The organism is uncultured Tenacibaculum sp., assembly GCF_947504135.1.
In the GTDB taxonomy this organism is placed as follows: Bacteria; Bacteroidota; Bacteroidia; order Flavobacteriales; family Flavobacteriaceae; genus Polaribacter.
Window position 1 is genome coordinate 519,042 of record NZ_CANNGG010000002.1, and the last position, 57,671, is coordinate 576,712.

General features: G+C 32.3%; 51 protein-coding genes (2 of these 51 cut by a window edge). 34 read left to right on the forward strand and 17 right to left on the reverse strand.

What is annotated here, in order from left to right:
- The 5 genes from Q0663_RS05840 to Q0663_RS05860 form a co-directional block, all read left to right on the forward strand.
- Nucleotides 1-288: the 3' portion of a phosphoribosylpyrophosphate synthetase gene (locus Q0663_RS05840; protein ID WP_299007835.1), read on the forward strand. 15 nt of this gene lie to the left of the window's left edge; only the last 288 of its 303 coding nucleotides appear in the window; its start codon lies beyond the left edge, outside the window; its stop codon occupies nt 286-288.
- A gap of 98 nt (nt 289-386) precedes the next feature.
- On the forward strand, nt 387-2,411 hold the full coding sequence (locus Q0663_RS05845; protein ID WP_299007837.1) for an NADPH-dependent 2,4-dienoyl-CoA reductase: 2,025 nt from the start codon (nt 387-389) through the stop codon (nt 2,409-2,411).
- A gap of 136 nt (nt 2,412-2,547) precedes the next feature.
- Nucleotides 2,548-2,724 (forward strand): CAL67264 family membrane protein, encoded by a 177-nt coding sequence (locus Q0663_RS05850; protein WP_231128403.1) that lies wholly within the window; start codon nt 2,548-2,550, stop codon nt 2,722-2,724.
- A 19-nt stretch (nt 2,725-2,743) separates the two neighbouring features.
- Complete coding sequence (ettA, locus tag Q0663_RS05855; protein WP_299007839.1) at nt 2,744-4,435, forward strand: energy-dependent translational throttle protein EttA; 1,692 nt, start codon at nt 2,744-2,746, stop codon at nt 4,433-4,435.
- A 270-nt stretch (nt 4,436-4,705) separates the two neighbouring features.
- Nucleotides 4,706-6,211 carry a hypothetical protein gene (locus Q0663_RS05860; RefSeq protein ID WP_299007841.1) on the forward strand — a complete coding sequence of 502 codons (1,506 nt, stop codon included), beginning with the start codon at nt 4,706-4,708 and terminating at the stop codon, nt 6,209-6,211.
- 543 nt (nt 6,212-6,754) lie between these two features.
- Here Q0663_RS05860 and Q0663_RS05865 read toward each other — a convergent pair.
- The 3 genes from Q0663_RS05865 to argS all read right to left on the reverse strand — a co-directional run bounded on the left by Q0663_RS05865 (nt 6,755) and on the right by argS (nt 10,477).
- Complete coding sequence (locus Q0663_RS05865) at nt 6,755-7,207, reverse strand: hypothetical protein (RefSeq protein ID WP_299007843.1); 453 nt, start codon at nt 7,205-7,207, stop codon at nt 6,755-6,757.
- Nucleotides 7,208-7,279: 72 nt separating this feature from the next.
- Entirely contained in the window at nt 7,280-8,668 is a 1,389-nt protein-coding gene (lpdA, locus tag Q0663_RS05870) for a dihydrolipoyl dehydrogenase (RefSeq protein ID WP_120187227.1), read from the reverse strand.
- A 36-nt stretch (nt 8,669-8,704) separates the two neighbouring features.
- Nucleotides 8,705-10,477 (reverse strand): arginine--tRNA ligase, encoded by a 1,773-nt coding sequence (argS, locus tag Q0663_RS05875; RefSeq protein WP_299007851.1) that lies wholly within the window; start codon nt 10,475-10,477, stop codon nt 8,705-8,707.
- 121 nt (nt 10,478-10,598) lie between these two features.
- On the opposite strand from argS, the gene Q0663_RS05880 reads away from it, so the two are divergent.
- A complete protein-coding gene (locus Q0663_RS05880) occupies nt 10,599-11,114 on the forward strand; it encodes a YkgJ family cysteine cluster protein (protein WP_299007854.1) in 516 nt (171 codons plus the stop codon).
- A gap of 44 nt (nt 11,115-11,158) precedes the next feature.
- Nucleotides 11,159-11,992, forward strand: coding sequence for a sterol desaturase family protein (locus Q0663_RS05885; protein ID WP_299007857.1), 834 nt, complete (start codon nt 11,159-11,161; stop codon nt 11,990-11,992).
- Nucleotides 11,993-11,994: 2 nt separating this feature from the next.
- Here Q0663_RS05885 and Q0663_RS05890 read toward each other — a convergent pair whose 3' ends face one another.
- Nucleotides 11,995-12,573: an adenylosuccinate lyase gene (locus Q0663_RS05890; protein ID WP_299007860.1), complete on the reverse strand. Its 579-nt coding sequence runs from the start codon at nt 12,571-12,573 to the stop codon at nt 11,995-11,997.
- Between the two features lie 45 nt (nt 12,574-12,618).
- On the opposite strand from Q0663_RS05890, the gene Q0663_RS05895 reads away from it, so the two are divergent.
- The 4 genes from Q0663_RS05895 (at nt 12,619) to Q0663_RS05910 (ending at nt 16,504) form a co-directional block, all read left to right on the forward strand.
- Nucleotides 12,619-13,326: a toxin-antitoxin system YwqK family antitoxin gene (locus Q0663_RS05895; RefSeq protein ID WP_299007863.1), complete on the forward strand. Its 708-nt coding sequence runs from the start codon at nt 12,619-12,621 to the stop codon at nt 13,324-13,326.
- A 76-nt stretch (nt 13,327-13,402) separates the two neighbouring features.
- On the forward strand, nt 13,403-14,653 hold the full coding sequence (mnmA, locus tag Q0663_RS05900) for a tRNA 2-thiouridine(34) synthase MnmA (protein WP_299008088.1): 1,251 nt from the start codon (nt 13,403-13,405) through the stop codon (nt 14,651-14,653).
- Nucleotides 14,654-14,672: 19 nt separating this feature from the next.
- Complete coding sequence (locus tag Q0663_RS05905; RefSeq protein WP_299007865.1) at nt 14,673-15,482, forward strand: hypothetical protein; 810 nt, start codon at nt 14,673-14,675, stop codon at nt 15,480-15,482.
- An 83-nt stretch (nt 15,483-15,565) separates the two neighbouring features.
- Complete coding sequence (locus Q0663_RS05910; protein ID WP_299007871.1) at nt 15,566-16,504, forward strand: nitronate monooxygenase; 939 nt, start codon at nt 15,566-15,568, stop codon at nt 16,502-16,504.
- A 124-nt stretch (nt 16,505-16,628) separates the two neighbouring features.
- On the opposite strand, the gene Q0663_RS05915 is transcribed toward Q0663_RS05910, so the two are convergent.
- Both Q0663_RS05915 and hutI read right to left on the reverse strand, forming a co-directional pair.
- On the reverse strand, nt 16,629-17,639 hold the full coding sequence (locus Q0663_RS05915) for a formimidoylglutamase (RefSeq protein ID WP_299007874.1): 1,011 nt from the start codon (nt 17,637-17,639) through the stop codon (nt 16,629-16,631).
- Nucleotide 17,640: 1 nt separating this feature from the next.
- The gene (gene hutI / locus Q0663_RS05920; RefSeq protein WP_299007878.1) at nt 17,641-18,873 is read right to left on the reverse strand and encodes an imidazolonepropionase; all 1,233 of its coding nucleotides are present in this window, start codon (nt 18,871-18,873) and stop codon (nt 17,641-17,643) included.
- A gap of 67 nt (nt 18,874-18,940) precedes the next feature.
- Between hutI and Q0663_RS05925 the strand changes: the two genes are divergently transcribed.
- From Q0663_RS05925 to Q0663_RS06005, 17 genes are all read left to right on the forward strand, one after another.
- Nucleotides 18,941-19,213, forward strand: a complete 273-nt coding sequence (locus tag Q0663_RS05925; RefSeq protein ID WP_299007881.1) for a DUF3995 domain-containing protein — start codon at nt 18,941-18,943, stop codon at nt 19,211-19,213.
- 407 nt (nt 19,214-19,620) lie between these two features.
- Nucleotides 19,621-20,838 carry a site-specific integrase gene (locus tag Q0663_RS05930; protein ID WP_299007884.1) on the forward strand — a complete coding sequence of 406 codons (1,218 nt, stop codon included), beginning with the start codon at nt 19,621-19,623 and terminating at the stop codon, nt 20,836-20,838.
- Nucleotide 20,839: 1 nt separating this feature from the next.
- Nucleotides 20,840-22,177, forward strand: a complete 1,338-nt coding sequence (locus Q0663_RS05935) for a hypothetical protein (RefSeq protein ID WP_299007887.1) — start codon at nt 20,840-20,842, stop codon at nt 22,175-22,177.
- A 95-nt stretch (nt 22,178-22,272) separates the two neighbouring features.
- Nucleotides 22,273-22,566, forward strand: a complete 294-nt coding sequence (locus Q0663_RS05940) for a helix-turn-helix domain-containing protein (protein WP_281777810.1) — start codon at nt 22,273-22,275, stop codon at nt 22,564-22,566.
- A gap of 17 nt (nt 22,567-22,583) precedes the next feature.
- On the forward strand, nt 22,584-24,839 hold the full coding sequence (locus Q0663_RS05945) for a DUF3987 domain-containing protein (RefSeq protein ID WP_299007901.1): 2,256 nt from the start codon (nt 22,584-22,586) through the stop codon (nt 24,837-24,839).
- A gap of 120 nt (nt 24,840-24,959) precedes the next feature.
- Nucleotides 24,960-25,151 (forward strand): helix-turn-helix transcriptional regulator, encoded by a 192-nt coding sequence (locus tag Q0663_RS05950; protein WP_299007904.1) that lies wholly within the window; start codon nt 24,960-24,962, stop codon nt 25,149-25,151.
- Between the two features lie 26 nt (nt 25,152-25,177).
- The gene (locus Q0663_RS05955; RefSeq protein ID WP_299007909.1) at nt 25,178-27,202 is read left to right on the forward strand and encodes a site-specific DNA-methyltransferase; all 2,025 of its coding nucleotides are present in this window, start codon (nt 25,178-25,180) and stop codon (nt 27,200-27,202) included.
- 15 nt (nt 27,203-27,217) lie between these two features.
- Nucleotides 27,218-29,569 carry a DEAD/DEAH box helicase family protein gene (locus Q0663_RS05960; RefSeq protein WP_299007912.1) on the forward strand — a complete coding sequence of 784 codons (2,352 nt, stop codon included), beginning with the start codon at nt 27,218-27,220 and terminating at the stop codon, nt 29,567-29,569.
- A gap of 18 nt (nt 29,570-29,587) precedes the next feature.
- Nucleotides 29,588-30,571, forward strand: a complete 984-nt coding sequence (gene rhuM / locus Q0663_RS05965; RefSeq protein WP_299007915.1) for a RhuM family protein — start codon at nt 29,588-29,590, stop codon at nt 30,569-30,571.
- Nucleotides 30,572-30,604: 33 nt separating this feature from the next.
- Entirely contained in the window at nt 30,605-30,823 is a 219-nt protein-coding gene (locus Q0663_RS05970; RefSeq protein ID WP_299007918.1) for a DNA modification system-associated small protein, read from the forward strand.
- 2 nt (nt 30,824-30,825) lie between these two features.
- A complete protein-coding gene (locus Q0663_RS05975) occupies nt 30,826-32,826 on the forward strand; it encodes an AAA family ATPase (protein WP_299007921.1) in 2,001 nt (666 codons plus the stop codon).
- A complete protein-coding gene (locus Q0663_RS05980) occupies nt 32,826-34,415 on the forward strand; it encodes a DUF87 domain-containing protein (protein WP_299007924.1) in 1,590 nt (529 codons plus the stop codon). The genes Q0663_RS05975 and Q0663_RS05980 overlap by 1 nt, the downstream gene beginning before the upstream one ends.
- Before the next feature lie 18 nt (nt 34,416-34,433).
- The gene (locus Q0663_RS05985; RefSeq protein ID WP_299007927.1) at nt 34,434-35,912 is read left to right on the forward strand and encodes a DUF2779 domain-containing protein; all 1,479 of its coding nucleotides are present in this window, start codon (nt 34,434-34,436) and stop codon (nt 35,910-35,912) included.
- Entirely contained in the window at nt 35,912-36,667 is a 756-nt protein-coding gene (locus Q0663_RS05990) for a hypothetical protein (RefSeq protein ID WP_299007930.1), read from the forward strand. The genes Q0663_RS05985 and Q0663_RS05990 overlap by 1 nt, the downstream gene beginning before the upstream one ends.
- Before the next feature lie 396 nt (nt 36,668-37,063).
- Nucleotides 37,064-37,513, forward strand: a complete 450-nt coding sequence (locus tag Q0663_RS05995; protein ID WP_092205671.1) for a LexA family transcriptional regulator — start codon at nt 37,064-37,066, stop codon at nt 37,511-37,513.
- A gap of 1 nt (nt 37,514) precedes the next feature.
- Nucleotides 37,515-38,774, forward strand: a complete 1,260-nt coding sequence (locus tag Q0663_RS06000) for a Y-family DNA polymerase (protein ID WP_299007933.1) — start codon at nt 37,515-37,517, stop codon at nt 38,772-38,774.
- 31 nt (nt 38,775-38,805) lie between these two features.
- Nucleotides 38,806-39,537 carry an SOS response-associated peptidase gene (locus Q0663_RS06005; protein ID WP_299007936.1) on the forward strand — a complete coding sequence of 244 codons (732 nt, stop codon included), beginning with the start codon at nt 38,806-38,808 and terminating at the stop codon, nt 39,535-39,537.
- 357 nt (nt 39,538-39,894) lie between these two features.
- Here the strand turns inward: Q0663_RS06005 and Q0663_RS06010 are convergent, their stop codons facing one another.
- Entirely contained in the window at nt 39,895-40,227 is a 333-nt protein-coding gene (locus tag Q0663_RS06010) for a helix-turn-helix domain-containing protein (RefSeq protein WP_299007939.1), read from the reverse strand.
- Nucleotides 40,228-40,495: 268 nt separating this feature from the next.
- Here Q0663_RS06010 and Q0663_RS06015 point away from each other — a divergent pair, with 268 nt between their 5' ends.
- The gene (locus tag Q0663_RS06015) at nt 40,496-40,936 is read left to right on the forward strand and encodes a hypothetical protein (protein WP_299007942.1); all 441 of its coding nucleotides are present in this window, start codon (nt 40,496-40,498) and stop codon (nt 40,934-40,936) included.
- 137 nt (nt 40,937-41,073) lie between these two features.
- Nucleotides 41,074-41,715: a DUF6266 family protein gene (locus Q0663_RS06020; RefSeq protein ID WP_299007944.1), complete on the forward strand. Its 642-nt coding sequence runs from the start codon at nt 41,074-41,076 to the stop codon at nt 41,713-41,715.
- Between the two features lie 600 nt (nt 41,716-42,315).
- On the opposite strand, the gene Q0663_RS06025 is transcribed toward Q0663_RS06020, so the two are convergent.
- From Q0663_RS06025 to fumC, 4 genes are all read right to left on the reverse strand, one after another.
- Complete coding sequence (locus Q0663_RS06025; protein WP_299007948.1) at nt 42,316-42,705, reverse strand: hypothetical protein; 390 nt, start codon at nt 42,703-42,705, stop codon at nt 42,316-42,318.
- Between the two features lie 144 nt (nt 42,706-42,849).
- Nucleotides 42,850-43,359, reverse strand: a complete 510-nt coding sequence (locus tag Q0663_RS06030) for a hypothetical protein (protein WP_299007951.1) — start codon at nt 43,357-43,359, stop codon at nt 42,850-42,852.
- A 250-nt stretch (nt 43,360-43,609) separates the two neighbouring features.
- Nucleotides 43,610-44,083, reverse strand: coding sequence for a nucleoside deaminase (locus tag Q0663_RS06035; protein WP_299007954.1), 474 nt, complete (start codon nt 44,081-44,083; stop codon nt 43,610-43,612).
- Nucleotides 44,084-44,138: 55 nt separating this feature from the next.
- Entirely contained in the window at nt 44,139-45,539 is a 1,401-nt protein-coding gene (fumC, locus tag Q0663_RS06040) for a class II fumarate hydratase (protein ID WP_299007957.1), read from the reverse strand.
- A 146-nt stretch (nt 45,540-45,685) separates the two neighbouring features.
- Between fumC and Q0663_RS06045 the strand changes: the two genes are divergently transcribed.
- Nucleotides 45,686-45,862, forward strand: a complete 177-nt coding sequence (locus tag Q0663_RS06045; protein ID WP_028891109.1) for a hypothetical protein — start codon at nt 45,686-45,688, stop codon at nt 45,860-45,862.
- A 157-nt stretch (nt 45,863-46,019) separates the two neighbouring features.
- On the opposite strand, the gene Q0663_RS06050 is transcribed toward Q0663_RS06045, so the two are convergent.
- The 3 genes from Q0663_RS06050 to Q0663_RS06060 form a co-directional block, all read right to left on the reverse strand.
- A complete protein-coding gene (locus tag Q0663_RS06050; RefSeq protein ID WP_299007960.1) occupies nt 46,020-48,455 on the reverse strand; it encodes a TonB-dependent receptor in 2,436 nt (811 codons plus the stop codon).
- Between the two features lie 204 nt (nt 48,456-48,659).
- Entirely contained in the window at nt 48,660-50,531 is a 1,872-nt protein-coding gene (gene yidC, locus Q0663_RS06055; RefSeq protein ID WP_299007963.1) for a membrane protein insertase YidC, read from the reverse strand.
- Nucleotides 50,532-50,726: 195 nt separating this feature from the next.
- On the reverse strand, nt 50,727-52,346 hold the full coding sequence (locus Q0663_RS06060; RefSeq protein ID WP_299007970.1) for a CTP synthase: 1,620 nt from the start codon (nt 52,344-52,346) through the stop codon (nt 50,727-50,729).
- Nucleotides 52,347-52,575: 229 nt separating this feature from the next.
- Between Q0663_RS06060 and rpmH the strand changes: the two genes are divergently transcribed.
- On the forward strand, nt 52,576-52,737 hold the full coding sequence (gene rpmH / locus Q0663_RS06065) for a 50S ribosomal protein L34 (RefSeq protein ID WP_028891113.1): 162 nt from the start codon (nt 52,576-52,578) through the stop codon (nt 52,735-52,737).
- A 103-nt stretch (nt 52,738-52,840) separates the two neighbouring features.
- Complete coding sequence (gene carB, locus Q0663_RS06070) at nt 52,841-55,693, forward strand: carbamoyl-phosphate synthase large subunit (RefSeq protein ID WP_299007991.1); 2,853 nt, start codon at nt 52,841-52,843, stop codon at nt 55,691-55,693.
- Nucleotides 55,694-56,025: 332 nt separating this feature from the next.
- Here carB and Q0663_RS06075 read toward each other — a convergent pair whose 3' ends face one another.
- The 3 genes from Q0663_RS06075 to Q0663_RS06085 are packed head-to-tail and all read right to left on the reverse strand — an operon-like array spanning nt 56,026 to nt 57,368.
- The gene (locus Q0663_RS06075) at nt 56,026-56,403 is read right to left on the reverse strand and encodes a cyclase family protein (RefSeq protein WP_299007993.1); all 378 of its coding nucleotides are present in this window, start codon (nt 56,401-56,403) and stop codon (nt 56,026-56,028) included.
- Between the two features lie 43 nt (nt 56,404-56,446).
- Entirely contained in the window at nt 56,447-56,992 is a 546-nt protein-coding gene (locus tag Q0663_RS06080; RefSeq protein WP_299007996.1) for an acyl-CoA thioesterase, read from the reverse strand.
- The gene (locus Q0663_RS06085) at nt 56,985-57,368 is read right to left on the reverse strand and encodes a 6-phosphogluconate dehydrogenase (RefSeq protein ID WP_299007998.1); all 384 of its coding nucleotides are present in this window, start codon (nt 57,366-57,368) and stop codon (nt 56,985-56,987) included. Before Q0663_RS06085 ends, Q0663_RS06080 begins: the two co-directional genes overlap by 8 nt.
- A gap of 104 nt (nt 57,369-57,472) precedes the next feature.
- Between Q0663_RS06085 and Q0663_RS06090 the strand changes: the two genes are divergently transcribed.
- Nucleotides 57,473-57,671: the 5' end (the start) of a GlmU family protein gene (locus tag Q0663_RS06090; protein WP_299008000.1), read on the forward strand. Its footprint extends 977 nt past the window's final position; 199 of the gene's 1,176 nt are visible here — the first part of the coding sequence; its start codon is at nt 57,473-57,475; the stop codon falls past the right edge of the window.

Consider the following 57,671-nt stretch of genomic DNA (forward strand, 5'->3'; position numbering starts at 1 on the left):
ACACTTTCAGAAGCCTTAAATGATTTACAAAAAAGAGGCTTTACGCATGATTTTAACCTCACTTATACCCAAATAGAAAGTAAAACAACTAAAGAAGTCTATCTGCCAGAGGTTTTTGAAGTAGTTGAGGTATATCGTTTTGAAGGTATGAGTAGTGCAGGTGATAATTCGGTTGTATATGCTATTGAAACTTCAAAAGGAATTAAAGGTGTTTTAGTTGATGCTTACGGAATGTATTCAGATTCTCTTTCTCCTGAAATGATTCAAAAACTCCATTTTAGTAGATAATATAATGCTCGAAGATATAAACTTCGAGTTTTTTATTTTCTAAAAAATTGTATCTTGCCATTTATTATGCGTGCATAATATTTTATAAAAATTCAACAATGAAATACAAACATATTTTTGAGCCGTTAGATTTAGGTTTCACTACTTTAAAAAATCGAGTGTTAATGGGGTCCATGCATACTGGTTTAGAAGAAGAAAAAAATGGAATTGAACGCATTGCTTCTTACTATGCAGAGCGTGCACGTGGTGGAGTAGGTTTGATTGTTACTGGAGGAATTGCTCCAAATATCCAAGGATGGACAGCGCCTTTTTCTGCTCGTATGAGCACAAAAAAACATGCCCGTGAACACAAAGTAATTACAGAAGCAGTTCATAAAGAAGGAGGTAAAATATGTATGCAAATTTTACACTCTGGGCGTTATGGATACCATCCATTTAATGTAGCGCCTTCAAAAATAAAATCACCAATAACACCTTTTAAACCGTTTGCATTAAAGCAATCAGGAATACGAAGAACAGTAAAAGACTTCGTTAATTGTGCTAAGTTATCACAAGAGGCAGGATATGATGGTGTAGAAATCATGGGATCTGAAGGATATTTAATCAATCAGTTTATAGTAACAAGAACAAATAAAAGAACGGATGATTATGGAGGGAAGTATGAAAACAGAATTCGTTTAGCGGTAGAGTTAGTTCGTAAAATTAGAGAAGCAGTTGGTGAGCATTTTATCATTATCTATCGTTTATCGATGTTAGATTTGGTAGAACAAGGAAGTTCTTGGGAAGAAGTAGTACAGTTAGGAAAAGAAATAGAAAAAGCTGGAGCTACCATTATCAACACAGGTATTGGTTGGCACGAAGCACGAATTCCTACTATTGCAACATCAGTACCCAGAGCGGCGTTTACTTGGGTAACCAAAAAAATGAAAGAAGAATTATCTATTCCGTTAGTTACTTCTAACCGAATAAACATGCCGGATACTGCTGAAAAAGTTTTGGCAGAAGGACATGCAGATATGATTTCAATGGCACGTCCATTTTTAGCAGATCCAGAATGGGTAAACAAAGCTAAAGCAGAAAGAATAGATGAAATAAACACTTGTATAGCTTGTAACCAAGCTTGTTTAGATCATGCATTTCAGAAGAAAGTAGCAAGTTGCTTGGTAAACCCAAGAGCATGTCACGAAACAGAACTTAATTATAATCCGACTTCAAAAAAGAAAAAAATAGCAATTGTAGGAGCAGGACCAGCTGGTTTAGCAGCTTCAACAGTAGCAGCTCAAAGAGGGCACGATGTAACCTTATTTGATGCCGATAAAGAAACAGGAGGGCAATTCAATATTGCAAAACAGATTCCAGGAAAAGAAGAGTTTTATGAAACCATTCGTTACTTTAATAAGCAGCTAGAATTACACAACGTAAATGTAAAGTTAAATACAAAAGTTTCTGCAGAAGATTTATACAACGGTAATTTTGATGAGGTTGTTTTAGCAACAGGAATTACTCCAAGAACTCCTAGAATTGATGGAATAGAGCACGAAAAAGTATTGAGTTATATAGATGTAGTAAAATTAAAGAAACCTGTAGGTAAACGTGTTGCGGTTATTGGAGCGGGAGGAATTGGTTTTGACGTTTCAGAATATTTAGCTCATGAAGGAGAGAGTACTTCTCAAAATATAGATGCTTGGTTAGAAGAATGGGGAATTGATAAAACATTGGAAGCACGTGCTGGTATAGAGGGAGTCGCTCCAAAAATGCACCCATCACCTAGAGAAATATTTATGTTCAAACGTAGTTCAGGAAAGTTTGGAGGGAATTTAGGAAAAACTACAGGATGGATTCATCGTTCAGTATTAAAAAGAAAAAAAGTACAGTTTATTAATGAGGTACAGTACACAAAAATAGATGATGAAGGGTTACACTATGTTCAAAATGAAGAACAAAAAGTGTTACCTGTTGATAATGTAATTATTTGTGCAGGTCAAGTTCCATTTAAAGAATTGTTAGAGCCGTTAGAAACCAAAGGAATGAAAGTTCATGTAATTGGAGGAGCTGATGTTGCGGCAGAATTAGATGCAAAGAGAGCCATAAACCAAGGAAGTAGGTTAGCTGCTGAACTCTAGTATGTATATAAATTTAAAATCACTAAAAAGTCTTGCATTGGCAAGACTTTTTTTATGCACAAAACTACAGTGAATAAGTCTAAATAATTACCGATATTTGTAGCTCACATTTTATTGAAAAAAGTAAATTATGGCAATGAACAAAAACACTGTCCTAGGTTGGGCAACGCTTATAATGGTATTAATGGGGATTTTACTTATTGGATTAGCAGTATTTAAATATGATGAAATAGCAGGGTATGGATTTGGAGCTGTTGGTTTAGGTTTTTTTGCAAATGCATGGGTGTTTAATGCCCTAAAAGGAAGAGTTTAATTAAAGAAAATATAGAGAAATGAGCGACGATAAAAAAGTCATTTTTTCAATGAATAAGGTCTCTAAGACCTACCAAAGTACAGGAAAACAGGTTCTTAAAGATATCTATTTAAGTTTCTTTTATGGAGCTAAAATTGGTATTTTAGGTTTAAACGGTTCAGGTAAGTCTACTTTGTTAAAAATTATAGCAGGAGTAGAAAAAAACTACCAAGGAGATGTTACGTTCTCTCCAGGTTATAAAGTAGGATATTTAGAACAAGAACCTCAGTTAGACGAAGATAAAACCGTTTTAGAAGTTGTTAAAGAAGGAGTAGCAGAAACAGTTGCTATTTTAGATGAATACAACAAAATAAACGACATGTTTGGCTTAGAAGAGGTATATTCTGACGCTGATAAGATGCAAAAATTAATGGATCGTCAAGCTGAGCTACAAGATAAAATTGATGCTTCTAACGCATGGGAATTAGATACCAAGTTAGAAATAGCTATGGATGCGTTACGTACGCCGGAAGGAGATAAGAAGATCGGAGTATTATCTGGAGGAGAGCGTCGTCGTGTTGCTTTATGTCGTTTATTATTACAAGAACCAGAAATTTTATTATTAGATGAGCCTACCAACCACTTAGATGCAGAATCTGTACATTGGTTAGAGCATCATTTAGCACAATATAAAGGAACGGTAATTGCGGTAACGCACGACCGTTATTTCTTAGATAATGTTGCTGGTTGGATTTTAGAATTGGATAGAGGTGAAGGTATTCCATGGAAAGGAAATTATTCATCTTGGTTAGACCAAAAATCAAAGCGTTTAGAGCAAGAAAGCAAGACAGCTTCTAAACGTCAAAAAACTTTAGAACGAGAGCTAGAGTGGGTTCGTCAGGGAGCAAAAGGTCGTCAAACAAAGCAAAAAGCACGTTTGAAGAACTATGAAAAGTTAATGAGTCAAGACCAAAAGCAAACAGAAGAAAAATTAGAAATATACATTCCTAATGGTCCTCGTTTAGGAACTAATGTAATTGAAGCTACAGGTGTTTCTAAGGCTTATGGAGATAAGTTATTATATGAAAATTTAGAATTTAATCTTCCACAAGCGGGAATTGTAGGAATTATCGGTCCGAACGGAGCGGGTAAAACCACTATTTTCAGAATGATCATGGGGGAAGAAACTCCGGATGCGGGAAGCTTTAAAGTAGGGGAGACAGCTAAAATTGCGTATGTAGATCAGTCGCATTCAAATATCGATCCTGAAAAATCAATTTGGGAAAATTTCTCTGAAGGTCAAGATTTAGTGATGATGGGAGGTAAGCAAGTAAACTCTAGAGCTTATTTAAGTCGCTTTAATTTCTCGGGAAGTGAACAAAATAAAAAGGTAGCAACCTTATCAGGAGGGGAGCGTAACCGTTTGCACTTAGCAATGACCTTAAAGGAAGAAGGTAACGTATTGTTATTAGATGAGCCTACTAACGATTTAGATGTAAATACTTTACGAGCTTTAGAAGAAGGTTTAGAAAATTTTGCAGGTTGTGCTGTAGTAATTAGTCACGACCGTTGGTTCTTAGATCGTATTTGTACACATATTTTAGCTTTTGAAGGAGATAGCCAAGTGTATTTCTTTGAAGGTTCTTTCTCTGATTATGAAGAGAACAAAAAGAAACGTTTGGGAGGAGATTTAATGCCTAAGCGAATTAAATATAAGAAGTTAATCAGGTAAATAAAACATTTATAAAATAAAACTCGAAGCTAGTAGCTTCGAGTTTTTCTTTTTCAATAACAATCATCCCCTCAAATTGCAAAACTGTTTTAGTAGATAGTTTTCCATAGTAGTAGTTATTATGTTAATGTTTTGTTGGTGACAACTATTATGCCGAAATGAAAAATATTCAATAAAAATAGAATTAAATATTTTTTTAAATGTTTCAGAGGGTTTTAAATGTAAAAAAAATAAATAATTAACTAAGTTTAACAAAATTTAAAATTTGCTGTGATAAAAAAAACAATAAAAATAATTGTAATAATAGTAGTCCTATTTTCAGTCTTAATTTTGAGTCTGAACTATATAGCAGCAGGTAAAATTGAAAAAAAACTGACAGAAACCTTAGTTAAAAAACATATTAATTATACAGGAAAAGTAAAAGCTAATGTATTATTAGGTAATATTAGTATTGATGATTTTTTTTTAGAAAAAGATAGTATACATCTTAAAATAAATAACTTAAGTGTAAAAGGAGTTTCTTATTATGCTTACTTTATTAAAGATAAACTATCAATCGATAAAATAGTCTTAAATAGTTCTATTATAAAAGGAAAAATACCTAAAGATATATTTAATGCTAAGGAAAAAGATACCATACATAAAAAAAAGAGAATGCCAATAACTATTGATGAGTTAGAAATTAAAAATTCAGCTTTAGCTATTATAAATGATAAAAATTACCCTATTACTATAGATAACTATAGGTTAAAACTTACAAAATTAGAATACTCAAAAGATTTAAAAACGACAATTCCTTTTCTATATGAAAAAATTTCATTGAAGCTTAATGCTTTTGATGCACAGGGTTCAGAAATTCAATCTTATAGCATAGCTAATCTTAAACTGGAGGATAATTTTCTTAAACTTGATAGTGTGAAAATTACTCCTCTTAAACCTAGAAAGAACTACATATATCATGTTCCTTATGAAAAGGATATATTAGATTTATTTATTAAAAAAATAGAAGTACCTAAAATAAAATTAACAAATAAAAAAAAGTTACTTTTTACTATTGACAAAATATTAATAAGTGATGGAGACTTTGGTGTGTACTTAGATGCAACAGTTCTTAATCATAGAAACAAAAGAAAAGACTTATATAGTAAGAGTCTAAGAGAACTACCAATTAATTTTGCAATTGATAGTATTAAAATAAAGGATACTAAAATTACTTATGAAGAGCTAACTAATAAGGAAAGAAAAGCAGGATTGGTAAGTTTTGAAAACATTGATGCAATTGTAACTAACTTGACAAATGTTAAAATAAAAGATAGCATTCCAACTACAATTGTTAAGATTAAAAGTGACTTTATGGGAACATCTCCTTTATCAATTGATTGGAGATTCAATATAGCAGATGTTAATGATGCTTTTACAATTAAAGGAAAACTTTATGAAGTAAGTTCAAAAAATATAAACTCATTTATAGAGCCTGCACTAGATATAAAGTGCGAAGGTAAAATAGATAAGTTGTTTTTTAATTTTTATGGTAATGATAATTTTTCTAATGGAGATTTTGCTATAGCATTTAAAAACCTTGAGTTGAAAATGCTCAATAAGCAAAAAGGAGTAAAAAAAGTAGTTTCTTGGTTAGCTAATTTATTTGTGAAAAATTCTTCAAAAAATAAATTAGAAAAGGTAGAAATAAAAAACTTTGAAAGAGATCAAACTCGTTCTTTTTGGAACTTTTTGTGGAAGAATGTAGAAGAAGGGTTAAGAAAATCTTTGATATAAACTTTTTTATAGCCTTAAAAGGTTTTTATCAGCATTTCTAATGAATTGGTGGTATAGTTAGGTCAGGTAAGGTATATTAGAAAAATAAAATGCAAAAAAATATTAAATAATAACTTCTTTAGATAAAAGTGTTATCAAGCTACTATAAGTAGAGCTGTTATGTAAACCTCACCTTATTATGGTGAGGTTTATAAATTCTTTAATATATTCTGATCACACGTTTTAAAATATAAATTATATCTTAGGAGATGATTATGTTATTGACCACATATTTCATAAAAACCATTTACGCAACAAAGGTTGACCCCTAGAATGCAATAAGATGGAAATTGAGAATCACTAGTACAACGATCCCCTAAAGAACATTCTTTCATATTATTTCCTCCAGTAATTAATTTTTGTTCATGGTTTTTTAAAACAGAACCTAATTTTAAAACATTTCTTAACATAAGTGTAAATTTTTATAATTTATAACAAAGTTAGATAATAGAGGTTAAGGAACTTAATTAAAAACCGTAATAAAAGTAAGGTAATTACATACTTTTAGCTGTGAAAAGCAGCATTGTGAACTAATTCTCCTCCACAATTTTTACATTGTCCTGAATTATCTGAACCAATAGTACAACCGTTAGAACAAGTATAATGATATTGTCCTGCTGCATTTGGGCCAGAAGTGGGTGGTGTTGCAGGTATTGATATAGGTGAATTTGAATTATTATTTTGGGTATTATGAAAGCCTTGGTTATGAGCAAGAGGAGTTTTACAAACAGGACAAGCGGTACCTTGTATACTTGATGTACCTCCTTCGCATTTTTTAGGACATATATAATGTGCTCCTCCAAGAACATTAACAGTACTATTGTTAGTATTTGGAAGTTGAGGAGTTGGACGTTCGCTAAAAGGAACTGTTAGTGGGTTTACAGGTGCTTTCTTTTCTTCTGTTTTACAAGAATAAAAACAGCATAATAAAACGAATAGTGTGAATATTTTTTTCATATTCAAATATAAAAAAAACCTCACCATTTTGGTGAGGTTTATCAATCTTTATATGTTTTCTAAAATCTATATTTATAGGTGAATTACTTCATCATAAGCGTCAGCAACAGCTTCCATAACAGCTTCACTCATAGTTGGGTGTGGATGAATTGCTTTTAATACTTCATGACCGGTAGTTTCTAATTTACGGCCTAAAACAGCTTCAGCAATCATATCGGTAACACCAGCACCAATCATATGGCATCCTAACCATTCACCGTACTTAGCATCAAAAATAACTTTTACAAATCCGTCAGGAGTTCCAGCAGCTTTTGCTTTTCCTGAAGCAGAGAATGGGAATTTACCAACTTTTAATTCGTAACCTTTTTCCTTTGCTTGCTCTTCTGTTAAACCAACAGAAGCAATCTCAGGAGTAGCATAGGTACAACCAGGGATGTTTCCATAGTCAATAGCTTCAGTATGTAAGCCAGCTATTTTTTCAACACAAGTAATTCCTTCTGCAGAAGCAACGTGTGCTAATGCCGGACCAGGAGTTACATCTCCAATCGCATAGTATCCTGGTATGTTCGTTTGGTACCAGTCGTTTACTAAGATTTTATCTCTATCAGTAATAATTCCAACATCTTCTAAACCGATGTTTTCAATATTTGTTTTAATTCCAACAGCAGATAAAACGATATCAGCTTCTAAAACTTCTTCTCCTTTTTTAGTTTTTACAGTTGCTTTTACTCCATCACCAGAAGTGTCAACAGACTCAACAGAAGAACTAGTCATTACTTTAATTCCCGCTTTCTTGAAAGAACGTTCCATTTGTTTAGAAACATCTTTATCTTCAACAGGAACAATTGTTGGCATAAATTCAACAACAGTTACATCAGTTCCCATTGAGTTATAGAAGTGTGCAAACTCAACACCAATAGCACCCGAACCTACAACAATCATTGATTTTGGTTGTTTTGGTAAGCTCATAGCCTCACGATATCCGATAACTTTTTTACCGTCTTGAGGTAAACTTGGTAACTCACGTGAACGAGCTCCTGTAGCAATAATAATATGGTCAGCTGAATACTCAGTTACCTTACCATCTTTATCAGTAACATCTACTTTTTTTCCAGCTTTCACTTTACCAAATCCGTCGATGATATCAATTTTATTTTTCTTCATTAAGAACTGAACACCTTTGCTCATTCCTTCAGCAACACCACGACTACGTTTAATTACAGCTTCGAAATCTTTATCGATAGCCTCTGCTTTTAAACCATACTCATCAACATGTTTTAAATAATCATAAACTTGAGCAGATTTTAATAACGCTTTGGTAGGAATACATCCCCAGTTTAAGCAAATTCCACCTAAGTTTTCTTTCTCTACTACAGCGGTTTTAAATCCTAATTGAGAGGCTCTAATTGCAGTTACATAACCTCCAGGACCGCTTCCGATTATTAGTACGTCGTATTTCATGTTGTTTACTTTTTACTTGTTGTTTGTTAATTTTTTTTACATTCTTTCAGGAACTTGAATTCCTAATAATTTGAATGCAGATTTTATGGTGTCAGCTACTTTTTTAGATAACTGAACTCTAAATACTTTTTTATCTTGATTTTCTTCTCCTAAAATAGATACGTTTTGATAGAATGAGTTGAACTCTTTTACCAAGTCGTAGGTATAATTCGCAATTACAGCTGGTGAATAATTACTCGCCGCTTGCTGTATTACTTCGGGATATTGTTCTAATTGTTTGATTAATTCTTTTTCTTTCTCGTGTAATTCTACAGATACAGATGAAGAATAATCGAAATCAGCTTTACGTAATATAGATTGAATTCTCGCATAGGTATACTGAACGAAAGGTCCTGTATTTCCTTGAAAATCTACCGATGCTTGTGGATCAAACAAAATTCTCTTTTTAGGGTCTACCTTTAAAATGAAGTATTTTAAAGCACCTAATCCGATAGTTTTATATAATTCCTCTTTCTCTTCGTTTGAATACCCTTCTAATTTTCCTAATTCTTGTGAGATTTCACGAGCAGTGCTAGTCATTTCATTCATTAAATCATCAGCATCAACTACGGTTCCTTCACGAGATTTCATTTTTCCAGAAGGTAAATCAACCATTCCATAACTTAAATGGAACAATTGTTTCGCCCAAGAATATCCTAGTTTTTGTAAGATTAAGAATAATACTTTAAAGTGATAATCTTGTTCGTTACCTACGGTATATACCATTCCGTTTACATCAGGAAAATCTTTAGAACGTTGGATGGCAGTTCCAATGTCTTGGGTCATATACACCGCAGTTCCGTCTGAACGTAATACTAGTTTTTCATCTAAACCTTCGTCAGTTAAATCACACCAAACAGAACCGTCTTCTTTTTTGAAGAAAACACCATTTTTAAGTCCTTCTTCAATAACATCTTTTCCTAGTAAATAAGTATTACTTTCGTAGTATAACTTATCAAAGTTAACTCCGATATTTTCATAAGTAACGTCGAAACCGTTGTATACCCATCCGTTCATCATTTCCCAAAGAGAAACTACTTCTTTGTCTCCAGCTTCCCATTTACGAAGCATTTCTTGTGCTTCTAAAAATAAAGGGGCTTGTTTTTTAGCATCTTCTTCAGAAGTACCAGAAGCGACTAATTCGCTAATTTCTTTTTTATATTCTTGATCGAATTTTACGTAGTAATTACCAACTAATTTATCTCCTTTTAATCCAGTTGATTCAGGAGTTTCTCCATTTCCAAATTTTTGCCAAGCTAACATTGACTTACAAATATGGATACCACGATCGTTGATAATTTGTGTTTTGTAAACTTTATGTCCAGCAGCTTTTAAAATTTCAGCAACCGAATATCCTAACAATACATTACGAACATGTCCTAAGTGTAAAGGTTTGTTAGTGTTAGGAGATGAGTACTCTACCATACGAGCATCCGTTTCGTTTTCTTTTACAAAGCCATAAGTTGCATCAGTAGCTATTTGATTAAAAAAGTTTACGTAGAAAGAATCATCAACAACTAAGTTTAAAAAACCTTTAACTACATTATAGCTAGTAATTTCGTTGATGTTCTCGACTAAAAATTTTCCTAAATCTTCACCAATTTGAACAGGATTTCCTTTTTTGTACCGTAGTAAAGGGAAAACGACAACAGTAATATCACCTTCAAAATCTTTGCGGGTTGCTTGAAATTCTACACTAGGAATTTCTACATTATACAAGGCTAAAAATCCTTCTTTTACTTTCGTTTCTATTAACGATTGAATATTCATTGGTTCTTTTTAATTGTCGCACAAAATTAGTGTTTTTAATTTTTTCTTCCCACAATTTGCCTTATGATTTTTTAAGGCAGAATAATGTATGACTTCAAAGGTGCTTTCGTACCTTTGTACCATGGATAAAGACCTTGAAAACTTATCAAAATTAGCCAAAGACGCTTTACAAGAAAATAAAAAGTATTTTCAACGATTAAAAAAGCGTACACCAAAACGTTTAGATTTATTAATGCAAGAGTTGCATGACGAAGAGTTTGAGCGTACCGATTGTTTAGCATGTGCTAATTGTTGTAAAACGACTTCACCAATCTTTACTGAAAAAGATATAGAACGTATTGCAAAACATTTACGAATGAAAGTGGCAGATTTTATCAGTCAATATTTACAGCGAGATGAAGACAATTTTATGGTGTTGCAATCTGCTCCTTGTACTTTTTTAGACGAGTCTGATAATACATGTTTTATTTATGATGTGCGTCCGAAAGCTTGCTCAGAATATCCTCACACTAATCGTAAAAAGTTTATACAAATAGCAGATTTAACAATTAAGAATACCGAGGTTTGTCCTGCAACTTACAGGATAGTAGAGGAGTTGAAAAAACGTTTACCACAATCGGGAAGTTCTAAGAAATAAGTTGTTATAGATATTTTTTCTATTTTTAGGAAAAATATATCATAGTGGAAACCCTTATACATTATTTTGAAAACATTCCTTCTAGTCATAGAAGTATTATTTTAGTTGGCGGAATTACTTTTTTCTGGTTGTTAGAAGGCGCTGTGCCTTTATTTAGTTTTAAATACAATAAATGGAAGCACGCATGGCCTAATTTGTTTTTTACTGCTACGACGGTAATTATCAATTTTGTATTAGCATTTTTATTATTAAAGACCGCCGATTGGGTACAAGCAAATGACTTTGGATTAATCAACTGGCTACCTGAAATACCATTGTGGTTGTATGTGTTATTAGGCGTGTTGTTTTTAGATTTCTTCGGAGCTTATTTGGCACATTTGGTAGAGCATAAAGTAAAACCTTTGTGGATGGTACACTTGGTACATCATTCAGATCATAAGGTAGATACTACTACAGCGAATAGACATCACCCGATAGAGAGTGTTATCCGCTTTACATTTACTTTACTAGGCGTTTTTTTAGTCGGAACCCCAATAGGTGTGATTATGCTGTATCAATCAATGTCTTTAGTGTTTACGCAATTAACACATGCTAATATTAAGATGCCTAAAAAATTAGATAAAGTATTAAGTTATGTAATCGTTTCTCCTGATATGCATAAAGTACATCATCATAATTTATTACCCTATACCGATTCTAACTACGGAAATATTTTTTCTATTTGGGACCGTTTATTAGGAACGTATATGGAGTTAGATAGAGAAAAAATAGTGTATGGAGTAGATACATTTCCAGATGAAGAAAAAAACTCTAGTTTAAAAGAGTTATTAAAGCAACCTTTTCAAGGGTATAGAAAACCTACGAATTTGAATGAGTAAGATTAAGATTTACTCTTTTCAATAAAAACTAAAACCTTTTTACCTCTCGCAGCACAACCTTTACTTTCATGAATCACTTTTGTTTGGATAATATGTTCCAATTCAGGATGCACCCAGTCTTTTTGTAAACCAAATAAGTATAAAGTATTCATGGTATAAGCTTTAACTGCTATTTTCTGATTGGTAATTAACCAGTCGAATCCAGTTTCAATAATTAAATCGATATATTTTTGAGTGAGTTGTTGCTGGACTTTATTTTCTGTTTTAGAAGTATATGCAATAGCTATGTGTTCACAAATTTTAGCACAAGGTCTTATAGCACTATCAAAATGTACTTTGGAAATGTTTTGAGTAAAAATTTCTAAATAAGGAAGAATATGCTCTATTCCGTGATGAGTGCAAATCCATTCCAATATCCAAGCAGCTTTGATGGATAGTTTATTATCGACATCAAAAGTAAATTCTATTAAGTTTTTTACTAGTATTGGATTTTGTAATACAATATTTGAAGCTTTTTCTCTGTTTATTCTAGCGGCAGTATCAACATCATTTAAAACAGAAATTAAAAAATCAGCATTCATATTGGTATGGTTTATGTAAATTTGAATTGTAAAAGAAATAATAGCATGATAAATATAAACAGGATATTTTCAACAGCACTTCTATTGTCAGCATTTTTTATAAGCACTGCGCAGGCACAAAAAATAAATCAGTTAGATGCTAACGGTAAGAGAGATGGAGTGTGGAAAAAATATTATGACGAAGATAAAAATGATGTTCGATATACAGGACAGTTCAAAAACGGTAAAGAAATCGGAACTTTTAAGTTTTACGAACCAAATTCTTATGGAGCCCCGTCTATGACTAAAGAATTTTCAACAAAATCTGATAGTGCTTTTGTTCAATTTTTCACCCCAAAAGGAAAGGTGAAAACAAAAGGATGGATGATAGGTAAAAAGAGAGTAGGTAAGTGGGTTTATTATTTTTCTGATGGAAATACATTCTCAGAGGAAGAATATATTGATGGTAAGTTAGATGGAGTAGTAAAAAATTATTACAGAAACGGAAAATTAACCGAAGAAACTTATTATAAAGAAGGGAAAAAAAGCGGAATGTCTAAAATATTTACCGATTCAGGTATTATGATTGAAGAAGTTAATTATGTAGATGGAAAACTTGAAGGTGAAGGGAAGTTCTACGATTTAAAAGGAAACCTAAAAGAAAAAGGAATGTATAAAAACGGTAAAAGAGACGGGAAATGGGAATTTTACATGGATGGAGAAGTGGTTACTGACAAGAAAAAAAGGGAAGCGTTTTCAATTCCTAAAAATTAAACTCTAGAGATAGAGAGCTTAAAAGAAGACAATAAACTAAGACATATCACTTTCCATCAATTTTTACAATGAAGTCATCAATTATTTCCATAATGAAAACGTTTATTATTTCGTAAATTTGCAGCTTCAAAAGTACAAAATGAAAAGAGTAGTAGTAGGACTTTCGGGTGGTGTAGATAGTAGTGTAACAGCGTATTTACTAAAAGAACAAGGATATGAAGTTATAGGGCTGTTTATGAAAAACTGGCACGATGATTCAGTAACTATTTCCGATGAATGTCCGTGGTTAGAAGATAGTAACGACGCCATGATTGTTGCAGAAAAATTAGGAATTCCATTTCAAACGGTTGATTTAAGCGAACAATACAAAGAACGTATCGTTGATTATATGTTTAACGAATATGAGAAAGGTCGTACTCCAAATCCAGATGTGTTATGTAATCGTGAAATTAAATTTGATGTGTTTATGGACATCGCATTAAGTTTAGGGGCCGATTATGTAGCTACAGGACATTACTGTAGAAAAGCAGAAGAAATTATTGACGGAAAACCTGTATACAAGTTATTAGCAGGAAAAGACACTAATAAAGATCAATCATACTTTTTATGTCAATTATCGCAAGAACAACTGTCAAAGGCATTATTTCCTATTGGGGAGTTGACAAAACCAGAAGTTCGCGAAATAGCCAAAGAAGCAGATTTAATTACAGCCGATAAAAAAGACAGTCAAGGCTTGTGTTTTATAGGAAAAGTTAGGCTTCCAGATTTCTTACAACAAAAACTACAACCGAAAGAAGGAGATATTGTCCGAATTCCAGATGAATTTGAGCAGTACAATCGCTCAGTTCCAGAATTTGAGAATAAAGAAGCGGAGTTAGTATATTTTTCAACAAAGTTCTCTTATAACAAAGAGGATGGAAAAGTAGTAGGAAAGCATCAAGGAGCACATTATTTTACAAAAGGTCAGCGTAAAGGTTTAGCCGTTGGAGGAACCAAAGAACCATTGTTTGTAATTGAAACCGATGTAGATACTAACATTATTTATACAGGAGAAGGAAAAAATCACCAAGGATTGTATCGTAATGTTTTGTTTGTTTCTAATGAAGAATTGCATTGGGTACGAGAAGATTTAGCATTACAAACTGGTGAATCTATGGAAGTAGAAGCACGTATTCGTTACCGTCAACCTTTAGAAAAAGCAACGTTACATAAAGTAGAAAACGGATTGTATGTGGAGTTTGAAAACCCACAGTCTGCTATTCAAGAAGGACAATTTGTTGCTTGGTATACAAATGAAGAACTGTTAGGTTCTGGAGTGATCTCGTAGAAAAAGAAAAATATAAATTATGAAAAAAATATTGCTATTGATTGTAGTATTCATTTGTGCTAATGGATACTCTCAAAAAGATTCTATTACAAGTTATTTAGATAGAGAATTAAAAATAACGACTAATAAAAATGAAGCTAAATATATTGAGACGATTGTAAAAAAAGATTCTCTTTGGGAATTTGCACTCTATTATAGAGATGGTAAAATTTTTAAGAAAAGGTTCTCAAAAAATAATGTAGGAAAGAAATATGTAGGAAAATCTCTAGAATTTCACCGAAATGGAAAACTATCAAAAAGATCTTTTTATAATGTAGAAGGTGAATTAGAAGGGAAAATACTTACATTATTTGATAATGGAAATAAAAATTACACAGGGTTTCATAAAAACGGAGTTCCTTCAGGCTTATGGAAGTATTATCACTACAATGGTAATTTAGCAGCAAAATTTTATCATGATGCAAATGGAGATATAGAAAAATATATCTTGTTTAATGAAAAAGGAGAAGAGCTTAAAGATGATGTTTATACAAAATTTAGAAAGCCTGTTTTTAAAAAAGGAGAAGAAGAGTTTAGTTCAAAAATAAATTACTTAATGGATAACCTAAGCTATGCTATTAATACTAAAATTGATATAAATTTTATTATTGATGTTGATGGTAGTATTCGAGATGTATGGGTAGCTAATACGATTCCAAATAAATTAGGAGAAGAGATAAGTAACTTTTTTGAATCGATTAAAGGATGGGAGCCTGCTGAAGAAATGAATAGAAAAATACCATATATTTACAGTATTGCTCTTAATATAAAAACAAGAGTTATTGATTAGATAGCTTAATAATAAATAAAATAAGACCTCGATTTTTTCGAGGTTTTTTTGTGCTTCCTAGCTAATGATTGTACATTTACGAGATGCAAAATAAAATTACTAAACTATTTAATATACAGTATCCAATCGTTCAAGGTGGAATGATTTGGGTTTCAGGATGGAGACTAGCTTCAGCAGTATCTAATGCAGACGGATTAGGATTAATCGGAGCAGGTTCTATGTATCCTGATGTATTACGAGAACATATTCAAAAATGTAAAAAAGCAACAGATAAACCTTTCGGAGTAAACGTACCAATGTTATATCCTGATATTGAAAAAATCATGGATATCATTGTTGAAGAAGGAGTGAAGATTGTATTTACTTCTGCAGGCAATCCAAAAACATGGACCTCTTTTTTAAAGGAAAAAGGAATTACAGTAGTTCATGTGGTAAGTTCAGTAAAGTTTGCTTTAAAAGCAGAAGCTGCTGGAGTAGATGCTGTGGTATGTGAAGGATTTGAAGCTGGAGGTCATAATGGACGCGAAGAAACGACTACGTTTACGTTAATTCCGATGGTAAAAGAACAAGTGAAAATTCCAGTAATAGCGGCAGGAGGAATTGGATCGGGTAGAGGCATGTTAGCGGCGATGGTACTTGGTGCTGATGGAGTACAAATAGGAAGTCGTTTTGCAGCTACGGTAGAATCTTCTGCACATGAAAACTTCAAGAAAACTATTGTAGATGTAAAAGACGGTGGCACACATTTAACTTTAAAAGAATTAGCACCTGTTCGTTTGGTGAAAAATAAATTTTATCAAGAAGTGCAAGAATTATATCAACAAAATCCAACGATAGAAGATTTAAAAGAGCTGTTAGGACGTGCTCGTGCTAAACGAGGAATGTTTGAAGGAAACTTGGACGATGGAGAACTAGAAATAGGTCAAGTAGCAGGGCTTATCCATGAAATTAAACCAGCAAAAGAAGTGTTAGAAGCAATAATTGCTGAATATAAGCAAGTAAAAAAAGAGCAGTTGTTTTAGTCACAGGGCGATTGCCAAAAAAATAAGAAATTCGTCATTCCGAACGAGGTACGAGGAGGAATCTTTTTTGAATGAAATAACTCATTTTCTTAAGATTTCTCTCTTCGTTCGAAATGACAACTTTTTATGAATTATTCTTAGCTTTAATAAAATCAGAAATTAGATAGCTGATATATTTTCCTACTTGTCCGTCAGCAATTTCATCTTTAACTACTGCAGGAGCACCTTCACAAATATGCAAATATGAGGCATTTTGTAGTTTTCCAAAATAATGTGTAAATCTACGTGCTTGTTGTGGGGTAAATCCACTAGGAGTCATTGCACTACTTGGGAAATGTTGAATACAATCTAAGTCTATTTCAATACCAAAAGGTTGCTCTTGAATAAAGTTTTTAGCGCGTTGTAATTCACTTTCAAAAGAAGTAGACTGATATACTTCTAATTCTTCAAAAGTATTGTACTCTAGGTTTAAACTATCGTGAATCATTTCAAAAATATACTGAGGTGTATAGTTCTCATGCAACCCGAACATAAAGTAATGGTTGATAAAACCTTCTTGTAAAGCATAAGAAAAACCATTACCACTATGACGTTCTTCTAAACGACGTAAATCGGTATGTGCATCTAAGTTAATTACATTAACAGGTTGATTTTTCCCCTCAGAAAGTCCTTTAATATTTCCGTAAGCATTGTTATGACCACCACCAATAATGATTGGAGTTTTACCACTCTCAACAATTATTTTAATAAGCTTAGAAAGCTCTTTATCTATTGCTTTTACTAATAAATCACCTTTTTCTCTATCAGAAACATCAAAATCATATACATCATCTAAACAGTCTAAATATCCTAAAACAAGAATATCATTTCCGTCGATAAATTGATTTTGTTGGGTGTTTAAAAACGATTTTAAAGCAGGAATAAAAGCAGTGTGTGCGCCACCATTTCCACCGTTCATGCGTACGCCAATATCTTCAGGAACACCTAAAATGACAAAAGAAGCATCTGAATTTTCAAGTGCTGATTGCAATTCTTTTTTAGGATTGATAACAGCAACACATTCTCCTAATTTTGTTTCTCCTTCACGCGGTGTTACAAACTCTTGTATGTCTTTTTCGTTAAATATTGTTAGCATATTAAACTTCCTTTCCGTTGATGAACATTGAATCAATTAAATTACTTCCGAATGAATACGGTAAAAACCCATACGAAGGAATTTCTTTCGTTAGGATTAAATTCGCCTTTTTTCCCTTGGTAATACTTCCAACCTCGTTTGATAAATTCATCGCATACGCTCCGTTAATAGTTGCTGCATTAATAGCCTCTTCTGGTGTCATTTTCATTTTAATACAAGCTGTTGCTACCACAAAATTCATATTTCCTGATGGGGTAGATCCTGGGTTGTAATCGGTAGCTAGTGCTAACGGTAATCCTGCATTCATAATATCACGAGCAGGTGTGTACGGAATACTTAAAAAGTACGAACACGATGGTAAGGCAACAGGCATAGTTTGTGTTCCTTTCAATGCTTCAATATCTTCAGGATTCATTATTTCTAAATGATCAACAGACAGCGCATTGTGTTTTATACTTACCTGAACTCCACCAATGGTAGTAAACTGATTTACGTGTACTTTTGGCGTTAATCCGTATTGTTGCGCAGCGGTTAAAATTCTGTCTGTATCTTCTACCGAGAAATATCCAGTTTCACAAAAAGCATCAACAAAATCCGCTAAATTTTCTTCGGCAACTTTAGGTAACATTTTCTCAATAATTAAATTGATGTACCCTTCTTTATTGTTTTTATATTCGGTAGGGAAAGCATGTGCTCCTAAAAAAGTAGCTTTGATAGGAATGTTGTAGTTTTCGCGTAGCTTTTTAATAACACGTAACATTTTTAACTCAGCATCAACAGTTAAACCATATCCTGATTTTATTTCAACCGCTCCCGTACCTAAAGCAATAACTTCCTCTAATCGTTTAGCTGATTGCTGGTATAGTTCTTCTTCTGAAGTTTCTTGTAATTTCTTGGCAGAATTTACAATACCACCACCACGATTGGCAATTTCTTCATAACTCAAACCGTTAATTCTATCTACAAACTCTTGTTCACGATTGCCTGCATATACAATATGTGTATGCGAATCGCACCAAGTAGGTAACATCATTTTACCAGTACAATCTACAGTTTTATCAGCAGAAGTAGGGGCTTTTTTCATGCTGCCATAGTCGGTAATAATACCATTTTCAACCAATAAAAAAGCGTTTTTTATAGTAGGTAAAATGTTCATCGCATCTCCTGATACTTTTTTGGTATCTGCTTCTCTGATTTGGATTAATTCTTTGATGTTTATGAATAAAGTTGTCATGTTGAATGCTTAAATTTGTTAGACAAACTTACGGTAAAAACTACAATTTAGGGTACATTTTTTAGGAGTGATTTGTGTTTTAATTCTCTTTTTTATCTCGTTAATTCACGTTTATTGGGCTTTTGGTGGAACTTTATGGGTAAATGCTGTAATACCAACCAAAACAGCAAATGAAAAAGCAATGAACCCGCCTAAACTACTAACGTTTGTAGTGGCTATGGTTATCAGTGGTTTTGCTGTTGTGTATGCAGAAAAAATACAACTATTTACGTTAGGTTCAATGTCCACATGGTTACAAGATTATGGACTTTATGTAGTGGCTAGTATTTTTTCTTATTAGAGTTATAGGCGATTTTAACTATGTCGGTTTTTTAAGAAAGTTACAACTACAGAGTTTGCCATAAACGATACCAAGTATTTTTCTCCGTTGTGTTTGTTTTTAGGGGGAGTTGGGTTGTTGATTGAGATTTTGCCGTAGACTAAGTTTGATAACGGTTCGTATAACCGTCAGTTACGAGTTTTAAGTTACTATTTTTCGATTAAGAAATTGCGGTTATACATTGTTATATAGTATTATCACTTATTTTCATTAAATTGCTCTTAATCCCTTTATTTATAAGGATTTTGTGTTTTTATGTAATGCAAAATAATGCAATAAAATGCTACTAAATGTTAGGTTTGTTGTACCTATTGTTGTACCTTAGTAACACGTTGCACCCAATTGCACAGCTTAAAAACCAGAGTTTTATGTCTTCAATTAAAGTAGTTTTAAGAAAAAACAAGATAGATAAAGCAGGACTTGCACCGCTTTATTTACGAGTAATCAAAAACAGAAAAACTAAATTCATTTCATTAAGCGTAAAATTGCAGCCCAATGAATGGGATGAAGATAAACAAAAAGTCAAGAAAAATCATAAATCTTCGGCAAGGTTAAACGCATACATTTCAAGAAAGATAGCAGATGCAGAAGGGGAAGTTGCTGACCTTGAAAGAAGAAATCAATCTACATCAGCAAGAAGAATAAAAGAAGCCATTAAAGGTAAACCCTTAATTAACTTTTTTGAGTTTGCTTATGATAGGTGCGAGAAGTTAAAAAATACAGTTGCGTTATCCACTTACAGAAGTTACAAAAGCAACATCGAAAAATTTGAAAGGTTTATAGGGCATCGTGAGTTAATGTTTGATGATATTACAGCAACTACCTTAAAAAACTATGCTTCACATTGTAGCTCAACTTGGAATAATAATAACACAACTATAAACTATGCGTTTAGAATCCTAAATTTAATGTTTAGAGAGGCTAAAAGCGAAGATTTAATATCTAATGAACTTGCACCCTTTACAAAGTTTAAAGTAAAGAAAAACAAGACTACAAAGCGTTATTTAAACGAAGTGCAGTTTGAAGACTTTATGAATTTAGAAGTACCACAAGAACACAAAGCACAAGTTATCAAAGATATGTTTATCTTTTCTGTTTTTTCTGGAGGATTGCGTTTTGGCGATGTTATCGAATTACAATGGAAAAACTATGATGGCAAAAATCACAGAATCACAAAAACGATACGTAAAACGAAAAGACAACACAGCATTAAAATAGGTCAAAAAGCGGTTGATATTTTAGAGAAGTACAAAACTAAAGACCAAAAGCAAAATGATATAATTTTTCCATTTGCTAAAGTTGACGAGTTATATTTTAAAGATAGAGAACATAGAAGTTTAATAACCAATAGAGCAATTTCATTAAGTAATATGTATTTGAGTAGAATAGGAAAAGAACTAGAGCTACCCTTTAATTTATCCTTTCATATTAGCCGACATACATTTGCGACAAGGGCATTAAACAATGGTATGCGTATAGAACACGTATCTAAATTAATGGATCATTCAGACATTGGTATTACGCAAGTATATGCAAAAATAATAGGTAGTGAATTAGATAACGCAGTAGATAAATATATTAATTAGTATGAATAGAAATCCTCATTTTTTAGTTACAGGAATGCAGAAATACGATGTTTGTGGTTCCGAAATGATACACCTTAAAGGTTATGCATATGAAAAGCCTTTTCCTATTCAATATTTCCCAAACCCAGAACATAACCTTGATAATTGTGAAGGCTGTAAAAACACACATCAAAAAATACTAAAAGAAGTAGGAGATTATTTTAAAGACTTTCCAAACTGTTGTGAAAGACATAAGAATTTAAACAAGCACAGTTTGTTTAAAAGTGATGATTTTAAAGACTTAGCTAAAATGGTAGCCGATAAAGTTATCTACACACATCATCATATATTAAATAATCTAGATCAAGATAATTGGGAAGAAGAAATAAATAATTATTTAGAATATGCTGTTACAAGTTTCGGTCAAACACCAGAAAATTGCGGAGAACCACCAGCACTAAGTTGGTTTATGGATTATACAAAAAGAATGCAGCTTAACCATAAGTTAGTTGGTAAAGATGCACAGTATAAACCCAGACAAGAAAAGGTTATAGATACAATCACAAATTTTTTTGAACCTAAAGGAAAAGAAAAGAAAGATTTTAATTTATTGTTGAGTACTTATGACAGGTGGTATAAATTTTTTCCTTTTGAAATAGCAATGTTTAGTAATCTCAAAAAACACTTTTCCAGAACACTTCCTGTTTTAGCAGAAAAACCAAAAACAAACCCTTACTTAGGTACAGCAAAAGTAGAGTTATTAACTCAAGCACAATTATTAAAAAACTTATCCAATATCACAAACCATATTTTGCTAAGTATTGATACAACACAATTGCTAGAAAATGAATACATTACAGATAGTAAAAAATATGCTTTTGATTTAAAAAAGAAAGCGCACTCACTAAATCAAAAAACATTATTAGAAAAGCCTACCAAAAACGAGAAAGAATATATAAAAACAATAAAAGCTTGGTTAAACAATGAAAAGAGTTTTATCAATGAAATAAAAGATGATATTAAAGCTTTGCCTGTAAAAAAGGAAGACGTTAAGCAAGATTTTTATACGATTATTAAAGACAAAGCAGTTCAAGAGTATGTATTACAAATATTAAATGATTTAAGCATAACTGTAGAAGGAAAATCTGTTTTAACACCTAGAAAAAAAGGAGCACTTCGCGGAGTAGTAGAGGCGTTAAAACAAAAAAGAATTATTCCTAATATAGGCTTAGCAACACTTTGTAATGTAATAGCCGAAAAAATAAATCTCGAATTAAAATCAGAATTAGATGCTTCAAATATATCAGAAGATTATTTAAATGATGCTTTAGATTATATAAAAAGGAATCCTTTGCACTAAATTTTATTGATTATAAGGGTTTTATAAGGGTGTGCTTTTAGCACCCTATCAATAATGACTTCTTGCGGTATTATTAATTTTAAAATGCATACCGTATGGAAGCAATTATTTTAAGTACACAACAGTACACAGACTTAGTAAACCGTTTAGACGAGCTAAACAAAAAACTAGAAGAGAAACAGAAAAATCCTAAAGACACTTTTCTAGACAATCAAGAATTTCTTCAGCTAATGAATATTAGCAAACGAACAGCCCAAACCTGGAGGGATGAAGGTGTTATTTCATTCTCACAAATAGGTTCAAAAATCTATTATCGTATGAGTGACGTGCAAAAGTTATTAGACAATAACTACCGTAAAGCATTCACAACAAAAAGAAATAACTATTAACCTAAAACCTTATAGAGATGACAGCAGCTGTATCAGTCTTTAGAGACTTTGTATATAAGGTTTCAGATAAACCTTTAGTAGAAGTGCTTAACGATATTAAAACAGGTACTTATAAAACCGAAATCGACAAAATAAGACACTTAATGTCTTTAGATAAAGAAGAGGAAGCCGAAAACCTAAAAAAGCAATTATTAGGATTTACCGTGTCTGGAGTATTCGATAATTATAGAAGTAGTGAAAACCTTGAAGTTTACACGCAATACATAATTTTAGATATTGATAAACTATCAGAATCAGAACTTAACCGAATCATTCCTGTTATAAATGTAGCACCTTATACCTATGCGTGTTTTGTTAGTACGAGAGGTAAAGGTGTAAAATTTATTGTGCGTGTAAATTCAAATGTAGAACAACATAAAACGGTTTATAATCAAGTAGTAGATTATTACGAACAAGCATTAAATACGGTAGTAGATACTTCTGGAAGCGACTATGCAAGATTATGTTTTATGTCTTACGACGAAAATTGCTATATCAATACAGAAGCAACAATTTTTGAAATCCAAGAAGAAGAAAAACAAACAACAACAGTAAGTGATGTTAATGCTAATAGTTATCAACAATTATCTACTGTAGAAATATTAAATAATTGCGAAGCGTTTACTAATCAAAAAGGCGAGTATCACGAAGGAAACAGAAATAACTACATATATCTATTTTCGGCAAACGCTTGTAGGTTTGGAGTTATAGAAGAAGACGCTTATCAATACTGTATTGCAAATTTTGATTTATCAGAAAGAGAAATAAAAACAACGGTTAGAAGTGCTTATAAAAGCAACAATGCAGACTTTGCAAAGTTTGCAAAATTTGCAAACGCTACAGTTTCAGAAGAAACACAAAATCAAGACAACCAAAACTTAGAAAGTTTATCGCTTTTAACAACTACACCAACTATTCCAAAAGACGTATATAATTCATTGCCAATAATATTTCAAAAAGGATTAGAAGTGCTAAAAACCCAACGCGAAAAAGATGTATTTCTTACAGGAGCATTAAGCATTCTATCGGGATGCTTACCTAATGTTTTAGGTTTGTATGGAGGTAAAGAAGTTTATCCCAATTTATTTTCATTTCTATTAGCACCAGCAGCTTCAGGAAAAGGAGCCTTAACATACGCTAAAATGTTAGCCGATAAATACCATCAAGCGGTAATTCAAAATTCTAAAGATGAAGAAGCAGATTATAAAAAAGAATTAGAAGCGCAAAAGCAAGCCAAAAAGTATCTTAAAAAAGGAGAAGAAGCACCAGAGGAGCCAGCACAACCGCCTTTTAAAGTGGTTTATATTCCTGCAAATACAAGTAATGCGAAAATGATAAAGCATATCGAAGATAACGAGGGTTTTGGTATTATATGCGAAACCGAAGCAGATACTTTAGGGCAAACCTTTAAAAACGATTGGGGTTCATATTCAGATTTATTACGTAAAGCCTATCATAACGAAAAAATATCCATTTCTAGAAAAACCAATAACGAGTATTTCGAAATCGATAACCCAAGATTGTCGGTGGTGCTTTCCGGCACACCTAATCAAATACTAAACATCATACAATCGGCAGAAGATGGTTTGTTTAGTAGATTTATGTTCTATGTGTTTGCATCCAATCCAGAGTGGTTAGACCCATCACCAAAATCCAATCCAGTTAATTTAACCGAACATTTTAAATACCTTTCAGATGATGTCTATCGTATGGTAAGATATTTAGAAAATACGGTGACTAATATTCATTTGTCAGATGCACAATGGGGAAAATTCAATCCGTTATTTGATGAATATTTATTTAGAATCTACAACTTAGTAAGTAAAGATGCTACAAGTGTAGTAAAGCGTTTAGGCTTAATGGTATATCGTTTTTGTATGATATTTACAGCCATAAGAAAATACGAGTATCAATTAAAAGATACCGATTTAGAATGTACCGACCATGATTTTGAAAATGCACTAAAGTTAGCCGATGTCTACTTACAGCACAGTATATTGGTATTTAAAAACTTACCAAATAACGCTACAAATATGCAGTTTAAACCTACCTCGCCTAAAGCTAATTTCTTTAAAGAATTACCACAAGAATTTAGCAGAAAACAAGCAGTAACCATTGGTGATAAATTAAAAATTAAAGTGCGTACGGTAGATAATTATTTAGCAAAACTAGAACAAGCAGGCTACTTAGTAAAACCTAAAGCGGGTTATTATCAAAAATTAAAGAGTTTGTAAGGTTTGCAATGTTTGCAAACTTTGCAAGGTTAAGTGATAAGTATACATCAAAATATAACACAATACGTTATATAAATATTAAGCAAATATTTATATATTTAACACTCAATTGCATTCCCTATGAACCGAATTAAAGAAGTGCTGGAAGCCAAAGGCATAAAGCAAGTATGGTTAGCAGATAAACTGGGTAAAAGTTTTAATACCGTTAATGGGTATGTGCAAAACAGAAAACAACCCAGTTTAGAAGTGTTATATGAAATAGCAGATATATTAAATGTAGACCCAAAAGCATTGTTAGATACTAAAAAATAAACCGCTTAATAAGCAGCAACTTACGTATGAACAAAAAAGACATACTCAACAAAATAAAATCACTAGAAGGCCTAAACCAAGACGAACGTGCCTATTTGGTAAACTTGGTAAACACCAAAAAAAAATACGGCCTAGTATGGGAAGACAAACCAGAAGACGTAGAAGAGCAACTACGCACTAAACTACCTGTACTGCAAGAGGTAAAAGAACGTGCCATTATTAACGATGCTGTCACCCTGAGCGTGGACACTGAGCGTAGTCGAAGTGCAGTCGAAGGGTCTAACCAAGAACCTAAAGCCAACCCAAACCACATCCTCATAGAAGGCGACAACCTACACGCTCTAACAGCACTTACCTTTACCCACGAAAATAAAATAGACCTTATTTATATTGATCCACCTTATAACACTGGAGAGAAAGATTTTAGATACAATGATAGTTATGTTGATAAGGAAGATGCTTACCGTCATAGCAAATGGTTGTCATTTATGGAAAAAAGGCTTCGAATAGCCAAAACGTTATTATCTGAAACGGGAGTAATGATTTGCCATATTGATGAGAATGAATATGATAATTTGAGTATACTCACAAAAGAAATATTTAGTGAGCAAAATAATTTAGGTACAATAGTTTGGAATAAGAAAAACCCAAAAGGTGATGCTAAAGGAGTGGCTAATATGCACGAATATATCCTTTGTTTTGCAAGAAATCGTAAAGAATTTTTAAATCTTAATAATACATTATTAAAGGACAAGGAAAATGCCTCTTTAATGATTAATAAGGCTAAAAGATTATATTCTAAAATCGGTAAAACAGAAATACCTAAAGAAATTAAAGATGTCTTAAAACCCTTTAATTTCTCTATAGATATTTTGAAACAATTTGAAATTGAATATGATATTGAATTAGTAAATAAAGAATTCAAAGCTTGGTTGCAGAATCAGGATTTTTCAAAAGGAGAAAAAATGTATAAATACATAGATAATGAAGGATTTGTTTATCGTGGTGTTTCAATGTCTTGGCCCAATAAACAAACAGCACCTGAAGATTACTTTATACCATTAAAACATCCTATTACGAATAAAGATTGTCCTTTACCAAATAGAGGATGGAGAAACCCTTCAGCTACTATGAAAAAACTATTAGGAAACAAAGAGCCAATTAAAAACCCAGATGGTTCATTTTTGCAGGGAGAGATTTTATTTGGTAAAAATGAAAAAAAACAACCAGAAAGGAAATATAAACTTATTGAAAACCTAAAAGAGAATACCTCATCTGTACTAAATTATGGTGGCAGTGATGATACCTTATTAGATAAATTAGATATTAATTTTCCTTATGTTAAACCAATTAATGTAGCTAAGTATTTAATTAAATCTATTCATCCAAACCCTAATATTATATTAGATTTTTTTGCTGGAACAGGCTCTGTATTACACGCTACATTGGAAATTAACAAGCAAGATGATAATAAAATAACTTGTTTTTTAGCAACTAATAATGAGGATAATATAGCAGAAGACTGCTATATTAGAAATAAAAGCGTAATCAACGGTGAAATTGATAACGAGAATTCAAATGAGAATCATTCTAACAACAACCTACGCTACTACAAAACCGCCTTTGTAGATAGAGAACCTTCTTTACAAAACAAACGACAGCTTACGCAACTCGCTACAGAGCTACTGTGCATTAAAGAAGATTGTTATACAGAGGTGCAACACCAGTTAAGTATAAACCCAAAACAAGCACAAATATTTACCAACAACAAGGGTAAATACTTAGTGGCTATTTACCATTCCAGAAACCAACTGCAAGTACAAGAACAATTAATATCTTGGGTAGAGAGCTTAACCCACACCACAGAAAAAGTACGTTTGTATGCCTTTAGCCCAGAAAAAGAAGTACTGGCAGAAGAGTTTTACGAGGTGGCAGAAAAGGTAGAAGTGGTTCCTTTACCAGAAGCCATTTACAATGCGTATCTAAGTACCATAAAAGCGTTAAAATTAGATAAAAAACAAGTGTATAACAACAATACTGCTGAGGCATAAAATTCTTAATTTACTATGTACATTTTAAAAGATTTTCAAGAAACAGCAGTCACCAGTTTGTTAGAAAACACCTATACTGCATTACAAGAACCTACCAAACAAACCCCTATTTTATTAGAATCGCCAACAGGTTCGGGTAAAACCGTAATGATGGCATCGTATATAGAGCGGTTGGTAGACGAGCTACAACTTAAACCAGGCTATAACAGTAATATGGCTTTTGTATGGTTAGCACCCAACACGCTACATATACAAAGTTACCACGCTTTGCAAAATCTTTATAGCGATACCCAAAAACTAAATTGTATAGATTTAGACAATCTAGGAAGCAATCCTATATTAAACGCTAAAGATTTATTGTTTCTTAATTGGAGTAGCATACATTCTGCCAAAAATATTTGGAGAAAAGACAACGAAACCAATACCAACCTAGAAACCCTAATAGAAAACACACAGGCTAATGATACTAGTATAGTGCTAATAATAGACGAAGCGCATTTAAGTGCCTTTAGTGGCAAACAAGCCATAGCAGTACGTAATTTAATAGAAGCAGATGTAGAAGTATTGGTAACCGCTACAGCACATAACATACAACGTCCTCAATTATCGGTATTTGTGCCAAGACAAAAAGTAGTAGAGCAAGAACTCATTAAAAAAGGAATTCGTTTAAATATTGGTTTAAATCCAGAAGAGCAAAACGGAGAAAATGTACATATGCATTTGCTTCGCAAAGCCTTTCAGAAAAAAGAAGAATTAAAAGCGTTATATGCGCAAGAGTTAGGCGAAAACAAAGTAAATCCGTTATTGCTAATTCAATTACCATCAGATAACGTTTCCTTAAGTTCAGAAGACAAGTCTATTAGAGATACCTTAGTAGGATTGTTAAATGCCGAGTACAACGTAACTACCCAAAACGGAAGACTGGCTATATGGCTAAGTGGCGAAAAAGATAAAGATGGTATTGAAGACATCAATGCAATGCAAGATGTAATGATTTTTAAACAAGCAGTAGCACAAGGTTGGGACTGTCCTAGAGCAGCCATATTGGTAAGTTATAGAACGGTTAATAGTCCTTCTTTTGGGATTCAAACCGTGGGTAGAATTTTACGTATGCCACACCGTAAACACTACAATAACGACGATTTAAATTATGGATATGTTTATACCAATATAGAATCTACTCGTATTAACTTTGAACCTTCAGATGCAGATTTTATCAATTTTCAATTGGCAAAAAGAAAAAAAGACAGAGGTTGGGTTTTTGATAAAATAAATTCTGCTCAAATAGTAAACGACCGTGCTGCAAAAGGGGTATTAACCTCTACCTTTCAAACGCATTTTTTCAACCTAATGGAACAGCGTTTTAGTGTAGCTATGTTACCCGATGTAGATTTATTTACTACTGAAGTAGAGGAAAATTTAAAAGAAGCAAAAGAAGCTAATTTATTAGCAATGCAACAAAATGGTTGGGAGTTCAAGGTAGACGATCACCAAATACCAATTCCTGTAGATATTGAGGCAGACCCATATATTGTAAATAGCATTATGGTAAATGCAGACCATACCAAGCAGTTTGCTATTACTATGAATCAGTTTAATACAATGTTCGAGCGTTTTTGTTATGACAATATAACTAGGCTTAACCGTTCCAAAAGCTGGAAAAAACTAAGAGATGTGTTACTCTTTTTTGCCGAATATTATTTAGGATTGTTTGAGCACGAAGCCAAACGTATCTATTTATTTCCTCAAAATAGAAGATTACTAGAAGAGTTAATTGTAGTAGCATTAGAACGTTTTGAGCAATGGCAAAAAGCAAAAGGAAACGAAAAACGAAGAGTGGAATACGCAAGTTGGGAAGTGCCAGAATATCGTTACTATAGCGAAAATTTCAACAAGCAATATATAGATAGTCACGCTATGGAGCCTTTTTATGAATACATAAGCGTATCTAGTCCAGAAAAAAAATTCAAAGAGTTTTTAGAAGCCAACAACGAACATATAGAATGGTGGTACAAAAATGGAGATGCAGGAAAAGAACATTTTGCTGTACCTTATATAAAACAAGTAGACGAAAAGCTAGAAAGACCTAGCCTATTTTATGTAGATTTTGTAATAAAGTTCAAATCTGGTAAAATGGGGTTATTCGATACCAAAACAAAACGTTCAGACTTAGATGCACCTAAAAAGCACAACGCACTTCTAGAGTATATAGAAAAAGCCAACCAAGAGGCTAACAATGAAAATTTATTGGGTGGTGTGTTAATAGAAGAACCCATAGACTCTAATCATTGGAGGTTTTGTGCGAATAGAATAGAAGATACAAAAGACTTAACAGGTTGGGAGTTTTTAAAACCAGAATTACTTTAAAACTTAAATAGCCTATAAATGGAAAAAGGAGATATTTTAATCTATACCAACCAAGAGGGGAACATCAAAATAGATGTGCGCCTTCAAGAAGAAACCGTTTGGTTAACCCAAGAACAAATGGCTTTACTCTTTAATAGAGATAGAAGTGTAATAACCAAGCATATAGGTAAAATTTTTAGTGAAGGTGAGCTAGATGAAAAAAGCAATGTGCAAAAAATGCACATTAGTACTTCAGATAAACCTATAAAAATTTACAACTTAGATGTCGTTATTTCTGTAGGTTATAGAGTAAAATCACAACAAGGTACACAATTTCGTATTTGGGCAACACAGCGTTTAAAAGAATACATCATAAAAGGTTTTACACTTAATGATGACCGTTTTAAAACAGGAACCTCTATGAACTATTTTAACGAACTGCAAAACCGCATTCGTGAAATACGTATCTCAGAAAAATTCTTTTATCAAAAAATAAAAGACATTTATGCCACCAGTATAGATTATAATCCTAAAGACGAAAAAACCATTCAATTCTTTAAAATTGTACAAAACAAATTGCTTTGGGCTATTAGTCAAAAAACAGCTGCAGAGTTAGTGTATAGGCGTGTAGATGCATCATTACCTTTAATGGGAATGTTAGCGTACGACAAAAAAAACAAATCGGTTACAAAATCCGAAGCAGGTATTGCTAAAAACTACTTAAACGAAGATGAAATGCGTTTACTAGGACTTATTGTAGAACAATACTTAGCGTTTGCCGAAACTATGGCGCAACAACAAACACCAATGTATATGAAAGATTGGGTGCAACGGTTAGATGCTATTTTACAATTAAACGGTAGAGAGCTGTTAACCCACGCTGGTAAAATAAGTCAAGAAATGGCTAAGAATAAAGTGGCTAAAGAGTATCAAAAATACAAAGAAGAAAACAAGCGATTATCTTACGAAAAAAGCCTTAAAGAGTTAGAAAAAGACATAAAAAAACTAAAAGACAAAAAATAAGGTAATCACCTTAGGCAATATAAAAATAGTATTATGAGCAACAAAGGACTAGATTCTCTATTTATACATTACGGCATACGTAAAGACGATATGGTAACCATAGAGACTATTTGCGAAAAGTATGAGGTTGAAGCAGAATGGCTAAAAGAATATTTCTTAAAAGCCTATCACGAGAAAAAAATTAAAAATGAAGACTTAGACGAAAAGGCATTAAAAAAGCTAATGGAAAAAGCACTTCAAAAAATAAAATAGTTATGTTAATAAAAAGAATAAGAGCTAAAAATTTTAAAACATATCTAGAACTCGATATAAATCTAGAAACAGACCCAGACAAACCTATTGTATTAATAGGTGGTGCTAATGGTGGTGGTAAAACAACTTTTTTTGATGCTATTTACGGTGCATTGTATGGCTTAAACATATCCAACGATAAAGAATTTAACGAGTTGCTTAATGCTGGTGCTTTGGGTAAAATTGAAGAAAAAATTGAATTAGAATTATTTTTTTCAGGCAGAGTACTAAACCAAGAACAGTCCTATGTGCTTACAAGAACCTATATGCTCAATACAGCCAAAAAACCTGTAGAAAGTGTAAAGCTAAATATGAATGGTTCCATTTTTCAATACGGTACTGCAACACCTACAGCGCAAAGAGCAGAACAAGAAGCGCAAGTAAATAAAATTATAAAAGGAAATCTACCTGAAGAGTTAAGTCGCTATTTCTTATTTGATGCTATGGAGGCTGGGAGCCTTTTAAAAGAAGACCGCCTTAATCGTGTAATTCGTGAAAATATTGAAAATGTTATGGGCTTCAATAGATACTTGTCGTTTGCTAAAGCAGCCGAAAGTCTTACACAAGATTATACAGCTCAAATGCTCGATTTAGAAAACGAAAAGAAAGAATATTTACAATTAGTAGAACAAAAACGTAAAGAAGAAGAAGCTTTAACCGAGTTAAAAGGAAAACGTAAAGAAGCGCTAGATTTTTCAGTATCTAATAAAGATTTGTACGATACGTTAAAGGCAGGTATGAATGAAGAATCTACACTAAACAATAAGGTAAAACAGTTAGAAGAAGAGCTAAGTAATCTAGATAAAGAGGAAAAGCAATACAAAACTGATGTAAACGATTTTATTAAAAATTTTGAAATGCACGTAAGCTTACCAAAATTAGCTGAGGTGTTACAAAATGATATAGCCTTAATTATAAACGAACGTGAAACTTCCAATGCAGATGCCTACACGCATTTAAACAAAGAAGTGATAGAAAACGTATTGATAAAAGCTGTAAACGTACTTGCCGATAAAGGACATAATTTAAAAGACGTGTCAGTAAGTCAATTAGCAGATAAAGTATTAAAATCATTAGAAGATAAAAACACAGATTTAGAATACGATTATTTTCAAATTTCAGAAATTGAAGCTTTAAAAAAATTAGCAAATGGTAATTATCAAAATCCTTACAATTCTATTACTCACCGTAAAGAAAATCTAGATAAAGATATTGCCAACGCGCACAAGATTAAAAAACAAATAGAAGATTTAAAAGCACAAATTACAGGAAAAGACTATTCTTTAATTAAAGCCTATGAAGAGAATGAAAGTGCAATTAAAACCTTGAAATCTGAAATTGAGGATAAGGATAAAGAAGTAAAAAAGATAGCAAAACGTTTACAACAATTTGATATTCCAACTACAGAAGAACCAGACCCTAAATTTGAAGCTTTAAAAAAATTACAACCCTTGTTTGATGAAATAGCAAATACGTTGCTTAAAAACAAAAAAGATAAAATAGAAGATAAAATGAAACACGATTTAAACGTTAATCTTGCGGCTTATCAAGATGTTATAGATCGTGTAGAGTTATCAGAAGATTTAAAAGATCTAAACTTTAGTATTTATCATAAAGCAGGTAACGAAATCTATTTAAGTCAACTAAACACAGCGTCTACACAAGTAGTGGTACAAGTGCTATTAAAGGCGTTGCACGAATTTGGCGATTACGACCCACCTGTAATGATAGATACAGTTATGGGTGTATTAGATGAAACAAGCCGAAGCACCTTGTTAGAAAATTACTTTCCAGAATTATCACATCAAACCATATTATTAAGTTCTGATAGTGAGGTAAGACCTAATTCAGATTTGCAAAAAATAGAACCTTTTGTAGCCAAAGCATATACATTACTTAGAGATAAAGAAGCTCAAAAAACAAATGTTACAGAAGGGTATTTTGGTAATTCTATAAACAATTAATGATGGAAGAAATAGCATTACATAATATAAGGCAAAGCGAAGGGTTAATTGATAGCCTATTACCTTTAAAACATAAAATTGAAAAAAAATTAAACCTAAAAGAATATCGTAAAGAAGCAAAACAGTTAACGTTAAACAATAATTTATTACAACGTTTAACATTAGCAGCAGGTTTAAGTCAAAATCACAAACGATCTTGGTCAGACATCGAAAAGGTAGCAATGGATAGTTTAAGAATCCACGAAACAACCTTTACTAAATTCAACTTACAAGTAATGTGGTCAAGTCTTATAAAATATCGATATAATCATATAGATATAGATTGGTCAGTAGCTGCTAATCGTAGTCGTATAATCAATTACGAGATGCAACAAGGCTTAAAATATTTAATGGATGATAATAATCTTGATAATTGGTTAACAATTACTGCTAAATCTGGTAATACTTCATTTGGCACAGTACCATTCTTAGATTTAAATATTGGGTTATTTGAAGGTGATATGCCGGCAACCTTAAACCTAAACGGTAGGCAAATACCTAACACACAAATTTTAATTGCAGGTTCAACAGGTTCTGGTAAATCAAACCTTTTAGCGGTATTAATGCGTGAAATGCGTACCTTAACAGTAGAAACAGCATATCCAGTAAACTTTTTATTTTTCGATTATAAAGGAGAATTTTCAGACCCTGCCAATCGCTCTTGGTTTAATCACTTTGAAATTGATGATGATGCTGTTCTAGACCCAATAAAAAAACCTTTACCTTTTTCACCTTTTAAAAATTTTGAAGGAAAAACTCAAAATGAAATTAACCTATACGCTACAGAACTAGCCAATGCTATCTGTGCAATAGACAATGCACGTATGAGTGCAAATATGAGTAATAGATTGGCAGAAGCAGTAATTGCTTCATACAGAAAGACAAAAAACAAACCTGTTTCATTTCAAATTATTCTAGATCAATACAATCATTTACAAAACGAAAAAGACCGTCAAAAAGACGATAGTATCAAATCAGTATTAAAGCAATTAATTAGAAATAACTTATTTGCAACAGAAGATAATATCGATTTAATTAACAATAGTTTTATTGTGAAAATGGATGGTTATCCCAAAGATGGTCCATTGGCAAAAGCAATTGTATATTTTATCATTTCTAAATTAAATACGATTTATGAAAAACTGCCAAAACAAGAAGTAACTGAAGAATGTGTAGAAATTCGACATTTTACAATTATAGACGAAGCACATTATATGTTAGATTTTGATAATAAGCCATTAAGAGATTTAATAGCTGTAGGAAGAAATAAAGGGTTAAGTATCATCTTGGCAACACAAAATATGGATAGTTACAAGTCTAAATATTTTGACTTCTATGCTAATGCACAATATCCTTTAATAATGAAACAGCAATCCATTACAGATGCTGTGATCAAAGATTTATTTGGGGTTTCAGGTAACGAGTTTCAAGAAATAAAAGAAGCAATTGCAGGTTTAGCACTAGGGGAATTAATCATTAAAGACAATACAAATATTGTATTAGGTATGGGTAAAAAGTTCAAAAAAATTAAGGTAAATAGGTTTATATAATCAAGCTAAAATTAATTTATGCACCAACTCACCAAAACAGATTTTAAGTATTATTTAGACTGTCCAGAGTCTATTTGGTTATTAAAAAATAAGCCAGAGGTATATCCTAAAGGTGAGTTTTCGTTATTTGCAGAAAAGTTAATAAAAGAAGGTTACGAAGTAGAAGCCTATGCAAAACAATTATTTCCAAACGGTGTAAACTTACCAGAATATGGCAGTCCTACAGCAACACAAAACGCATTAACAGATACACATAGTGTTTATTTTCAGCCATCATTTAGCACAAATAAAGATGTATTTGCACGTATAGATATATTAGAGCGGTTAGCAGATGGTACGTGGCATATCTATGAAGTAAAATCTTCTACCTCAATAAAAAAAGATAGAAAGCATAGACAAATAGAAGATGCCTGTTTTCAGAAATATGTATTGACTGAATGTGGTTACGTAGTTTCTAAAGTATCTATTATCCATTTAAACAAAGAGTATTTAAAAAAAGGTGATATTGTAGCTAATGAGTTGTTAGAAATTGCAGATATAACAGATGCAGTAGATAACATCTATTCAAGTGTAGTCAATCAAATTAATGCAGCTTCTAATTTTATAAATAAGGCAATCATAAATGAAACTGTATGTTCTTGTAAGTATAAAACAAGGTCTAATCATTGTGATGCTTTTAACTATTTTAATACCACTATTCCAGACTATAGTATTTATGAAATAGGTCGTATTTCAGCTAAAAAAGTAGGTTTATTAGCAGATAATGAGCAATTAGCAATTATTGATATTCCTTTAGATTTTGAGTTAAATGTAAATCAACAAACCCAAGTAAAATCTGTAAAACAAGAGCAACCTATAATCAATCAATCTAATATCAAAAGAGAGTTAAGTAAATTAAAATTTCCACTACATTTTATAGATTATGAAACCTATGCAAGTGCTATCCCAAGATTAGATGGTTTAAGTCCACATAAACATTTAACTTTTCAAGTATCTATTCATACACTTACAGAAGATGATACTTTAACTCATTTTGAATATTTATTGGATGCTATGAATATGCCAAAAGATATGCTACAAGCAATGCAAGACTTTACAGGTAGTACAGGAACGTTTGTTTCGTGGCACGCAAGTTTTGAAATTGGCAGAAATAAAGACTTAATAGAATGGTTGCCACGGTTTACCAATTATCTTACTTACATTAACGAGCATACGTTTGATTTAGAAACTATTTTCAAAAAAGACTACATAGACTATCGTTTTCACGGTTCAAGTTCCATTAAAAAAGTATTACCTGTATTGTGCCCAGATATAAGCTACTCAGATTTAGATGTTAATAATGGCACTATGGCATTAGATACTTGGGGAAGAATGGTTTTAGACCCAAATTTTAATGAAGATATAGAAGCAACAAGAAAAAAACTTTTAGACTACTGCGAATTAGATACTTTGGCAATGGTTAAAATTTATGAGGTGTTAACTAAAATCATATCTTAATGTATCATTACGAAGAATACATAAAATTTAAAGAGCGTTATATAAATAATATAAAATCAATTAAGGAAATAGTTAAGTATCCGAAAATATCTATAGCTGATAAACCAAACATTGAACTAAAACAGTCTGTTTCATCATATGAGTTGATTTTTGATAGGGTTGGCAGATTGTTGCTTGTTCAAAAACTCAATAGTAATTACTCTTATGTTTATAGCTATAATGAAAAACAGTTAGAATCTATTGAAGAACTATGTAATGGTAGAGTTACAATGATTAATAAAATTAATTATGATAACAGTAGTAGGATAATAGAAGAGGATATTCAAGAGACTTTTCAAGATAAAGACAGTCGTATTGAAAACCTCTCGTATAAATATATAAATGGAAACACTGTTATTATTAATAAAGTGACCACGATGGATGATGCTGATTTTATTGCAACTGAAACTTATAATGATAAGAGACAGCTGATAAGTCAGAAATTAGAAGATGAAAAGGAAGTTATTTACTTTGATTTTTTTGAATATGACCTAAACGGTTTTAAAACAAAACAAATAATGGCGAATGCTGACGGCTCATACGATTTGAATGATATAAGGAAATACAACTATAATGGTAAAGGCCTTATTATTTCTGAAGATGGTATTATAACTTATGAGTATAAGTATAACTCATTAGGTGATTGGATTGAACGTATAAGATATAAAGAAGGTATTTTACAATATGTAACTCATCGCCAATTAGAGTATTATTAAGTCCCCACAACCCAAAACCCAGTTTTTTCGTGCCTCAAAATCTTCTGTCTTTTATTTTGTTCCGCTCGCCAACGCGCTTGTAGTTTTTGGTTGCCAACCCTCATACAGCACATTACTTGTTTTATTTAAGCGTTTATATTTTATTAAATCGGTACAATAAAAAAGTAAAAAGCTGTTGCCAACGCGCACACCAAAAACTACCCAAAGCTATGTTTACATAATACAAGTTATAGTAGCAAACGGCACTTTTCAATGGTTTGCTATCGCAGTGTTAATGTATTTTGTAGCTATAACTGGTATTATGTAAAATATCCGCTCTGCCTTTACGCTCAACACCGTTAATAAATTGAAAGTTTCAATATAAAAAACGAAAACCTTTTTATATAACTTTGCAATATGCAAGTCAGAAAATTATATAATACAAGAGCAATTGAATTTTATGGTGCAGATGTTTCAACACATCTAAAATTGCCTTTTGTGGCTAATGGTATAAGCGCAGGGTTTCCATCCCCAGCAGATGATTTTTTAGATATAAACATAGACCTCAATAAACATCTAATTAAAAACCCAAGCACAACATTTTACGGTCGTGTTCGTGGTGATTCAATGATAGATGCAGGTATTCACGATGGTGATTTACTAATTATTGATAAAAGTTTAGAACCTACAAATAACAAAATAGCTGTTTGTTTTATAGATGGTGAATTTACAGTTAAGCGCATCAGCATAGAAAAAGACTGTGTTTGGTTAATTGCAGAGAATCAAAATTACAAACCTATACAAGTCACTAAAGACAATGATTTTATCATTTGGGGTATTGTTACTAACGTAATCAAAAACCTATGATATGTTCGCACTCGTTGACTGCAATAACTTTTACGCTTCCTGTGAGCGTGTTTTTAACCCATCATTAAATGGTAAACCTGTTGTGGTTTTGTCAAACAATGATGGTTGTGTTATTGCAAGATCCAACGAGGCAAAAGCGTTAGGTATTCCAATGGGCGCACCTGCATTTGAATATTCTAAAACATTTGAAAAACAAAACGTAAACGTTTTTTCTTCAAATTACGCTTTATATGGCGATATGAGTAGCAGAGTGATGAATCTACTTTCAGAGTTTACACCAGAAGTTGAAATATACAGTATCGACGAAGCATTTTTAAAGTTTATAGGTTTTGAACTTTTTAGCCTTCAGGAAATAGGTGAAACAATGCGTAATCGTGTAACAAAAGGTACAGGTATTCCAATAAGTATTGGCTTTGCACCAACAAAAGCATTATCTAAAGTTGCCAATAAAATAGCAAAGAAATTCCCAGAACGTACTAACAATGTTTATGTAATAGATGATGAAGAAAAGCGCATAAAAGCCTTAAAGTGGTTACCAATCGAAGATGTTTGGGGTATTGGTAGGCAACATACCAAAAGACTAAAAAACTTAAATATTCATAATGCTTTTCAATTTTCCCAACTGTCAGATGATTGGGTGCGTAAAAATATGTCTGTTGTTGGTTTACGTCTAAAACACGATTTAGAGGGTAAACCTACTTTAGATTTAGAAACTACTGCAAACAAGAAAATGATAGTAACAACACGTTCATTTGAGGGTATGCTAACATCATATCAAGATATTAGAGAACGTGTATCTACTTTTGCTGTGTCCTGTGCAGAAAAACTTCGTAATCAAAAATCACAATGCAATATGCTTATGGTATTTTTGCATACCAACGGTTTCCGAAAAGATTTACCTCAATATGGTAGAAACATTGCAGTAAAAACACACTATCCAACCAATTCGAGCATTGATTTAGTTAAATATGCAGAAGCAGGGTTACAAGCAATTTATAGAGAGGGCTTTCATTATAAAAAAGCAGGGGTTATTGTAATGGGTTTAACCCCAAGTAATCAAAAACAATTCACACTATTTACTTCCGAAAACCCAAAGCACCAACCTATAATGAATATCGTAGATAGGCTAAATAAAGCTTACGGTAACAATAAAATAAAGTTTGGTAGTCAATCATTAGGTAGGCAATGGAAAATGAAACAAGAACGCCTATCCCCACGATATTCAACCAACATTAATGAAATAATCGACATAAGAGTTTAATTAGTATATTTAGTAACCTAAATAAAACCTTATGTGTTTCCATACTTCTCAAACAAAAAAAGTAATTGAGCTTGAAAACCGCTATGATGTTTCATTGACAAGGGATGATGCAAGAGAAGCTTATGATATTCCAAGATACCACTTAAACGGTTTTTCTCATCCTGATATGCTGATAATACCACAAGAAGGTCCATCAGCTTTAGCACCTGCATTATGGGGTATAGTTCCAGGCAATAAAAAACCTGAACATTTAACCGATTATTACAAAGAAGCTGTTCGGTATGGTGGTGGTCTTAATGCTCAATCCGAAAAATTATTTAATCATTTTATATACAAACATTCAGCCTTAACAAGACGTTGTATAATTCCAGTAACAGGATTTTTTGAACCTCACGAGTACAAAGGAAAAAAATATCCATTTCATATAAAGAACAAAAACAACGATGTTTTGTCTTTAGCTGGGTTATATACAATAATTGGGGATGTTGTTACCTTTACTATTCTTACTAAAAAAGCATCACCATTATTTGCAAAAATTCATAATAAAAAAAATAGACAACCGGTAATACTTCAAAAGGACTTTGAACAAGAATGGTTAAAAGATGATTTAAACGAAAACGGCATTAATGAATTAATTAATCTTAATTACAATGAGAACGAGTTAAGCACATATACAGTTAGTCGTGATTTATTTCAAATTAAAATTAACACAGATACAGAATCAATTATTGATGAAGTAAAATATGAAGGTGTAATAATTTAATTTGTTTTAATTATTAGTTATCTCATTCAAGCTGCACAAAACCATCGTTAAGTCCAAGTATTCCTTACCTCAAGTATTTGTTTGTTTCATTTCGTTAACTAATATCATAGTCCACTTTTCCCCACCACCCAAGTCAGCGGTTATAAAAAAATAGGTTTATAAAATGTAGTAATACGCCATAGCACATTACTTTTTATCGTACCTCAAAAAAGCAATAAGCTATTGTCTAAAAGTCCTGTATAAGTAGCTTGTTTAAATGCTGTTTTATCAAACAACTATTTAAAACGCTACCCATACAAACGCTTCATCCAAAGCTCAATACGGTACTAAAACCTATTTTTTTAAGTGTTACTTCCCCTAAAAGTGTTTTCCTTTTTTAATCAAATAATCAGCAGCTTGTTTTTCAATATCATCTTGCGTCCAAATTTTATGTTCTAACACCCAATTATTAATAGTTTCTTTATCAAAATAAAGTCTTTTGCCTCTTTTAGAATGCGGAATACTATGAGTACTTGTTAATTTATAAATATGTGATTTCGATAAACCTAAATAATCAGATAATTGTTCAATATCCATAATCTTGGAAGTGATAATATTAGTTTCATTTCTTCCAATATTAGAATAGATGTTTTCAAGTAAGTTTTCAATGTTTCTTAATCTCTCATTAATAATTTCAAAAGGGTTTTCCATAGTATATAAGTATTAAAATAAAAAAAGGTAGCAAATATATGTGGCTAACATAGCCAACGCGCAAGGCTATAAAGGTCAAGCCCTACGGGTTTTGAATAAAACTTTTTCAAGATATTTTATCTATTTCATTAAACATTTTAACTCAAAAAACTTTTATCCAAAAACCTTGACAGCCTCATCCACGCCACAACAATAGAGGCTATCTTTTTTTCTTTTCAAAAAAAATAATGGTGCGAAGCGTAGCGAAGCAATTTTAAATTGGATAGCTATGTCAACTTTTGAACTGAAAACTCACCAAATCGGAAGAACCTACTCGAACCCTCATTTTTTTATCCTAAACAAAGGACTTAACAGCGGGAAACCGCTTTCAAATCCTTGTCCTAACTGTTTAGTAGTAATCACAAAAACCGAAACAGATAAAAACACGCTTTTTCATTTATCTATGATGTTGCAAATAGGCGGTTTTTACGCTTATTTTTTAAAGGGTAGTGTTATTCCGTTTATTTCTGTAGATGATTGCAGAAAAACGCTTAAAAAAGGTTTAAAATCTACTTCAAAGATAAGCGACCAGATGCAAAAACACATAAAAGCGGTTGAGGTTATCAGTAAAAAAGAAAAAGAGCTTCAAAATGTCATTGATAAAATGGCAGTTTTAAAGGTTGCATACATTCGTAACTGTTTCAAACTAATGCAAATTAAAGAAGCCTAATGCAAAGGCATCGTAACGCCTTAAAACAGTAACAAAATGGCATTATTTTGGTTATATTTATAGTGAAATAAAGGTTTTAAAGCAATATAAAGTCCGTACCAAATCCAAAGGAGTTTAATTTTAAATTGTTTTATATTATGGGAAAGATTTCTCAAGGAATTTTAGGCGGATTATCTGGAAAAGTAGGTAATGTCATCGGTGGTAGTTGGAAAGGTATTGACTACATCAGAATTAAGCCATCAAGTGTGGCGAATCCTCGAACAGAGGGGCAAGTAAACCAACGTAATAAATTTACGGTTACATTGGAATATTTACAGCCAAACAAAGAGTTTTTAAAAGTCGGTTACAAGTCTTTTGCGACAAAGAAAACTGAATTTAATGCTGCAATGTCTTATGTATTAAATAATGCAGTAGGAGGGATTGCACCTAACTTCACAATCGATTATTCTTTAGCTTTATTGAGTAGAGGTTCTTTATCTGGAGTGTTAAACGGTACTACTGACTTAACAACACCTGGACAAGTGGATTTTGGTTGGGGTGATAACTCGGCAGAGGGTAACGCAAATGCAACAGATAAAGCAATGTTGTTAGTTTACAATCCAAGTAAAAAAGAATCTGTTTATATTTTAGATGGTGCAGGCAGAACAGCAGGTTCTCAATCGGTAACAATTCCAAACACCTATGCAGGAGACACAGTAGAGCTATTTATGGCGTTTGTTTCTGCTGATGGTAGTCAAGTATCAAATAGTGTGTATTTAGGCTCTGGTACGGCTGCTTAATAACTTTAAGTTTAAATACATTTTAAAAACCGTTTCTATTAATTTAGAAGCGGTTTTTTTATGCCTTTAGATCACTTCTACTTGTAGGTTATAATGTTATACCTATGTTGTACCCTTTTTAAATTAATCTTTTTGAGCCCTTTATTTATAAGGGTTGCTTGATTTAATTAATATAATGCATTGTCACCACCAGTTAATTTTTTCATAGGTAGTATTGACTTAAAAAACCTTGATTTCCCTTTTCATTCGGATAAAAATAAATTCCGATTAGAAATTTACTGTTTTCAGGAACTTTATTTTTTACTCCTTTGTCAAAACTTGTCCATTGTGTTTTTTAAATTATTTCAACTAACTTTTTGTCGATTGGATTTTCAAAACCACTTATTTCAATTACGTTTTTTATACTCAATTCAGACGAAAAAGTTATTTCATAAATACCATAACTTTTCTCAAGTTCAATTCCTTTAAATTGTTGTAATTCTTTATGCAGTTTTGCTTTTTCTCTGTAATTTATTCTGTCGGTGAAATTTATATTTTTTGATTTAAAAGTTTGCAGAATTTCTAATTCTCTTTTTTGTCTTTCCAGCTCTTTGTTGTTCTTTAAAGTTTTTTTCTGTAATATCCTGAATAATCAAGATACATTATTCCGGAACACATTCCAATTCCATAGTTTCCTTCACTATTTTTTATCGCATAAGCTATAAGTTTTGTATTCGCTGGAATATGAATATCACAAGAACTTCCAATTCCATTATCGCTTCTTCCGTAAACATAAATTGATTTTAAGTTTTCTCCTTTGTATAATTCATTAATCTTAATATCCGCTTTGTATCCTTTTTCATTCTTTTGGTTTGGATAGATTTTGAGGATTGTAACATTAGCAACAAAATCAGATTGAGTATATTTTTTAGTTATTTTCGGCGGATCACAATCGCAAGCAAAAACTCCGATTGAAAACAGAAAGATTGTTATTTGCAGGATTTTTTTCATAATTGGTGGCAACGTGTTTGTATAAGGAAAGTTGCGTGATTTAAGTACTAAATTAGCAAATAAATCACAGATAGAAAGTCCGCAAGGACTTTCGTAAGTAGGCTATAACTAGCAATGAATTATACATGGTGTTGTAATTAGTTATTATTTAATCGAATCTCTCATTTCCCAATATTTTCTATAGAATTTATCCTTGCTAAGAGCCGTTTTTTTAGTTCCATAATAAAACATACTAACCAAAGTATCTTTTAGTTTTGAATTTTCAGCTAGTAAATCAATATTATCTTTGTTTTGAACTATTACTGAAGAATACATTTCTTTCCTGCTTTCAACTCCAGAAGCAGCAACGGTATAAAATTCTACTTTTTCATCAAAAAGTTTACAATTTTCCCAAATAAGATAATACTGATAATCATTTATTTTTATAACTTTATCCCAATGTCCAAATTTTTTAAACATATATTTTTTTGTGTATAAGGCAGAAGAAAGGTGAAGTCTTAATTCATTAAAATATAGTGAATCATTGTTGTTGATAGTCAAAACTTTGGCTATTTCGATATCTTTATTATTCTGCAATAATTCTTTTCCATTTTGTTTTATGGCAGTACAACTTAAAGCCAATAATGCTAAAATATATGGTATTGTCTTTTTCATAATTAACTATAACTTGTAATATGTCAAACTTTATTTGTTTTATACCGACAATAACATGGGATATAATAAAGTTTAGCAATTTTTATTCTTTCAAATATAAAAAAATAAATAGAAGAAAGAAGGTAATTTTTTGTTGAGGAGAAGTCCTAAGTTTAAAGTGAGTGATAAAAATGAATAAAAGTGTTTACTGCTTCACTAAAAAAGGAGCTAAAAAAAATCCCCTTGTAAAAATACAAAGGGAATTTACTTTTTAATATTCTATTTTATCTTCTTTCTCAGACCATTTCTGAAAAGGTTCTAAGGCAATGTTACGTCCAATTTGCTCAAACGGAATACTTCTTTTTTCGTATGGTAACGGAATTTCTTTGTAAATAAATTCATCATCAAAACCAATATTAGCAGCATCTTGCTGGTTACTTCCGTAAAAAACTTTATCAGGACGTGCCCAATAAATAGCGCCTAAACACATAGGGCAAGGTTCGCAAGAGGTATATACAATACATCCATCTAATTGAAAAGAACCTATATTTTTACAAGCATCACGAATGGCTGTTACTTCTGCGTGTGCAGTTGGGTCGTTGGTAGAAGTAACCTTATTGTTTCCTCTTCCGATGATTTTTCCATCTTTAACAACAATACAACCAAAAGGTCCTCCTTCGTTGCTCTGCATTCCTTTTAAAGCTGCTTTTACAGCTTCACTCATATATTCTTCGTGTGTATTCATCATTTTAAATTTATAGCAAAAAAAAGCCACAATTAAGTGGCTTAAAAATATGTTTTTACTTTAAGCTTCCAATCATGTCTTCTGGTCTTACCCATTCGTCATATTGTTCTGGAGTTACGTATCCTAAACGTACTGCTTCTTCTTTTAAAGTAGTTCCGTTTGCGTGTGCTGTATTTGCAATTTCAGCAGCTTTGTAATATCCAATTTTAGTATTTAATGCCGTAACTAACATTAAAGAGTTGTTTAATAACTCAGTAATTCTTGTTTGGTTTGGTTCTATACCAGCAGCACAATTTACATCAAACGATACACAGGCATCTCCAATTAATTGAGCTGATTGTAATACGTTAGCTGCCATCATAGGTTTAAAAACGTTTAATTCGTAGTGACCTTGAGTACCACCAACAGTTACTGCAACATCATTACCCATTACTTGTGCACAAACCATAGTCATAGCTTCTGCTTGTGTTGGGTTTACTTTTCCTGGCATGATAGAAGATCCTGGCTCGTTAGCAGGAATAATAATTTCACCAATTCCAGAACGAGGTCCAGACGCCATTAAACGAATGTCGTTTGCTATTTTATTTAATGAAACAGCTAATTGTTTTAACGCTCCGTGTGTTTCAACTAAAGCATCGTGCGCTGCTAAAGCTTCAAATTTATTTTCAGCAGTTACAAATGGTAATCCTGTAAACTCAGCAATGTATTTAGCAACTAACACATCGTAACCAGCAGGAGTGTTTAATCCTGTTCCAACCGCAGTTCCTCCTAAAGCTAATTGCGCTAAATGCGCTAAGGTGTTTTTTAAAGCGTTTAATCCGAAGTTTAATTGCGCTACATATCCAGAAAATTCTTGTCCTAAGGTTAGGGGAGTAGCATCCATTAAGTGCGTACGTCCAATTTTTACAATATCTTTAAAAGCTTCTGCTTTTGCTTGTAAGGTATCACGTAATTGCTCAACACCAGGAATGGTTACTTCTACAATTTTTTTGTAGGCAGCAATGTGCATACCCGTTGGGAAAGTATCGTTAGACGATTGCGATTTGTTTACGTCATCGTTCGGTTGGATAGTTTTTTCACCTTCACCAATTACTTTTCCAGCAATTTCATGCGCACGGTTTGCAATAACCTCGTTAACGTTCATGTTACTTTGTGTACCAGAACCTGTTTGCCAAATTACTAAAGGGAATTGATCATCGTGCTTTCCTTCTAAAATTTCATCACATACTTGTGCAATTAAATCACGTTTTTCAGCAGCTAAAACACCTAACTCTGCGTTAGTGAAAGCAGCTGCTTTTTTTAAGTATGCAAATCCATATACAACTTCTAATGGCATAGAGGCAGCAGGACCAATTTTAAAATTATTACGAGAACGCTCAGTTTGTGCTCCCCAATATTTATCAGCAGGTACTTCTACCTGTCCCATAGTGTCTTTCTCAATTCTATATTTTGTCATTATGAAATGATTTAAAATGCTAAAAATTAATGATGTCCAAAATTACAAATTCTTATAGTTTTTACGAGTTATTTTTATTAGATTTTATTGGAAGAAAAGAAAAATAGTTATAATTTTGTGGCATAACAATTATTAACAAGAAACAAATGTTAGATTTTTCAGAATTCTCAGGATTAGTATTATTCATGTTTATTTTTACAGCTGGATTTTGGCTGTTAATTTTCTTATTAACATTTGTAGTTCCTTACTGGATTGGCGGAACTATCTGGGAAAACATGAAGTTAAAAAGAGAAGCTAAAAGAGCTGCCGAAGAAGGTAAGTAATCTTTAGATATCATAAAAAAATATTTAAACCACGTTATTTACGTGGTTTTTTTGTGCCTTTATTTAACTAGAAATAAGTTTGTCAACCTAAGTTTTTACAACAAAAAAGAGAGCTGATTGTTCAGCTCTCTTTTTATTATTGTATTTGAATGAAGTATTAAAACCCTTCACCACCACCATCGAAATCTCCGTTTCGTTCAGGACGTTCACGTTTTTTCTTTTGATTAAATCTATAAGTAAAGCTTAGTGTAATTTGACGCTCTCTCCATTGAAATTCTTGATAAGACATTACTCTAGCTGTATTCGTGTAGCTTTTTCTTTTACGTTCGTTAAATAGGTCACTAACGTTTAAAACTAATGAGGCCTTGTCCTTGAATATATCTTTACTGAATGCTAAGTTGGTAACAAAAATACCTTCTCTACTACCTTGTGCATCATCTTGTGGTCCTCGATACATAATACGTGTTTGCCAATCTATTTTCGCAGGTAAAGTTATTCTAGAGTTAAAACGAGCAAACCAACTGCTACTATTTACTTCAGGTAAAGACTCAGTTTCGGTTATTAGATCACCATTGATAGGATTAGTATAAGAATAAGTGTAGTCGAAAGCATCTGTTCTAAACTTAAAATAGTTAAAAGTTGCTGATAAACGTGCCCATTTTACTGGATTATAATTTGTTGTTAGTTCAAGTCCGTAACGATCTTCATCATTTAGGTTTAAGAACTGACGTACGAAAACATTTCCTTTATCTCTTGTTTCAATTCTAGAAACAGGTCTGATTAAATCAGTTGAAAATTGATAGTACAAAGAAGAGTTTAAGGTTACTTTGCTAACTCGTGTAGTATACCCTAAGTCAAAAGAACTAGTATATGTAGGGTTTAAGTCTGGGTTTCCTTTAAATACATACGTATCTGAACTACGTGTTTCGAATGGGTTTAAAAACCAGTGACGTGGTCTTCGTAATCTACGAGCATACCCTAAAGTTAAGTTATCTGTTTCACTAAATTCATATCCTAAATTAACGGTAGGGAACCATTCCGTATAGTTTTTATCAGAAAAATCACCAGTATTTAATACTGTTAAATCAATATCAGTGTATTCTGCACGTAATCCTAATAGGTATGAAAATTTATCTATTTTACTACCATATTGGGCGTAATAAGCGTAGATATATTGTTTAAAATCTATAGCATTCGAAGGATCAAAATCAAAAGGTTGTCCATTTTCATCACGAACTCTAAAATCAGAAGTTAAATCTTGTAAATCCGCTTTATGACCTAATTCTAATTGACTTTTCTCTCCTAATGGAAGTACATAGTCTATTTGTAATAATCTATTTTTAGATTTAGTAACTTGACTATTTTGTTCAGCTAAAATGTTGTTGTTAGTAATATTAGCAAGTTCATCTTCTTCGTTTTCGCTATACTGTAAGTCAATAATTAATTTTTGACCTTTGTCATCAATATTATTGGTATAGTTTAACGAATATTGAGTATCAATATCGTCTTCAGTTTCAGTTTCTAATCTTTTTAAACTTCTGATAGGGTCGTTAGCAGGAGAAAAAACATCTGTATTGTTTGTGGCAATATCTTTACCGTCATTATTTCTATAAAAAACTGTTCCTGTAAGAGAGCTTTTATCGTTTAAATAATATTCCAAACCAAAAGAACCGTTAAAATTTTTATTTTTTCGGTCATAGTCTCTTTTTTCAATACTTAGACTATCGATAACACCGTCGGTTAAATATGTAAAATCACTAAAGGCATTTCCTGGACCTTTTCTATAAGAGTAACCAAGATTTGAAAAAATATTGAACTTTTTTGTACGGTAGTTTAAATTACTACTAACCCTGTACAAATCAGGATTACCTACAGAAAAGTTTAGAGAACCATTGAAGCCTCTTACTTTTCCTTTTCTAAGAATAATATTTAAAATACCTGCAGTACCCTCAGCATCATATCGAGCAGAAGGAGAGGTGATTACTTCTACCTTTTCAATAGCATCAGCAGGTAGGTTTCTTAAGGCGTCTGTACCTGTTAATCCTACTAAGGCAGAAGGTTTACCATCAATTAAAATACGAACGTTTTCATTTCCTCGTAAGCTTACAGCTCCCTCAGCATCTACGTTTACAGAAGGTACGTTATCTAGCACATCAGAAGCATTACCTCCTTTAACAGTCATATCTTTACCAACATTGTAAATCTTTTTGTCTAATCGAATTTCTACGGTTGATTTTTCTGCAATAATTTCAACTTCATCTAAGGTTTCGGTATCTTCTGAAAGAGAAATTACACCTAAGTTTTTATTTTCGGTTAGTGTGTGGTTTCCTAAGTTCTTAGATTTAAAACCAATAAATTCAACTTTTACATCATAAGTACCCGATGAAGCATCTATAGAAAAGTTTCCATTAGCATCAGTTACTCCTCCAACAACTTGTTGAGTGCTGGTGTTTGTAAGTACTAATGTTGCGTATTCTAATGGTTGTTTTGAGTTGGTTTCAACAACTTTTCCTGTTAAAGTAATTTTTGAACCACGTTGGGCAAAAGTTGTAAAACTAATTAGTAAAATAATAAGTAAGGTAAATTTCTTCATTACGTTGATTTATAAAACATGTTTGACTGCAAATTTCCCGAAAGGTTTAATGGTGTTTAGTTAAAAGAATGTTAAATCAGAAATGGAAGTGAAAAAGAAGAAATTAACAACGAAAAATAGAAAGGGTAAAAATGAAAAACCAACTTTTTCATCGAGTAGAAAAAAGTTGGTTTTTTAAAATTGAATAACCTAAAGGTAGGTAATTTATTTTTTCTTAGCGCGTTGTTGTGCAGCTTGTTGTTCTTGAGCCTGCTTCATTGCAGCGTCTAAACGCTCACGGAATTTACTTTTTTTAACAGGCTTCTTTTTGTTTTCTTCTATCTGAGCGTGAATTTTATCTTCATCAATTACGTAGTTTTTAATTATAAACATAATTGCAATAGTTAACAAGTTAGAAATGAAATAGTATAAACTTAATCCACTTGCATAGTTGTTAAAGAAGAATAACATCATGATAGGAGAGAAGTAAATCATCCATTTCATCATTTTGCTCATATCTGGCATTCCTTCTTGCGTAGGTGCTTGCATGTTAGCTTGTTGACTTTGGTTCATTTTCATATAAAAGAAAATCGCCACAGATGCTAAAATTGGGAATAAACTTACGTGATCTCCATAAAATGGAATCTTAAAAGGAAGTTGAAAAACCGTATCATAAGAAGATAAGTCAGTAGCCCATAAGAATCCTTTTTGTCTAAAATCAATATTGGTAGGGAAAAATTTGAATAAAGCAAAGAACACAGGCATTTGCATTAATGCGGGTATACAACCAGACATCATGTTCACTCCTGCTTTTCGCTGTACAGCCATAATTTCTTGCTGACGCTTCATAGCGTTTTCTTTCCCAGGATACTTTTTATTGATTTCTTCCATTTCTGGACGAATCACTTTCATTTTAGCACTTGATAGGTACGATTTGTATAATACAGGAGACATTAGTATACGAACAACAATCGTCATTAAAATGATGATTAATCCGTAGTTACCAATAAATCCTTTTAACATGTTAAAAACAGGGTAAAATATTGTACGGTTTAAGAAACCGAAGATTCCCCAACCTAAATCAGCAATTTCATCAAGACTAGTTCCTTCATAAGATTTTAATAAATTATAATCCGTTGGTCCGTAAAACCACTGCATGTTATAATTTAATTCTCCGTTTGTTAAAGCTAAAGGAGCTTTTAATCCAAAGGTTTTAGTATAAACGCTATCTACATCTTCACCTGCAAAATCAACAGATTTTAAAGTAGCATTGTTCAAAGGAGTTTCTGAAGTCAATACAGATGAGAAGAAATGTTGTTTAAACGCAACCCAATCAATATCACTTACTACATCATCATCATTCATTTGTAAGTAATCTACTTCGTCATCAGCTTTATAATAGTAGTAAGAATACATGTTTTCGGTTTTTAAACTTTTTTCGTGTCTAAAACCTTTTAAGTTCCAATCTAAGTTGATTTCTTGAGAGCTATTAATAACATTACTCAAACCTTGTGAACGAACAGCGAAACCTACGCGGTAATCGCCCTCTTTCATTTCATAACGGTACTCTAAGAATTTATCTTCAGCAACCTTTAATTTCATAGAAAGTACTTGCGTATCTCCATTTTTAGTAAGGGTAGGAGTAAATAGTAAGTCTTTGGTGTTTAAAATTCGGTTGTCAGTAGTACCGAAGTTGATATTGAACGATGCGTTTTTGTCTTTAACTAAGTATAAAGGTAACGAATCGTACGTTTTATAGTTTTTTACTAAGGCTTCAATAATTTGTCCCCCTTTGTTATCTACCGTTAACTTTACTAGATCATTTTCAAGTGTAGTATTTCCTTCTTGGCTTTTTGAAGCTCCGTATGCAAAGGCACCAAACTTATTTTGTAAAGCAATTTGCTGTAACGAATCGTTTAAAACGGTGTTTTCAGTTAAGTTGTTCTGAACGTTTTCGGTAGCGTTAGTGGTTTGTTCTGTTTGAGTAGTGGCTTCAGGAGTTTCGTCTGGTCTTTGGGTATTCATCCACCAAAGCATAATTCCTCCTAATAAAAGCATTCCTATAAAGGAATTTAAATCAAATTTTTTTTGTTCCATTGATATATGTTAAAATGTCAACTTGTCACTTAAAGTTTTTCTAGTTGTCTGAAAAACCCGACAAAGGTAGTAAAACCCCAAAGATTATTAGAGGATTTACAATGATTAATTTTGTTAAGAATGGTAGTTCAAACAGTATTCCAATTTTATTGAGAAATAAAAAATCCTGTAATTTTAGTTACAGGATTTTTGAAATTATTTTTTAGAGTGTTTTAAAGCTGCTTTAATGAAGCTTACAAACAAAGGGTGTGGATTTAACACCGTACTCTTATATTCTGGATGGTATTGAACACCAACAAACCAAGGGTGAGTAGGTATTTCAACAATTTCTACCAATCCGGTTTTAGGATTGACACCCGCAGTTTTCATTCCTGCTGCTTCTAATTGTTCTTTATATTCGTTGTTGTATTCGTATCTGTGACGGTGACGTTCACTGATTAATTCTTCTTTATATGCTTGAAAAACTTTAGAATCATGTGTTAATTGACAATCCCAAGCACCTAAACGCATTGTTCCACCTTTTTCAGTAACATCTTTTTGCTCTTCCATTAAGTTAATAACAGGATGTGCAACTTTAGGATCCATTTCGGTAGAGTTAGCATCTTTTAAGTTTAATACATTACGAGCAAACTCAATAACTGCCATTTGCATACCTAAACAAATACCTAAAAACGGAATGTTGTTTTCTCGTACATATTGTACTGCTGCAATTTTTCCTTCAATACCTCTATCACCAAATCCTGGAGCTACTAAAACACCGTCTACACCTTCTAATTGTTTTATTGCACTTTCTGGAGTTAATTCTTCAGAGTGAATCCAACGAACGTTAACCTTTGTTTTGTTGGTAGCTGCAGCTCCTGCATGGATAAAAGCTTCAGTAATTGATTTATATGAATCGTGTAACTCTACGTATTTTCCTACTAAACCAATTTCAACAGAAGAAGTTGGGTTTTTATGACGCTCTAAGAACTTGTTCCAAGTTTTTAAGTTAGGTTGTTTACGTGTAGATAAGTTCAGTTTATCTAATACTACATAATCTAGTCCTTCTTTAAACATTAAGTTAGGAACATCGTAAATAGTTTCAGCATCTAAAGACTGGATTACGTTTTGTTTTTTAACATTACAGAATAAAGCTAGTTTACGCTTAATGTCATCAGAGATTTCATGTTCTGAACGACATACTAATATATCAGGACTCACACCACTTTGCATTAAAGTTTTTACAGAGTGTTGTGTAGGTTTTGTTTTCAATTCACCAGCAGCAGCTAAGTAAGGTACTAGGGTTAGGTGTATAACAATAGCGTTATCTTCTCCTAAATCCCATTGTAATTGACGAACAGCTTCTATATATGGTAAAGATTCAATATCACCAACGGTTCCCCCAATTTCAGTAATTACGATATCATAATCACCTGTATTCCCTAAAATTTGAACCCTGTTTTTAATTTCATCAGTAATATGAGGAATAACTTGAACGGTTTTTCCTAAAAACTCTCCTTTACGCTCTTTGTTTATTACAGATTGATATATTCTTCCTGTGGTAACATTGTTAGCTTGTGATGTAGGAATGTTTAAATAACGTTCATAGTGTCCTAAATCTAAATCGGTTTCAGCCCCATCATCAGTTACATAACATTCTCCATGTTCGTATGGGTTTAATGTTCCTGGATCTATATTAATATATGGATCTAACTTTTGAATGGTTACAGAGTATCCTCTTTCTTGTAATAATTTGGCTAAAGAAGCGGCTATAATTCCCTTCCCTAGTGATGAAGTTACGCCTCCGGTTACAAAAACGTATTTTGTGTTGTTCATGGTACTGTTAGGTTTGCGCAAAAGTAAGAAGTCTGGCAATTAGAACAAATAAAAAAGATAAAAAACGTGCAGAAAAATTATGTATGTTTGTCAAACAAACTTTTTTTAAAAAAAAATAAAATAAGGGTTTGTCAGACTGAAAAACTGTTGTATATTTGCCCACGCTTTTAGCAGACGGAATTTCACAAAAGCAAAACATTTTTAAAGAAGATATTTAAGATATACTGTAATGAGTAAAAGAACGTACCAACCATCGAAGAGAAAAAGAAGAAACAAACACGGTTTCCGCGAAAGAATGGCTTCTGCTAATGGACGTAAAGTATTAGCTAGAAGAAGAGCAAAAGGAAGAAAGAAGTTGTCTGTTTCATCTGAATCTAGACCAAAGAAATAATGATTAACTATTGTTAATTTTTTAAAGGCGTTACTATTAAGTATCGCCTTTTTTTATAACCAAACAATTTTTATTTTTACATCACAACACAACACGAACTAAAATGCCTAAAAGACAAGACCTTAAATCGATTTTAATTATTGGATCTGGACCAATTGTTATTGGTCAAGCATGTGAATTTGATTATTCAGGTTCTCAAGCGTTAAGATCTTTGAGAGAAGATGGAATTGAAACCATCTTAATTAATTCGAATCCTGCAACTATTATGACAGACCCTTCGATGGCTGATCATGTATATTTGTTGCCGCTTAACACGAAGTCTATTGTTCAAATCTTAAAAGAACATCCACAGATTGATGCTGTTTTACCTACTATGGGAGGGCAAACTGCATTAAACCTTTGTATCGAAGCTGATGAAAAAGGAATTTGGGAAGACTTTGATGTTGAAATAATAGGAGTAGATATTGACGCTATTAATATTACAGAAGATAGAGATAAGTTTCGTCTATTAATGGAGGAAATAGGGGTGCCTATGGCTCCTCAAGCAACTGCAACATCATTCTTAAAAGGAAAAGAGATTGCACAAGAATTCGGATTTCCATTATGTATTAGAGCGTCGTTTACTTTAGGAGGAGCGGGAGCATCTATCGTATATGATGAAAAAGAATTTGAAGAATCATTATCTAGAGGATTAGAAATTTCTCCGATTCACGAAGTAATGATTGATAAAGCAATGATGGGATGGAAAGAATACGAATTAGAATTATTACGTGATGATAATGATAATGTTGTAATTATCTGTTCTATTGAAAACATGGACCCAATGGGAATCCATACAGGAGATTCTATTACAGTAGCTCCAGCCATGACGTTATCGGACAAAACGTTCCAAAAAATGCGTGACATGGCAATTAAAATGATGCGTTCTATTGGTGAGTTTGCAGGAGGATGTAACGTTCAGTTTGCGGTTTCTCCAGATGAAAATGAAGATATTATAGCTATTGAGATTAATCCACGTGTATCTCGTTCATCAGCATTAGCATCAAAAGCAACTGGGTACCCAATTGCAAAGATTGCTGCTAAATTAGCAACTGGTTATACTTTAGATGAGTTAGATAATCAAATAACGAAGTCTACTTCAGCTTTATTTGAACCAACATTAGACTATGTAATCGTGAAAATACCTCGTTGGAATTTTGACAAGTTTGAAGGTTCTGATAGAACGTTAGGCTTACAAATGAAAGCAGTTGGAGAAGTAATGGGAATTGGACGTTCGTTCCAAGAAGCATTACACAAAGCAACACAATCGTTAGAAATTAAACGTAACGGAATAGGAGCTGACGGTAAAAGTTATAAAGATTACAACCAAATTAAAGACAAGTTAAAATATGCTTCTTGGGATCGTGTATTTGCTATTTATGACGCTATTCAAATAGGAATGCCGTTGAGTAAAATTCACGAAATCACTAAGATTGATATGTGGTACTTACGTCAATATGAAGAGTTGTATATGTTAGAAAAAGAAATTTCTACTTATACAATTGATACACTTGATAGAGAATTGTTATTGGAAGCTAAACAAAAAGGATATGGTGATCGTCAAATCGCTCACATGTTAGGTTGTTTAGAAAGTGAAGTGTATAAAAAACGTGAAGAGTTAAAAATAAAACGTGTTTATAAATTAGTAGATACTTGTGCTGCTGAGTTTAAAGCACAAACTCCTTATTACTATTCTACTTTTGAAAGTGAAATAGAAACAGTAGAAGGTGAAGTTTCTGTATCAAATGAAAGTGTAGTTTCTGATAAGAAAAAAGTAATTGTATTAGGTTCTGGACCAAACCGAATTGGTCAAGGAATTGAATTTGATTACTGTTGTGTTCATGGGGTATATGCAGCAAAAGAATGTGGTTATGAAACCATTATGATTAACTGTAACCCTGAAACTGTTTCAACTGATTTTGATACGGCAGATAAATTATACTTTGAGCCAGTTTTTTGGGAACATATCTACGATATCATTAAGCATGAGAAACCAGAAGGAGTTATAGTTCAGTTAGGAGGGCAAACAGCTTTAAAATTAGCAGAAAAGTTAGAGCGTTACGGAATTCCTATTTTAGGAACTAGCTACAAAGCGTTAGATTTAGCTGAAGATCGTGGAAGTTTTTCAAGTTTATTAAAAGAAAACAATATTCCTTATCCAGAGTTTGGAGTTGCAGAGAATGCTGATGAAGCTTTAGCTTTAGCTGACGAGTTAGACTTTCCAATTTTAGTACGTCCATCATATGTACTTGGAGGGCAAGGAATGAAAATTGTGATTAATAAAGAGGAGTTATTAGAACATGTAGTAGATTTACTACGTAAGATTCCTAATAACAAATTATTATTAGATCACTACTTAGAAGGAGCAATTGAAGCAGAAGCTGATGCTATTTGTGACGGTGAAAATGTGTATATCATCGGTATTATGGAGCATATTGAGCCTTGTGGAATTCACTCAGGAGATTCAAATGCAACTTTACCAGCGTTCAACTTAGGGGAATTAGTATTAGAGCAAATTAGAGAGTACACTAAAACAATTGCTTTAGCACTTGATACTGTTGGGTTGATTAACATTCAGTTTGCGATCAAAGACGATAAAGTATATATTATTGAAGCAAATCCACGTGCTTCTCGTACGGTTCCATTTATAGCAAAAGCTTATAAAGAGCCTTATGTAAACTATGCAACAAAGGTAATGTTAGGAGAGAAAAAAGTAACTGATTTTGATTTCAATCCTCAGTTAGAAGGTTTTGCAATTAAGCAGCCTGTATTCTCTTTTAATAAGTTCCCGAATGTAAATAAGAACTTAGGTCCAGAAATGAAATCAACAGGAGAAAGTATTTTATTTATAGATTCACTTAGAGATGATGCCTTTTACGATTTATATGCAAGACGTAAAATGTACTTGAGTAAGTAATTCTTTTTAGAGAATAGAAAATAGACTAAAAAATCCGAAGTAAATTTACTTCGGATTTTTTTATTCAAAAATAGCGACGGCTCTTACTGGCGATCCTGTTCCGCCTCTAATTTTTAAAGGTAAGGCTATAAGTGAAACCTGCCTCTGCCTATTAATTTATCAAGGTTTATCATGTTTTCATAATGAGTAAACCCCATTTTACGACAAATGTGATGTACCTTCTTATTAGATATTTTAGGAACTCCTAGAGACATAGTTTCTACACCAAAAGCTGCAATTTTTTGTTCACCAAACCAAGTAGCACATTCAGCTGTAATACCTAGACCTTTTCACTAGTTTTCAGTATCAAAATGTTTAGTGTAGTGCTTTGTGCAAATAAGAACTGTATCACCTTCTTTTATACTAAGTTTTTCTTTTTCTAACTGTTCTTTAACTTCTTCAGAAGTAATTAATTCCTGTAAGTTTTTATGAGAAAAATCTAAACAAATACCTTCAGTATAAAACATACTAAGAGGCATGGTGTCTATAGATTTACCTTCATGTTTAGCTGCCATATGGTTTAAAGCATCAACATGAGTTCCTGTATGTTTACCCATTTCTAGTTTATATACAGCAGGAGTTTTAGTAGTAGGATTTTTAATTCCATCCCATTCTTCATGGGTGTTATGCACAGACACTTTAACTTGTGGAAGACTTTTATAAACAGGCATTCAATCAAAAATACCTTGACTTAGGTCTACAATTTCAGGCATATTATAATTCAATCTTTACATTGTATTTTTCTAAATCTTCAATGTAATCTTCAGCAACAAAATTATCGCTGTTAAATTCTTCTTGTCGTTTCTTTTTCATTTCTAAGCGTTTTATAGCTTCTAAAAAACGACGCATTTCTTTTTCATTATTAATAATGATTCCAGGAACAGTTACTTGTTTTTTTTCATCATTTTTAGCAACCATAGTAAAGTAAGAAGAGTTACAGTGCTTAACCTTACCAGTTTGTATATTTTGTGATTCAACACGAATACCTACCACCATAGAGGTTCTGCCTACATAATTGATAGAAGCTTTCATGGTAACCAACTCACCAACATCTATTGGGTTTAAAAAATCAACCGTATCTACTGACGCTGTAACACAATAAGTACCAGAGTGTTTTGATGCACAAGCAAAAGCTATTTGATCCATTAGTTTTAAAATGTACCCACCGTGAATTTTGCCGCTAAAGTTAGCATGAGATGGAAGCATTAGCTCAGAAATGCTAATGCGAGTGTCTTCTATATTTCTAAAAATATTATTCATTATTATTGTTTATTCCTCTAAAATGAGGAGATTGCTCTTCTTCAACATGTGTTATAAAGTATTTGGTATCACCAAGCCAAAAGAAAGTACCAAAACGTTCTTTGTAAGTAACTTTGACATAACGACCTTGGAGTTTTTGAAGTTTATCAATAACTTCCTTTTGATTGTCTTCTACAGAAAAAGCAAAAATTTGAGCGCCAGAAATTCCTTGGCTAATTTCTCCTTCCCAAGTTTTTACTGCTACACCTTTATAACTAATTTTTATGAGTTCACCAGAACGAACTCCTTCGCTATAAGGAATAAAATAAATAAAAGCATAGTATAATGCAGCTATAAGAGCAATACCAATTAAAATTAGACCTAAAATTTTTTTCATAGTGTTTGATTGAAGAATGTATAATAACAAAAGTAAGATTTATATTTTGACTTGTAAAATGAATTGAAAGTGGTAAGTTTGTGTTGCTTCAAAAAATGATTAATATGAATTATATTTTATTTGATGGTGATGTGCGTAAAGCTTTACTACCATTTACATATACACGACCAGTAGCTGATATTAGAGTAGGTATTTTGACTATCAGAGAAAAGTGGGAGAAATACTTAGGTTTAACAACAACGACCGTAACAGAAGAGTATTTAGAAGAGAAGTACCCTATGGTTGAAATGGAAGAGAATGTAT

Bases quoted from the DNA above. Each gene is read 5' to 3' on its own strand.
- Q0663_RS05845 (WP_299007837.1), top strand. From the start codon at position 387: ATGAAATACAAACATATTTTTGAGCCGTTAGATTTAGGTTTCACTACT.
- Q0663_RS05850 (WP_231128403.1), top strand. From the start codon at position 2,548: ATGAACAAAAACACTGTCCTAGGTTGGGCAACGCTTATAATGGTATTA.
- ettA (WP_299007839.1), top strand. From the start codon at position 2,744: ATGAGCGACGATAAAAAAGTCATTTTTTCAATGAATAAGGTCTCTAAG.
- Q0663_RS05865 (WP_299007843.1), bottom strand. From the start codon at position 7,207: ATGAAAAAAATATTCACACTATTCGTTTTATTATGCTGTTTTTATTCT.
- lpdA (WP_120187227.1), bottom strand. From the start codon at position 8,668: ATGAAATACGACGTACTAATAATCGGAAGCGGTCCTGGAGGTTATGTA.
- argS (WP_299007851.1), bottom strand. From the start codon at position 10,477: ATGAATATTCAATCGTTAATAGAAACGAAAGTAAAAGAAGGATTTTTA.
- Q0663_RS05880 (WP_299007854.1), top strand. From the start codon at position 10,599: ATGGATAAAGACCTTGAAAACTTATCAAAATTAGCCAAAGACGCTTTA.
- Q0663_RS05890 (WP_299007860.1), bottom strand. From the start codon at position 12,573: ATGAATGCTGATTTTTTAATTTCTGTTTTAAATGATGTTGATACTGCC.
- Q0663_RS05895 (WP_299007863.1), top strand. From the start codon at position 12,619: ATGATAAATATAAACAGGATATTTTCAACAGCACTTCTATTGTCAGCA.
- Q0663_RS05905 (WP_299007865.1), top strand. From the start codon at position 14,673: ATGAAAAAAATATTGCTATTGATTGTAGTATTCATTTGTGCTAATGGA.
- Q0663_RS05910 (WP_299007871.1), top strand. From the start codon at position 15,566: ATGCAAAATAAAATTACTAAACTATTTAATATACAGTATCCAATCGTT.
- Q0663_RS05915 (WP_299007874.1), bottom strand. From the start codon at position 17,639: ATGCTAACAATATTTAACGAAAAAGACATACAAGAGTTTGTAACACCG.
- hutI (WP_299007878.1), bottom strand. From the start codon at position 18,873: ATGACAACTTTATTCATAAACATCAAAGAATTAATCCAAATCAGAGAA.
- Q0663_RS05930 (WP_299007884.1), top strand. From the start codon at position 19,621: ATGTCTTCAATTAAAGTAGTTTTAAGAAAAAACAAGATAGATAAAGCA.
- Q0663_RS05935 (WP_299007887.1), top strand. From the start codon at position 20,840: ATGAATAGAAATCCTCATTTTTTAGTTACAGGAATGCAGAAATACGAT.
- Q0663_RS05940 (WP_281777810.1), top strand. From the start codon at position 22,273: ATGGAAGCAATTATTTTAAGTACACAACAGTACACAGACTTAGTAAAC.
- Q0663_RS05945 (WP_299007901.1), top strand. From the start codon at position 22,584: ATGACAGCAGCTGTATCAGTCTTTAGAGACTTTGTATATAAGGTTTCA.
- Q0663_RS05950 (WP_299007904.1), top strand. From the start codon at position 24,960: ATGAACCGAATTAAAGAAGTGCTGGAAGCCAAAGGCATAAAGCAAGTA.
- Q0663_RS05955 (WP_299007909.1), top strand. From the start codon at position 25,178: ATGAACAAAAAAGACATACTCAACAAAATAAAATCACTAGAAGGCCTA.
- Q0663_RS05960 (WP_299007912.1), top strand. From the start codon at position 27,218: ATGTACATTTTAAAAGATTTTCAAGAAACAGCAGTCACCAGTTTGTTA.
- rhuM (WP_299007915.1), top strand. From the start codon at position 29,588: ATGGAAAAAGGAGATATTTTAATCTATACCAACCAAGAGGGGAACATC.
- Q0663_RS05970 (WP_299007918.1), top strand. From the start codon at position 30,605: ATGAGCAACAAAGGACTAGATTCTCTATTTATACATTACGGCATACGT.
- Q0663_RS05975 (WP_299007921.1), top strand. From the start codon at position 30,826: ATGTTAATAAAAAGAATAAGAGCTAAAAATTTTAAAACATATCTAGAA.
- Q0663_RS05980 (WP_299007924.1), top strand. From the start codon at position 32,826: ATGATGGAAGAAATAGCATTACATAATATAAGGCAAAGCGAAGGGTTA.
- Q0663_RS05985 (WP_299007927.1), top strand. From the start codon at position 34,434: ATGCACCAACTCACCAAAACAGATTTTAAGTATTATTTAGACTGTCCA.
- Q0663_RS05990 (WP_299007930.1), top strand. From the start codon at position 35,912: ATGTATCATTACGAAGAATACATAAAATTTAAAGAGCGTTATATAAAT.
- Q0663_RS05995 (WP_092205671.1), top strand. From the start codon at position 37,064: ATGCAAGTCAGAAAATTATATAATACAAGAGCAATTGAATTTTATGGT.
- Q0663_RS06000 (WP_299007933.1), top strand. From the start codon at position 37,515: ATGTTCGCACTCGTTGACTGCAATAACTTTTACGCTTCCTGTGAGCGT.
- Q0663_RS06005 (WP_299007936.1), top strand. From the start codon at position 38,806: ATGTGTTTCCATACTTCTCAAACAAAAAAAGTAATTGAGCTTGAAAAC.
- Q0663_RS06010 (WP_299007939.1), bottom strand. From the start codon at position 40,227: ATGGAAAACCCTTTTGAAATTATTAATGAGAGATTAAGAAACATTGAA.
- Q0663_RS06015 (WP_299007942.1), top strand. From the start codon at position 40,496: ATGTCAACTTTTGAACTGAAAACTCACCAAATCGGAAGAACCTACTCG.
- Q0663_RS06020 (WP_299007944.1), top strand. From the start codon at position 41,074: ATGGGAAAGATTTCTCAAGGAATTTTAGGCGGATTATCTGGAAAAGTA.
- Q0663_RS06025 (WP_299007948.1), bottom strand. From the start codon at position 42,705: ATGAAAAAAATCCTGCAAATAACAATCTTTCTGTTTTCAATCGGAGTT.
- Q0663_RS06030 (WP_299007951.1), bottom strand. From the start codon at position 43,359: ATGAAAAAGACAATACCATATATTTTAGCATTATTGGCTTTAAGTTGT.
- Q0663_RS06035 (WP_299007954.1), bottom strand. From the start codon at position 44,083: ATGAATACACACGAAGAATATATGAGTGAAGCTGTAAAAGCAGCTTTA.
- fumC (WP_299007957.1), bottom strand. From the start codon at position 45,539: ATGACAAAATATAGAATTGAGAAAGACACTATGGGACAGGTAGAAGTA.
- Q0663_RS06045 (WP_028891109.1), top strand. From the start codon at position 45,686: ATGTTAGATTTTTCAGAATTCTCAGGATTAGTATTATTCATGTTTATT.
- Q0663_RS06050 (WP_299007960.1), bottom strand. From the start codon at position 48,455: ATGAAGAAATTTACCTTACTTATTATTTTACTAATTAGTTTTACAACT.
- yidC (WP_299007963.1), bottom strand. From the start codon at position 50,531: ATGGAACAAAAAAAATTTGATTTAAATTCCTTTATAGGAATGCTTTTA.
- Q0663_RS06060 (WP_299007970.1), bottom strand. From the start codon at position 52,346: ATGAACAACACAAAATACGTTTTTGTAACCGGAGGCGTAACTTCATCA.
- rpmH (WP_028891113.1), top strand. From the start codon at position 52,576: ATGAGTAAAAGAACGTACCAACCATCGAAGAGAAAAAGAAGAAACAAA.
- carB (WP_299007991.1), top strand. From the start codon at position 52,841: ATGCCTAAAAGACAAGACCTTAAATCGATTTTAATTATTGGATCTGGA.
- Q0663_RS06075 (WP_299007993.1), bottom strand. From the start codon at position 56,403: ATGCCTGTTTATAAAAGTCTTCCACAAGTTAAAGTGTCTGTGCATAAC.
- Q0663_RS06080 (WP_299007996.1), bottom strand. From the start codon at position 56,992: ATGAATAATATTTTTAGAAATATAGAAGACACTCGCATTAGCATTTCT.
- Q0663_RS06085 (WP_299007998.1), bottom strand. From the start codon at position 57,368: ATGAAAAAAATTTTAGGTCTAATTTTAATTGGTATTGCTCTTATAGCT.